Below are 57,671 nucleotides of genomic sequence, written 5' to 3'. Positions count from 1 at the left end.
GCTGCCGACGATCATGTCGAAGTCCCGGGAGCGTACGCGGTTGATGTATTGCGAGACGTCGACCCGACGGATCACCAGGTCGATGCCCAGGTCGCTGAGGTTGCGCTTGAACGGCAGCAGTACCCGCTCGAACTCAGTCTGGGCCAGCAGGAACTCGATGGTCACCGGTTTGCCGGTGGCGTCGACCATCTTGTCGTCGACGATCCGCCAGCCGGCCTCTTGCAGCAGTTGATAGGCTTTGCGTTGCTGAGTGCGGATCATGCCGCTGGCGTCGGTCAGCGGGTTCTGGAACGCCTCGCTGAACACCTGCTCGGGAATCTTGCTGCGGAACGGGTCGAGAATCGCCAGTTGGTCGGTGTCCGGCAGGCCGGTGGCGGCCATCTCCGAGTTTTCGAAGTAACTGCGGGTACGCACGTAGGCGCCGTTGAACAGTTGCTTGTTGGTCCACTCGAAGTCCAGCAACAGGGTCAGCGCTTGGCGCACGCGCACATCCTGGAACACCGGACGACGCAGGTTGAACACGAAGCCTTGCATGCCGGTGGGGTTGCCGTTGGGGATCTCTTCCTTGATCAGCCGCCCTTCGGTCACCGCCGGAATGTTGTAGGCCTTGGCCCAGTTTTTCGCGGACATTTCCAGCCAGTAGTCGAATTGACCGGCCTTGAGCGCTTCCTGCGCAACGGTGTTGTCGCGGTAATAGTCAGTGGTCATCACATCGAAGTTGTAGAACCCGCGATTGACCGGCAGGTCCTTGCCCCAATAGTCCTTGACCCGTTCATAGCGCACCGAACGCCCGGCCTTCACTTCGCTGACTTTGTACGGGCCGCTGCCGAGCGGCAGTTCCAGGTTGCCTTTGTTGAAGTCGCGGGAGGCCCACCAATGCTTGGGCAATACCGGCAGTTGGCCAAGAATCAGTGGCAGCTCGCGGTTGTTGGTGTGCTTGAACTTGAACAGCACTGTGAGGGGGTTTTCGGCGATCGCTTCTTCCACGTCGCTGTAATAGCCGCGATAAAGCGGGGCGCCATCCTTGATCAGGGTCTGGAAGCTGAACACCACGTCCTCGGCGCGTACCGGGTGGCCGTCGTGAAAATGAGCTTCGGGACGCAGATAGAAGCGCACCCAGCTGTTGTCCGGGGCTTTCTCGATCTTGCCGGCGATCAGGCCGTATTCAGTGAAGGGTTCATCCAGACCCTGTTTGGCCAGGGTGTCGTAGATCATGCTGATGTCGTCGGCCGGCACGCCTTTGCTGATGAACGGATTGAGGCTGTCGAAGCCACCGAACCCGGCCTGACGGAAGATCCCGCCCTTCGGCGCATCGGGGTTTACGTAATCGAAGTGCTTGAAGTCGGCCGGGTATTTCGGCGGCTCGTTGTACAGGGTCAAGGCATGTTGCGGGGCGGCGCAGGCCAGCCCGGCGAACAACAGACCGCTGGCCTGCAAGAGCAGGGCGCGTAAGGGAGTCATTGATCTTTCTCCGAAGATTTCAGCCACCACGCGCTCAGGCCCAGGGTATAGGGCGGCGTGGTGACGAAGGCGAACCGGTTGCGGTAGGCCAAACGGTGATAATTGAGGTACCAGTTGGGAATGATGTAGTGCTGCCATAGCAGCACCCGGTCGAGCGCCTTGCCGGCGGCGACTTGTTCATCCCGGGTCTGGGCGCCGAGCAGCTGTTCGAGCAAATGGTCGACCACCGGGTCGGCGATGCCTGCGTAGTTCTTGCTGCCCTTGATCCCGACCTGGCTGGAGTGGAAGTACTGCCATTGCTCCAGGCCCGGGCTGAGGGTCTGGTTGAGGGTCATCAGGATCATGTCGAAATCGAATTGATCGAGGCGCTGTTTGTACTGGGCGCGATCGACCGTGCGCAGCCGTGCGTCGATACCGATGCTGGCGAGGTTCTCGACGTAGGGCTGAAGGATCCGCTCCAGGTTCGGGTTGACCAGCAGGATCTCGAAGCGTAGCGGTTGGCCGATGCTGTTCTGCAGCCGCTGGCCATTGAGCTTCCAGCCGGCTTCGGCGAGCAGGCCCAAGGCCTTGCGCATGGTTTCGCGCGGAATGCCGCGGCCTTCGGTCTGCGGCAGGCTGAACGGCTCGGTGAGCAGCTTGGCGGGCAACTGATCGCGATAGGGCTTGAGCAACAGCCACTCGTGGCCGACCGGCAGTCCCGTGGCAGAGAACTCGCTGTTGGGGTAGTAACTCATGGCGCGTGTGTAGGCGCCGCTGAACAGCGTGCGGTTGGTCCACTCGAAATCGAACATCAGCCCCAGCGCTTCACGGACCTTGATCTGGGCGAAGGTCGACCGCCGAGTGTTCATGAACAGGCCCTGGCTCTGGGTCGGGATCTGGTGCGGGATCTGCGCCTTGATCACCTCGCCACGGCGCACGGCCGGGAAGTCGTAGCCGTTGTCCCAGTTCTTCGCCTGATGCTCGATGTAGATGTCGAACTCGCCGGCCTTGAACGCTTCGAAGGCCACGTCGCTGTCACGGTAGAACTCGACTTCCATGCGATCGACGTTGTATTTGCCGCGATTGACCGGCAGATCCTTGCCCCAGTAATCCTTGACCCGTTCGAAGACGATCTGCCGCCCGGGGGTTACCGAAGTGATGCGATACGGCCCGCTGCCCAATGGCGGTTCGAAGGTGGTGGCCTTGAAATCGCGATCTTTCCAGTAATGCTGGGGCAGCACCGGCAACTCGCCCAGGCGCAGGATCAGCAACGGATTGCCGGAGCGCTTGAAGACGAAGCGAATGCGCTGCGGGTTGAGGATGTCGACCCGCGACACTTCCTGCAGGTTGGTGCGGTATTGCGGATGACCTTCCTTGAGCAGCAGGCGATAGGAGAACGCGACATCATAGGCGGTGATCGGCGTGCCATCGTGGAAGCGCGCTTCGGGGCGCAGGTTGAACACCACCCAGCTGCGGTCCTCGCTGTATTCCACCGATTGGGCAATCAGGCCATAACTGGACGTCGGCTCATCGCCCGACGGCGCGTACTGGCCGGTGCCGACCATCAGCGGTTCGTTGAGTTCGTTGATGCCGTATTGCAGGAAGTTGGGCGTGGAAACCGGGCTCGAACCTTTGAAGGTGTAAGGGTTGAGCGTATCGAAGGTGCCAAACGCCATTACCCGCAACGTACCGCCCTTGGGCGCTTGCGGGTTGACCCAGTCGAAGTGGGTAAATCTGGCCGGGTACTTGAGCGTGCCGAACTGCGCATAACCGTGGCTTTCGCTGATCGTCGCGCTTGCGGAGGAGCTCAAGGCCAGGCTGATCAGGAGAAGGAGGAGGGGACGCTTCAAGTCAGAGATCCGATCCAGGCGGCTTGGGCTTTGTGGGCCGTACAGTAACAGCTTGTATCGACAGGAAAAAGACGGGGGCTTAATGCGTTGTTAACCGCTGCCTCGATAGCCCTGCGGATCGCAGAACCTGTGGCGAGGGAGCTTGCTCCCGCTCGGCTGCGAAGCAGTCGTAAACCCTAGTACGCGGCGTGTCAGAAGTTACCGGATTTCAGGTTTTGGGGCTGCTTCGCAACCCAGCGGGAGCAAGCTCCCTCGCCACAAAAGCCCCTAGGCAGGGCGTGCTGTTTAATGCGGGGAAGAAACCGTCAGCATCTGCCCCGGTTTCAGCGCCTGGCCTACCCGAGGGTTCCAGCGCTTGAGGTGTTGCATTTCGACATTGAAACGTTTGGCAACCATGTACAACGAGTCGCCTTGCTGGACCTTGTACTGGGTCTGCGGTTTCTGTTTGTCTGACTTGCCGCTGGTTTTGCTGTTCGCCGCCACGACAGTGTTGATGCGACCGCCGCTGCGCTTGCTGGTGTCCTGCATCACAAGGGTCTGGCCGACCTTGAGGTTCTTGCCGTTCAGTTTGTTCCAGCGTTGCAGGTCTTTGACGTCGACCTTGTTGGCCTTGGCAATGGAGGCCAGATTTTCGCCGCGTTTGACCCGGTAGGCGCGCTTGATGCTGGCGATTTCGCGCTCGTCGGCACCTTCGAACACCGGCTTGAGCGGCCGCTGGCTGATCAGCTCTTCAGGACGCATGGTCGACAGGCTGGCAGTCAGCAGTTGCGCCTTGGACGTCGGCACCAGCAGATGCTGGGGGCCGTCGATGGTAGTGCGTTGCTTGAAGGCCGGGTTGAGCTGGAACAGTTCGTCTTCGTCGATGTTGGCCACCGCGGCAACCTTGGACAGGTCCATGCGCTGGTTGATTTCGACGACCTGGAAGTACGGTTCGTTGGCGATCGACTTGAGGTTCACGCCATAGGCATCGGGCGCCAACACCACTTGCGACAGCGCCAGCAGCTTCGGCACATAGGCCTGGGTTTCCGCTGGCAGCGGCAGGTTCCAATAATCGGTTGGAAGGCCGAGCTTCTCATTGCGCTCGATGGCTCGGCTGACCGTGCCTTCGCCGGCGTTGTAGGCCGCCAGGGCCAGTAGCCAGTCACCGTTGAACATGTCGTGCAGGCGGGTCAGGTAATCCATGGCCGCGGTGGTCGAGGCGGTGATATCGCGACGGCCATCATAGAAACGGGTTTGACGCAGGTTGAAGTAACGCCCGGTGGAAGGAATGAATTGCCAAAGACCCACCGCGTCGGCCCGGGAATAGGCCATCGGGTTGTAGGCGCTTTCAATCACTGGCAACAGCGCCAGTTCCAGCGGCATGTTGCGTTCTTCAAGGCGTTCGACGATGTAGTGAATGTAGAGGCTGCCGCGTTCGCCGGCGTTTTCGAGGAAGGACGGGTTACTGGCGAACCACAGGCGCTGCTGCTCGATGCGCGGGTTGACGCCCAGGTTGTCCTGCAACTGGAAGCCCTGGCGCATGCGCTCCCAGACGTCCTGGGGAACTTGCGGTGTTGGTTTTTCGCTGAGCCAGATTGGTTTTTGCTTGGCTCGCGCGGCGATATTCGGTGTGTGTGTCGCTTCGGTCTGCGGCACATGGCTTGAACAGCCCGCCAAAGTGGCGGACACAGCCACCGCGATGGCTTGAGCCAAGCGGGTCAATGCGTCTGAATTGGTGGCTTTACGAATAGGTGACGACATTGGCTGGAAGTAAGTTCCGGGCGAAAATGTCGGGCGATTCTAGAAAGCACACCCCCTGCGGTCAACCATTCAGAATTTTTGTACCATTGCGCAGGCAGCTTAGAACGTATCTTTCCAAGCCCGCAATGCAGCAAAGACCGCACTCGGCGCCCGGTTTTCGGTTCCATTCCGTTCGTCCACTTTTTCTTTAACGGATGTTTCGCCGGTACGCAAAAACGGATTGGTGAGCTTTTCCAGCGCCAGGGTCGAAGGCAGCGTCATGATTCCGGCTTCCCGTTGACGGGTGACTTTGGCCAGTCGTTCGAGGGTGTCGGGATTGCCCGGTTCGACCGCCACGGCAAACTTCAGATTGCTCAGGGTGTACTCGTGGGTGCAGTAGACCAGCGTGTCTTCGGGAAGCGCCGCGAGGCGGCTCAGCGAGTGATGCATTTGCTCGGGCGTGCCTTCGAACAAGCGTCCGCAACCGGCAGCGAACAGGGTGTCGCCGCAAAACAAATGACCACGGTGGTAATAGGCGATATGCCCCAGGGTATGGCCCGGTACTGTGATGACATCGAAGTCCCAGCCCAGCACGTTGATCCGGTCGCTGTCCTTGAGGGCCACGTCCCGTGCCGGGATGGTCTCGCTGGCCGGGCCATGGACGGTTGCGTCTGTCGCTTTTTTCAGCCGCTCGACGCCGCCGACATGGTCATGATGGTGATGAGTGATCAGAATATCGCTTAACACCCAACCCGGGTGCGCCGCGAGCCACGCCTCTACGGGCGCGGCATCGCCCGGATCGACTACGGCGCAGCGCTGGGTGCTGTGGTCTTGTAACAACCAGATGTAGTTGTCGGTGAAGGCGGGCAGGGCACTGATCTGTATCATCGTCGGATTCGCCAAGCGGAAAACATTGGCGCATCTTAGAGCTTCCTGGCGCGTTGGAGAATGCAATGACCGATAAAGCGTTCGCTCAGGCTGATCCTGACTGGCTGGCATTGATCAGCGCGGCCCGTGACTGGCTGTCCGGTCCCATCGGGCAATTTTTGCTGGACGAAGAACGACGCATGCTCGAAGACGAGTTGGGGCGCTTCTTCGGCGGCTATCTGGTGCATTACGGCCCCTCGGCACAGACGCCACCGGCGGCGCCGCAGGTGCAGCGCAATGTGCGACTCGGCGCGCCGTTGCCGGGGGTCGAGATCGTCTGCGAAGAGCAGGCCTGGCCCTTGAGCGAGCATGCCGCCGATGTGGTGGTGTTGCAGCATGGGCTGGATTTCTGCCTGTCGCCACACGGCTTGTTGCGCGAAGCGGCGAGCAGTGTGCGCCCCGGCGGGCATCTGCTGATTATCGGGATCAACCCCTGGAGCAGTTGGGGCCTGCGTCATGTGTTCGCCCATGACGCCTTGCGCAAGGCGCGCTGCATTTCGCCGTCGCGGGTCAGCGACTGGCTGAACCTGCTGGGCTTCGCGCTGGAGAAACGCCGCTTCGGGTGCTATCGTCCGCCGCTTGCGTCACCTGCCTGGCAAGCTCGTCTGGCCGGTTGGGAGCGCAAGGCCGGTGACTGGCAATTGTCGGGTGGCGGCTTCTATTTATTAGTCGCGCGCAAGATCGTGGTGGGGCTGCGGCCGGTGCGCCAAGTGCGGCGCGAACCGATGGGCAAGCTGATTCCGTTGCCGATGGCCAAGGTCAATCGTCGTCACATCGAGCCGTAATACACTTTTTTATATTCCCGGCCGGGTATGCCCCGGCCTCGGGCATCGTCGGTCGCCGATCGGCGAGCCAGCGCATTTTCTGGATAGATTGGCATGAGCGATAGCGTAGAACTCTTCACCGATGGCGCCTGCAAGGGCAACCCTGGCCCAGGCGGCTGGGGCGCGTTGCTGGTGTGCAAGGGCGTTGAAAAAGAACTCTGGGGCGGCGAAGCCAACACCACCAACAACCGCATGGAGCTGATGGGGGCGATCCGTGGCCTGGAAGAGCTCAAGCGTTCTTGCGACGTGCTGCTGGTGACCGACTCCCAGTACGTGATGAAAGGCATCAACGAGTGGATGGCCAACTGGAAGAAACGCGGCTGGAAAACCGCCGCGAAGGAACCAGTGAAAAACGCCGACCTGTGGAAACTGCTCGACGAGCAGGTCAACCGCCACAACGTCACCTGGAAATGGGTGCGCGGGCACATCGGCCATCATGGCAACGAACGGGCCGACCAACTGGCCAACCGTGGCGTGGATGAAGTGCGCGGGTACAAGCAGGCTTGATTCCGGCGTAACACGGTCTATCTGAAAGACCCACGCGAGCGTGTTAACATCGCCGCTTTTGCACGATTGACCCGTTGAGAGCTGAGCACTGATGGCCACCAGATCCGTTGTACTCGATACCGAAACCACCGGCATGCCGGTGACCGACGGCCACCGGATTATCGAAATCGGTTGTGTCGAGTTGATCGGTCGGCGGCTGACCGGCCGGCATTTCCACGTTTACCTGCAACCGGATCGCGAGAGTGACGAAGGCGCCATCGGCGTCCACGGCATCACTAACGAATTTCTGGTGGGCAAGCCGCGTTTCACTGAAGTGGCCGATGAATTTTTCGAGTTCATCAAGGGCGCACAGCTGATCATCCATAACGCGGCGTTCGACGTTGGCTTTATCAACAACGAATTTGCCCTGATGGGCCAGCACGATCGCGCGGACATCACACAACACTGCACGATCCTCGACACCCTGATAATGGCCCGGGAACGTCACCCGGGGCAGCGCAACAGCCTCGACGCCTTGTGCAAACGCTATGGCGTCGACAACTCCGGCCGTGAACTGCACGGCGCCTTGCTCGACTCCGAGATTCTCGCCGACGTTTACCTGACCATGACCGGCGGCCAGACCAGCCTGTCGCTGGCCGGTAACGCGTCCGATGGCAACGGTTCGGGCGAAGGCGCCGATAATTCCGCCACGGAAATCCGTCGTCTGCCGGCCGATCGTCAGCCGACCCGGATCATCCGCGCCAGTGAAGAGGATCTGGCCCAACACGTTGCGCGCCTGGAAGCCATCGCCAAATCCGCCGGCGCGCCGTCGCTGTGGCAGCAATTGGCCGAGGCCAAGGCCCAGGCCTGAGTCCCTTCGAGCGGAAGGTTTTTTGTGGCGAGGGAGCTTGCTCCCGCTCGACTGCGCAGCAGTCGCAAATCCTGCCAATATGGTTCCGAGCGAATGCAGGGGGGGCGCTTCGCAGCCCAACGGGAGCAAGCTCACTCGCCACAGGTATCTTTCTCGACACCGAGTTTGCTGGCCACATGATGGTGCGCCGGCCGGCCCACTTCAGGGCATCCCCCTCGCCACATGCGCTCCAACCCTCTACCCTGAGGTGATTGGCAGGCCACGGTCTGCCGCCTCAGGACGCCGAGCCTCATGTATAAAGATTTGAAATTCCCGGTCCTGATCGTCCACCGCGACATCAAGGCCGACACCGTTGCCGGTGATCGTGTGCGTGGCATTGCCCGGGAGCTGGAGCAGGAAGGTTTCAGTATCGTTTCGGCGGTCGATTACACCGAGGGGCGTCTGGTCGCCTCGACCCATCACGGCCTTGCCTGCATGTTGATTGCCGCCGAAGACGCCAGCACCCACGCGCATCTTCTGCACAACATGGCCGAACTGATTCGCCTGGCGCGGGTTCGGGCGCCGGAGCTGCCGATTTTCGCCCTGGGCGAGCAAGTCACCCTGGAAAACGCCCCGGCCGACGCCATGGCCGAGCTCAATCAGCTGCGCGGCATTCTCTATTTGTTCGAAGACACCGTGCCATTCCTTGCCCGTCAGGTTGCCCGCGCGGCGCGCAAGTACCTGGACGGCCTGTTGCCGCCGTTCTTCAAGGCGCTGGTGCAGCACACCGCAGACTCCAATTATTCCTGGCACACGCCGGGGCATGGCGGCGGCGTGGCGTATCACAAGAGCCCGGTAGGGCAGGCGTTTCACCAGTTTTTCGGGGAAAACACCCTGCGTTCGGATTTGTCGGTGTCGGTGCCGGAACTCGGTTCGCTGCTCGATCACACTGGCCCGCTGGCTGAGGCGGAGGCGCGAGCGGCTCGCAACTTCGGCGCCGATCACACCTTTTTCGTGATCAATGGCACCTCGACCGCCAACAAGATCGTCTGGCATTCCATGGTGGCACGCGATGATCTGGTGCTGGTGGATCGCAACTGCCACAAGTCAGTGTTGCACGCGATCATCATGACCGGCGCGATTCCGCTGTACCTGTGCCCGGAGCGCAATGAGCTGGGGATCATTGGCCCGATTCCGTTGAGTGAGTTCAGCCGCGAATCAATCCAGGCCAAGATCGACGCGAGCCCGCTGACCCAAGGCCGCGAGCCCAAGGTCAAGTTGGCGGTGGTGACCAACTCGACTTATGACGGCCTCTGTTACAACGCCGAACTGATCAAACAGAGCCTGGGCAACAGCGTCGAGGTGCTGCATTTCGACGAGGCCTGGTTCGCCTACGCGGCATTCCACGAGTTCTTCGCCGGCCGTTATGGCATGGGCACGTCCCGCAGCGAAGACAGCCCCTTGGTGTTCACCACTCACTCCACACACAAACTGCTGGCGGCGTTCAGCCAGGCGTCGATGATTCACGTGCAGGACGGCGGCGCGCGGCAGCTGGATCGCGATCGTTTCAACGAAGCGTTCATGATGCACATCTCGACCTCGCCGCAGTACAGCATCATCGCCTCGCTGGACGTGGCCTCGGCGATGATGGAAGGGCCGGCCGGTCGTTCGCTGCTACAGGAAATGTTCGACGAAGCGCTGAGTTTTCGCCGGGCGCTGGCCAATCTGCGCCAGCATATCGCCGCCGATGACTGGTGGTTTTCCATCTGGCAGCCGCCCTCGGCGGAAGCGATCGAGCAGGTGGTCAGCGAAGACTGGCTGCTGCAACCCGACGCTGACTGGCACGGCTTTGGCGGCGTGACCGACGACTACGTGCTGCTCGACCCAATCAAAGTCACGCTGGTAATGCCGGGGCTGACGGCGGGCGGCGCGCTGAGTGCGCGCGGGATTCCGGCGGCGGTGGTCAGCAAGTTCCTCTGGGAGCGCGGGCTGGTCGTGGAAAAGACTGGGCTGTATTCGTTCCTGGTGCTGTTCTCGATGGGCATTACCAAGGGCAAATGGAGCACGCTGCTGACCGAGTTACTGGAGTTCAAGCGCAGCTACGACGCCAACGTCAGCCTGGCCACCTGCCTGCCGTGCGTGGCGCAACAGAACATGGCCCGTTATCAAGGCATGGGGTTGCGCGATCTGTGCGATCAATTGCACGCCTGTTATCGCAGCAACGCCACGGCCAAACACCTCAAACGCATGTACACGGTGTTGCCGGAAGTCGCGATGAAGCCAGCGGACGCCTATGATCAATTGGTACGCGGGGAAGTGGAGGCCGTTTCGATCGATGCCCTGGACGGGCGGATCGCGGCAGTGATGCTGGTGCCATACCCGCCGGGGATCCCGTTGATCATGCCCGGCGAGCGTTTCACCGAGTCGACCCGCTCGATCATCGATTACCTGAAGTTTGCCCGGGCGTTCGACAGCAGCTTCCCCGGGTTTGTCGCCGATGTGCATGGCTTGCAACATGAAGACGAGGGCAATGGACGGCACTACACCGTCGATTGCATCAAGGAATGAGGACCTTTGCGAGTATGCAGCCCGTCATGAATCCCAAATACCCGGGCCTCTCGGTGCGTGTCGCCGATGAGGGTTTTGCGGCTTATATCTGGGGCAGTGATTTCAGTTTTGAAGTCGCCGCCTATGGCGCAGCAGAAATCGGCAAGCCGGTGGCGCAGTGGCCGGTGACGCCAATCACCCCGTATCGCAAGTGCTACGGCATCGATCCCGAAGAGTTCAGCAGCTTTCGCGACGCCGCCGACAGTGCGATTTTCATGGCCTATCTGGATGATGAGCCGGTGGGCCACCTGGTGGTCAGCACCAACTGGAACGGTTTCGCCCATATCGATGAATTGGCGGTGCATGCACCGGCGCGTCGCCATGGCGTGGCCAAGGCGTTGCTGGACGTAGCGCAGTTCTGGAGCCGCAAGAAAAAGCTGCCGGGCATCATGCTGGAAACCCAGAACAATAATCTTGGGGCCTGCCGGCTGTATGAACGCTGTGGCTACGTGGTTGGCGGGATCGATCATCTGCGTTATCGCGGGATCGACCCGAACACCGCCGAAGTCGCATTGTTCTGGTATCGATTGTTCGATAACCCGCTGGAAAAACCGATCAGCTCGCCAGCATCGCCACGGCTTGTTCCGTGATGATGTCCAGCAGCGTCTGAACCGCCGAAGAGGGCTCGGCGTTTTTCAGGCGCAGGGCGTAGACGCTGACCGGTACCGCAGGCGCCAGCGGGCAGGCATCGAGCCCGGCCGATTTGGCGCCGAGGGCGGTAAACGGATCGACAATCGCCAGGCCTTCGCCGGCCTCGACCATGCTGCGCATCATTTGGTGCGTCTGCACTCGGGTCTGGATGACCGGGGCAGGGCGCAGCGCATGCAGCTTGTTGTCCAGCGCCGGGCTGAGCGGGTCGTGACCTTCCAGGCCGACCATCGACTGGCCGGCCAGGTCTTGCAGCGAGATGTACTTCTGTTTCGGTTGCAGCCAGCCATGGGGTGCCAATAGCTGGAGCTTGCCCTGGGCGATGACCTGGCAATCGATATCGGCGTGGTCCGGGTCGTGCAGGCTCAGGCCCAGATCGCTTTCGCGCAGCAGCAGGCTTCTGACAATCTCGCGGGTCGGTTGGCTCAGGAGGGTGCAAGGTGCATCGGGGAGGCGTCGGCGCAGCGCCGCAATGCTTTGCGGCAACAGCTGTTGCGCCAATGGCGGGGTGCAGATGATTCGCAAGGGTGGGGCCAGATATTGCTTGAGGCTGCTGGCCAGTCGCTGGACCGGCTCAAGGGCCTCGTAGACGCGGGCGATCTCGACCTGCAACTCCCGCGCCTCGCGCGTGGCTTGCAGACGGCCACGCACGCTGGCAAACAGCATGAAACCCAACTGATCCTCGGCATCGCGCAGCGTGCGTTCAACCTCGGTCACGGGCAACTGCAACCATTCGGCGGCGGTGCCCAGGTGACCGGTCTGCAGGAGCGCCTGGATCACTTCGATATGACGTAAACGCATGCGTGAAGTCCATGTTCAGCAGGTGAGGGAGTCAGTGACTGAATCCTAACTCAAGTGCGCGCATATGACTTCTGCTCATAACAGCGGGTTATGAAGCGACGTTCGTTTCAGGCTCGCGAATGAGGGTGACACCGGTTTGCACCAGCACAAACGCGTTGTCGTCGAGTTTGTTGACCCGATCGCCAATGGCCAGTTTATAGGTGGTGACAGGCGCAGAGCCGGCGAGGCCGTCGTGCGACAGGGTGGATTCCTGGAACTCATGCACGGAATAAACACGGCCTTCCGCGTCTCTTGCATGGAACTGACCGACGAGTACTGCTGCCATCTGCTTAGAACCTCTGGAGATAAATCACTCAATTTGCGGCTCTGTAGACCGTGGTTGGGCGAGGTAAGTTTTCCTACAGGAAAAAAATAGTCAGGGGCGGTGATTTTCCGTCGCCCGCTGGTTGAATCGTCATTTGATCATCTATAACTAGAAGCTCTTTCCATCGAACAGTCGAGTATCTTCCATGAGCAACGTCTACGAGATCGCCGTTCTGGTCGGCAGCCTGAGAAAAGCATCGATCAACCGCAAGGTCGCGCTGGCGCTGGCCGAGCTGGCGCCTGCCAATCTGAAGCTGACTATCGTCGAAATCGGCGATTTGCCGCTGTACAACGAAGACATCGATGGCGATTCACCGCCGGCAGCCTACAGCACTTTCCGACAACAGGTGCGTTCATCCGACGCGGTGCTGTTCGTGACCCCGGAATACAACCGTTCGGTGCCGGCGCCGTTGAAGAATGCGATTGACGTTGGTTCGCGTCCCTATGGCCAGAGTGTCTGGGACGGCAAGCCGGGTGCAGTGATCAGCGCTTCACCGGGCGCCGTCGGTGGATTTGGCGCCAACCACAATGTGCGCCAGTCGATGGTGTTTCTCAATGTGCCGTGCATGCAGCAGCCGGAAGCTTATCTGGGCGGCGCGGGTTCAGCGTTCGATGAGGCGGGCAAATTGTCGGAGTCGCTCAAGCCGTTCCTGCAGAAATTCATCAATGCGTATGCGCAGTGGGTCGAGCAGCATAAAAAGCCATGACCGCTTCCTTTTAGCTCGTAGCAGCTGCCTCGCAGGCTCGGCAGCTGCTACATCAGGCATTTCATCCAGCCTTCACTTTACGGTCTATTCAAACCTCCCTATATTCCGCGCTTCGTTTTTCCGTCGGGCTGGAACCGGGTCTATATGCTCATCGCATCGTTGATTTTTTTGCTGACCATCACCCTGGTGATCTGGCAACCCAAAGGCCTGGGCGTCGGCTGGAGTGCGGTATTCGGCGCGGTGCTGGCGCTGCTGTCCGGGGTGGTGCACCTGAGCGATATTCCGCTGGTATGGCAGATCATCTGGAATGCCACCGGCACCTTCGTTGCGCTGATTATCATCAGCCTGCTGCTGGATGAGGCGGGGTTCTTTGCCTGGGCCGCGTTGCATGTGGCCCGTTGGGGGCGGGGCAGCGGGCGCAAGCTCTTTGCTTATATGGTGCTGCTCGGCGCACTGGTCTCGGCGTTGTTCGCCAATGACGGCGCGGCGCTGATTCTTACGCCGATCGTGATTTCCATGCTGCTGGCGTTGCGTTTTTCCCCGGCGGCGACCCTGGCGTTCGTGATGGGGGCCGGTTTCATCGCCGACACCGCGAGCCTGCCGCTGGTGGTGTCGAACCTGGTGAACATTGTTTCGGCTGACTTCTTCAAGATCAGTTTCAACCGCTACGCCGCGGTGATGATCCCGGTCAATCTGGTAAGCGTGGCAGCGACCCTGGCGATGTTGATGGTGTTTTTCCGTCGCGACATCCCCCGTGATTACCATCCCGAGCAATTGGCAGACCCGGCCACCGCAATTCACGACACCGCAACGTTTTATGCCGGTTGGGTGGTGTTGGTGATTCTGCTGCTCGGCTGCTTTGCCCTTGAGCCGTTGGGCATTCCAATCAGCGCGATCTCCGCGGTGTGCGCTGCATTGCTGCTGGCCATTGCCGCTCGTGGCCACAAGATTTCCACGCGCAAGGTGATGAAAGAAGCGCCGTGGCAGATCGTGATTTTTTCCTTAGGGATGTACCTCGTGGTGTATGGCCTGCGCAACGCCGGGCTCACCGGGTATCTGGCCGGTTGGCTGGATGGCTTTGCCGGTTACGGCGTGTGGGGCGCGGCCATGGGCACCGGGGTGCTGACGGCGTTGCTGTCGTCGGTGATGAACAATCTGCCGACCGTGCTGATCGGCTTGCTCTCGATCGATGCCAGTCAGGCGACCGGCGTGGCGAAAGAGGCGATGATCTACGCCAACGTCATCGGCAGCGACCTGGGGCCGAAAATCACCCCGATCGGCAGTCTGGCGACCTTGCTGTGGCTGCATGTGCTGCAGCGCAAGAATATCCGGATTGGCTGGGGGTATTACTTCAAGGTCGGGGTTGTGCTGACGGTGCCGGTGTTGCTGGTGACGTTGGCGGCCTTGGCGTTGCGGTTGTCCTTTTAGGTTGCTGAAGATCAAGATCAAAAGATCGCAGCCTTCGGCAGCTCCTACGTTGACCGTGGACGACCCAATTTCCGCCGTCATGCCCGATTCCTGTAGGAGCTGCCGAAGGCTGCGATCTTTTTTGCTGTACCTACAAAAATCGAATCAACTCTGGCCCGGCACATTCGGCCAAAGATCGGACACCAGAAACAGCCGCTCGGCCTCTTCCCAATCCCCTTTGGCATTCTCTGTCAGCCGCACCATCAATTGTGCCGGTGCCAGCGGGTCCAGATCGCTCAGCCACGTGTCCAGCTGTTCAGCGCTCCAGGTCTGCTCCTTGGGATAGTGCGCCGGCGCCAGCCAGGCGTGGCGGGGCAGAGGTTGCCAGCGACCGAACGGACGCTGCACGACAAACTCCGCCCAGTCCTTCTGGTGCAGCCAGCTACCGCGCAAATGCTGAGGGTGGGCGCCACTCGGTGGTTCGGCCTGCCCTGGCCACGGATAGAGCAGATAACCGCCCAGCCATAGATGCGCGCTGAACTGCTGGATATCCAGCGACGCCAGCACCTCACGGCTCTCCGCCCGCGCGGAAATCGGCAATTGATGCTGGCTCAGGTGTTCCAGTTTGCGGTCCAGCCGATCATGACAACCCGGTCCGAGCCACTGCGCGGTGTCATGGCCGTCACCGTTCTGCGGGCCGAGGTAGAGCTTGATCGCCAGTTCCAGATGATGCACGCCATCGCGATCGCGCAGCAGCATGTCCAGTTCACCCAAGGTGTGGCCTTCACGGCGGATCGGCATGTTGGCGGCGATCAGCTCGATCCCCGGCGCGTGCCGCACGGCGTACTGCCACAGCCGTTCGTAGTACAAGCCCAGGCGCCGGGTCCTGGCCTGGGCCAGCCAGTGCAGCAAATCGTAACTGTCACGATCCAGTTGCCTGAGCCAGTGTTCCAGACGCTCCGGCGCCTGCACCCAATCACTGCCGGCCAGGGGGTGACGCTGCGGCCACGGGGTGGCGTCGAGCATCGGCGGCGCGAGGATGACCCAAGCCAGGTCGCGCACTTCAGGGTGGCGCAACTGGTGAGGTAACTGGAGCAAGTCTGGAAATAGGATCATCTTGCGAGCATAGCCCGAAACTAGAGCACACCGTTGTAGCTGAAAGGGTTTTGTCTACGCCGCGCTTTCGCCCATAATCGTGTTTTTCGCCGCCACACGCGTTAGGGGCCTCATGGAGCAATTTCGTAATATCGGCATCATCGGTCGCCTGGGCAGTTCTCAGGTGCTGGATACCGTCCGCCGACTGAAACGGTTTCTGCTCGATCGTCACCTGCACGTGATCCTCGAAGACACCATCGCCGAAGTCCTGCCGGGCCATGGCCTGCAAACTTCGTCGCGCAAGATGCTCGGTGAAGTCTGTGACATGGTGATTGTGGTCGGTGGTGACGGCAGCCTGCTGGGCGCTGCCCGGGCGCTGGCCCGGCACAACATCCCGGTGCTCGGTATCAACCGTGGCAGCCTGGGATTCCTCACCGATATTCGCCCCGATGAGCTGGAAGTCAAAGTCGCCGAAGTGCTCGACGGCCATTACCTGGTGGAAAACCGCTTCCTGTTGCAAGCCGAAGTCCGGCGCCACGCCGAGGCCATCGGCCAGGGCGATGCGCTGAACGATGTAGTGCTGCACCCCGGCAAGTCGACGCGAATGATCGAGTTCGAGCTGTACATCGACGGCCAGTTCGTCTGCAGCCAGAAGGCCGACGGCCTGATCGTTGCCACGCCGACCGGTTCGACCGCTTACGCGCTGTCTGCGGGCGGCCCGATCATGCATCCCAAGCTCGACGCTATTGTGATTGTGCCGATGTACCCCCATACCTTGTCGGGTAGGCCGATTGTGGTCGATGGCAACAGTGAGCTGAAAATCGTCGTGTCCAAAGATATGCAGATTTACCCGCAAGTCTCCTGTGACGGGCAGAACCACTTCACCTGCGCGCCCGGTGACACCATCACCATCAGCAAGAAAGCGCAGAAGCTGCGGCTGATTCACCCACTCGACCACAACTACTACGAAGTCTGCCGGACCAAGCTCGGCTGGGGCAGCAAGTTGGGTGGTGGAGGCGACTGATGCTCGATCCCGCGCGTAGCTACGACCTGATCGGTGACGTGCACGGTTGCGCTCTGACCCTTGAGCACTTGCTCGACCGGCTCGGTTACCACAAACAGGCAGGTGTCTGGCGGCACCCGTCGCGCATGGCGGTGTTCCTCGGCGACATCATCGACCGCGGCCCGCGGATTCGCGAGGCGCTGCACATCGTCCACGACATGGTCGAGGCCGGCCAGGCGCTGTGCATCATGGGCAACCATGAATTCAACGCCCTCGGCTGGAGCACGCCGGCGCTGCCGGGCAGCGGCAAACAGTTCGTGCGCGAGCACACCCCGCGCCACGCCCGCCTGCTTCAGGAAACCCTGACCCAGTTCGAAGATCATCCCCAGGATTGGCACGACTTCCTGCAATGGTTCTACAAGCTGCCATTGTTCGTCGATGCCGAGCGTTTCCGCGTGGTGCATGCCTGTTGGGATGCCAGCCTGATCGAGCCGTTGCGCGGGTTGTTCCCCGACGGTTGCATCGACGAGCATTTCCTCCAGGCCTCCGCGGTGCCCGGCAGTTTCGCCTGCACCGTGTTCGATCGCCTGCTGCGCGGCACCGACATGCGCTTGCCCCACGGCTTGACCATGACCAGCGGCGACGGCCTGACGCGCTCGTTCTTCCGCACTAAATTCTGGGAAGACGACCCACAAACCTACGGAGACATCGTGTTCCAGCCCGACGCCTTGCCCGAGCCGGTGGCCCGCACACCGCTGTCGTCCAGCGAAAAAGACAACTTGCTGCGCTACGGTATCGAAGAGCCGATGTTGTTCGTCGGCCACTACTGGCGCAGCGGCAAACCGGCGCCGATCCGCCCGAACCTGGCGTGCCTGGATTACAGCGCGGTGCTCTACGGCAAACTGGTGGCGTATCGTCTGGATCAGGAAACCCGTCTCGACCCGCATAAATTTGTCTGGGTGGATGTCGAGCGGCCGGAGGTGATGCAATGACGGCGGTGGCGGTATTGCGCCTGCCGCTGGCGGTGGATTTGAGCGGGTTCGTCAAACTGCTGCAGCGCATGCAAGTGCCCCATCGGGTCAGCGAAGAGGCGGGCGAGCAGGTGCTGTGGGTGCCGGCCAGCATCAGCGAAGACGTGCGCTCGTTGTATGAACGCTTTCCGGCCGGCGACCCCGATCAGCAACTGGATATCCCGGTGGCGCCGACCCTGCAGCGTCCGGGTTTTGTCGAGCAGTTGCGCCACAGCAAGGCCACGGCGTTCGTGCTGTTGCTGAGCCTGATCGTCGGCGTGGTGACACTGCTGGGCGAGAACCTCGAGACGATGCGCTGGCTGACCTTCCTCGATTTCCGCGTGGTCGGCGAATACATCCATTTCACACCACTGGCCGACAGCCTGGCGGCGGGGCAGTGGTGGCGTCTGGTGACGCCAATGCTGATCCACTTCGGTATCCTGCACCTGGCCATGAACGGCATGTGGTACTGGGAACTGGGGCGGCGCATCGAGTCGCGGCAGGGCAGCATCAACCTGATCGGCCTGACGTTGCTGTTCAGCCTGGTGTCCAACTATGCCCAGTTCTATTTCAGCGGCCCGACCCTGTTTGGCGGGTTGTCCGGGGTGCTGTACGGCCTGCTCGGGCATTGCTGGATCTTCCAGCTTCTGTCGCCGAACCCGGCTTATCGCCTGCCCCGAGGGGTGTTGGTGATGATGCTGGTGTGGCTGTTGTTGTGCCTGTCGGGGCTGGTCTCGATGATCGGCTTCGGCGAGATTGCCAACGCGGCCCACGTCGGCGGGTTACTCATCGGATGCTTCACCGGTTTGTTGGGCGGTTTGTACAACCGCCGTAAACTGGCCGTCTAAACAGTTATGAATAAAGAGCGCGGAGCCCTTGATGTCCTCTTTTAACGAAATGATCAAAAACATTACCCCGGATATCTACCAGAGCCTGAAACTGGCGGTGGAAATCGGCAAATGGTCCGACGGTGGCAAGCTCACCGCCGAGCAGCGCGAACTTTCCCTGCAAGCGATGATCGCCTGGGAAATCCAGAACCTGCCCGAGGAACAGCGCACCGGCTACATGGGCCCGCAGGAGTGCGCGTCGAAGTCGATCGAAGTGCCGAATATTCTGTTCAAGTCGGATGCCATCCATTGATCGAGATTGGCCGCGGTGCAATCAGCAAAATGTCGGCGCGCCTTGACGGGCCGAACGTGCAGTACGCTTTTCGTCTGGGCGACGTCGAGGTGCCGGTCAATCCGTTGATCGGCACCACGGTGCGCCTGGAATACCTGGGGGCGATCCACTGCACCCATTGCGGACGCAAGACCAAAACCAGTTTCAGCCAGGGTTACTGCTACCCGTGCATGACCAAACTGGCCCAGTGCGACATCTGCATCATGAGCCCGGAGCGCTGCCACTACGACGCTGGCACTTGCCGGGAGCCTGAGTGGGGCGAGAAGTTCTGCATGACCGACCACGTGGTTTACCTGGCCAATTCGTCGGGGATCAAGGTCGGCATTACCCGCGCCACCCAACTGCCGACCCGTTGGCTCGATCAGGGTGCCAGCCAGGCCTTGCCGATCGTGCGCGTCTCGACCCGCCAGCAGTCGGGCTTCGTCGAAGACCTGTTCCGCAGTCAGGTCGCTGATAAGACCAACTGGCGTGCTTTGCTCAAGGGCGATGCGGTGTCGGTGGACCTGGCGCAGGTTCGCGATCAGCTGTTTGAAAGCTGCGCCGAAGGTTTGCACAGTTTGCAGGAGCGATTCGGCCTACAAGCAATCCAGACGATTACCGATGTCGAACCTCTGGAAATCCGCTATCCGGTCGAGCAGTACCCGGCCAAAATCGTCAGCTTCAACCTGGACAAGAACCCGATTGCCGAAGGCACGCTGTTGGGGATCAAGGGTCAATACCTGATTTTCGACACCGGCGTGATCAATATTCGTAAATACACGGCCTACCAGCTCGCCGTGCATCAGTAAGGACTCCAGTATGCGCACCGAACAACCGAAGATGATTTACCTGAAGGACTATCAGGCGCCCGAGTACCTGATCGACGAGACGCACCTGACCTTCGAGTTGTTCGAGGACCACAGCCTGGTCCATGCGCAACTGGTGATGCGCCGCAACCCTGAACGTGGCCCGGGCCTGCCGCCGCTGGTGCTCGACGGCCAGCAACTCGAGCTGTTGTCGGTGACCCTGGCCGACCAGGAGCTGAGCGCCGCCGACTACCAACTGACCGAGAACCATCTGACCCTGCACCCGACCGCAACGAGCTTTACGGTCGACACCAGCGTCCGGATCCACCCGGAAACCAACACCGCCCTGGAAGGCCTGTACAAATCCGGCACGATGTTCTGCACCCAGTGCGAGGCCGAAGGTTTCCGCAAGATCACCTATTACCTCGACCGCCCGGACGTGATGAGCACGTTCACCACCACAGTGGTCGCCGAGCAGCACAGCTATCCGGTGCTGCTGTCCAACGGCAACCCGATTGCCTCCGGTCCCGGCGAAGACGGCCGCCACTGGGCGACCTGGGAAGACCCATTCAAGAAGCCTGCCTACCTGTTCGCGCTGGTGGCCGGTGACTTGTGGTGTGTCGAAGACACTTTCACCACCATGACCGAGCGCTCCGTGGCGCTGCGCATTTATGTCGAGCCAGAAAACATCGACAAGTGCCAGCACGCCATGAACAGCCTGAAGAAGTCCATGCGTTGGGACGAAGAGGTTTACGGTCGCGAGTACGACCTGGACATCTTCATGATCGTTGCGGTCAACGACTTCAACATGGGCGCCATGGAAAACAAAGGCCTCAACATCTTCAACTCCAGCGCTGTGCTGGCCCGCGCCGAAACCGCTACCGACGCCGCGCACCAGCGGGTCGAGGCGATTGTTGCCCACGAATACTTCCACAACTGGTCGGGCAACCGCGTGACCTGCCGCGACTGGTTCCAGCTGTCGCTCAAGGAAGGCTTCACCGTGTTCCGCGATTCGGAGTTCTCGGCCGACATGAACTCGGCCACGGTCAAGCGTATCCAGGACGTGGCGTACCTGCGCACCCACCAGTTCGCCGAAGACGCCGGCCCCATGGCTCACGCCGTACGCCCGGACAGCTTCATCGAGATTTCCAACTTCTACACCCTGACCGTGTACGAAAAGGGTTCGGAAGTGGTCGGCATGATCCACACCTTGCTCGGGGCCGATGGCTTCCGCAAAGGCAGCGACCTGTACTTCGAACGCCATGACGGCCAGGCCGTGACCTGCGACGACTTCATCAAGGCCATGGAAGATGCCAATGGCGTCGACCTGACCCAGTTCAAGCGCTGGTACAGCCAGGCCGGCACACCGCGTCTGGCGGTGAGCGAGTCCTACGACGCCACGGCGAAAACCTACAGCCTGACCTTCCGCCAGAGCTGCCCGGAAACCCCTGACAAGGTTGAGAAACTGCCGTTCGTGATTCCGGTGGAGCTGGGTCTGCTTGATTCGAAAGGCGCGGCGATTGCATTGCGTCTGTCCGGTGAAGCCAGTGCTCAAGGCACTTCGCGGGTGATCTCGGTGACTGAAGCCGAGCAGACCTTCACCTTCGTCGACATTGCTGAAAAACCACTGCCGTCGTTGCTGCGCGGCTTCTCGGCGCCGGTGAAACTGAGCTTCCCGTACGACCGCGATCAACTGATGTTCCTGATGCAGCATGACAGCGACGGTTTCAACCGTTGGGATGCCGGCCAGCAGTTGTCGGTGCAGGTGCTGCAAGAGTTGATCGCCCAGCAGCAGAAGGGCGAGGCGCTGGTGCTGGATCAGCGTCTGGTTGCAGCCCTGCGTACCGTGCTGTCCGACGAGACGCTGGATCAGGCGATGGTCGCTGAAATGCTCTCGCTGCCAAGCGAGGCATACCTGACCGAAATCAGCGAAGTGGCTGATGTGGAAGCGATCCACACCGCTCGTGAATTCGCTCGCAAGCAATTGGCGGACAACCTGTTTGATGCGCTGTGGCAGCGCTATCAGGCCAATCGCGATCTGTCTCAGAAAACCCCTTATGTTGCTGAGGCAGGGCATTTCGCTCGTCGCGCGTTGCAGAATATTGCGCTGTCGTACCTGATGCTCAGCGATAAACCAGAAGTGTTGGCCGTGACCCTTGAGCAGTTCGACGCGTGCGACAACATGACAGAGCGCCTGACCGCGTTGGCCGTGTTGGTGAATTCGCCATTCGAAGAGCAGAAAGCCAAGGCACTGGCGAGCTTCGCCGAGCACTTCAAGGACAATCCGTTGGTCATGGATCAGTGGTTCAGTGTTCAGGCCGGCAGTGTATTGCCCGGCGGTCTGGCGCGGGTCAAAGCCTTGATGCAGCACCCGGCGTTCAACATCAAGAACCCGAACAAGGTGCGGGCACTGGTCGGCGCGTTTGCCGGGCAGAACCTGATCAACTTCCACGCGGCGGATGGTTCCGGGTATCGGTTCCTGGCGGATCTGGTGATTGAGCTCAACGGCTTCAATCCGCAGATTGCTTCTCGCCAACTGGCGCCGCTGACCCGCTGGCGCAAGTACGACAGCGCCCGTCAGGCGTTGATGAAAGGCGAACTGGAGCGGATTCTCGCTTCGGGGCAGCTGTCCAGCGACGTGTACGAAGTGGTCAGCAAAAGCCTGGCCTGAGTTTGGCCTTGCTCCCTCAGGGTTCACTTGGACCCTGTAGGAGCGAGGCTTGCCCGCGAAGGCGGCCTGATGGCCGGCCGGGTTTTTGATGGTGTACATATCCGTTTCTGCGGTAACGGCTACTTATGGTTTCGCCCTTACGGCGACTCCCTTTTTTACAAGCGCCTAAAAAAGGAAGCAAAAAACGCTCGCCCCAAGCGTCCGGCCCCTCGCTAAGGCTCGGCGTTCCTTCGCTCCGGTATCCATCTGGGGGCATCGCCCTACGGTTGGCTTCGCTTCAACCTACATGCGATGGGTTCGACTGCGTCGAACGGCGCTGCGCGCCCATCCCCAGATGAACACCTCCACTCAGCCTCCCGAAGGGGCGGGTAGATCAAGATCAAGATCAAAAGCCAAAGCAAAGCAAAGCAAATGCAAGATCAAAAGATCGCAGCCTCGCTTCGCTCGACAGCTCCTACAGGGAAATGCGTCCGCTTGAGATCAGGCCGGCCGGGAGGCCGCCTTGCTTTTGATTTTGACGCACCGCCCCATCGAGAGGCCGAGTGGAGGTTCTGCGCAGTGGGCAACCCGGCATGGATGCCGGGTTAGCCGCCCCCGGCCATGGATGGCCGATGGCGGCGGGCCCACGGAGCAGGACCGGAGCGAGGGCATGCCGAGCCTCGGCGAGGCACCGAACGAAAGGGGCAAAAGCGCTTTGGTTACTTTGGCGCTTTTCCAAAGTGACCCGCTGTAAGAGCGGAACCAATAGCCGCCGTTACCGCAGAAACGGATATGTACCCCAGACCCCAGACTCCAATCACCGCTCCGAATGCCTCCCCATTCACCCACACCCCATATCCCCCCGGTTAACAAAACATAACGTGGCGTCGATTGTCAGACCTTTCCAAACCCCGATAGGATAAGCCCAGCTTCCGAAGGGGCTCTGGATTGCGGGTTTCAGGACTATGCTCTGGAATAGGGCAGTCCCGGTGAGCACCCCCTTACGGCGCCCTGAAAGGTTGAATGACCTAACAATAATAATGGGGGAAGGTCTATGAGTGAGCCTGTCATGGGTGTGAGTATTTGCCGCCCGCCGGCGTTACGCAGGTTCGCGTTGCTGGCTACAGCGCTCTCGCTGTTGGGTTGTGCCGTGTTGTCGGCTCCTGTGCTGGCCGCTGCCGCGCCGACCGCCGACGTGGTCTATTCCATTGAATCCGCCAAGGCCAGCAAAGGCCTGATGCTTGATGTCGTGCATGCCGGCAAACGCCTGGTGGCGGTCGGCGATCGCGGGCACATTCTTTTTTCCGATGACCAGGGCGCGACCTGGACCCAAGCCAAGGTGCCGAGCCGGCAATTGCTGACAGCGGTATTTTTTGTCGATGACAAGCACGGTTGGGCCGTCGGCCATGACGCGCAGATCCTCGCCAGTGAAGACGGCGGTGTCACCTGGAGCAAACAATTCGAAGACCTGCGACGCGAATCGCCGCTGCTCGACGTCTGGTTCAAGGACGTCAACAGCGGCTTTGCCGTGGGCGCCTACGGTGCCTTGCTGGAAACCACCGACGGTGGCAAAAACTGGGAAGACGTCAGCGATCGCCTGAACAACGAAGATCAGTACCACCTCAACGCCATCGCCGCGGTCAAGGATTCCGGCATTTTCATCGTCGGCGAGCAGGGCAGCATGTTCCGTTCCGCCGATGAAGGGCAGACCTGGGAAAAGCTTGAAGGCCCCTACGAGGGCTCGCTGTTCGGTGTGATCGGCACCGCGCAACCGGCCACGCTGCTGGTCTACGGCTTGCGGGGCAATCTCTACCGCTCCACGGATTTCGGCACCACGTGGGAGCAGGTCGAACTCAAGGCTGCACGCGGTGCGCTGGAATTCGGCCTGTCCGGCGCCACGTTGCTCGACGACGGTTCCATCGTGATCGTCGGCAACGGCGGCAGTGTCATTCGCAGCAGCGACGACGGCGAGACCTTCAGCGTGTTCAACCGTCCCGATCGCATTTCCGTCTCGTCGGTCACGGCGGCGGGTAACGGTAATCTGATTCTGGCAGGCCAGGGCGGCGTGCGCGTCACCTCGCCAACGGGCGCAGAGAATGGCACAAACGGGTCGTCCAAATGAGCCGGGCAAATAATAAGAAGGCGGGTCTATGACATCCTTAAGCACTCCTCATCAGGACAAGGCGACGTTTCTTGAGCGCCTGATCTTCAACAACCGCCCGGCGGTGATCGTCATCTGCCTGCTGGTCAGTATTTTCCTGTTCTGGCAGGCGACGCTGATCCGGCCGTCCACCAGTTTCGAAAAAATGATCCCGCTCGAGCATCCGTTCATTGAAAAAATGATGGAGCACCGCAACGATCTGGCGAACCTGGGCAACACCGTACGGATTTCCGTTGAAGCCACCGATGGCGACATCTTCTCCAAGGAGTACATGGAGACCCTGCGCCAGATCAACGACGAGGTGTTCTACATCTCCGGTGTCGACCGTTCCGGCCTCAAGTCGCTGTGGAGCCCGAGCGTGCGCTGGACCGAGGTGACGGAGGAGGGCTTCGCCGGTGGTGAAGTGATTCCCCAGAGCTATAACGGCTCCCAGCAGAGCCTCGACCTGCTGCGCAACAACGTGCTCAAGTCCGGGCAAGTCGGGCGGCTGGTGGCCAACGACTTCAAGTCGAGCATCGTCGACATCCCGCTGCTGGAGTCCTACCCGGACCCGCAAGACCAGGGCAAGTTGCTGGCACTGGACTACCGCAAGTTCTCGCATGAACTTGAAGACAAGATCCGCAACAAGTTCGAAACCCAGAACCCTAACGTGAAGATCCACATTGTCGGGTTCGCCAAGAAAGTCGGCGACCTGATCGATGGGCTGGTCATGGTAGTGATGTTCTTCGGCGTCGCCTTCGTCATCACCCTGATCCTGCTGTACTGGTTCACCAACTGCATGCGCAGCACCGTGGCAGTACTGAGTACGACGCTGGTGGCGGTGGTCTGGCAGCTCGGCTTGATGCACTTTTTCGGCTTCGGGCTTGATCCGTACTCGATGCTGGTGCCGTTCCTGATCTTCGCCATCGGGATTTCCCACGGCGTGCAGAAAATCAACGGTATCGCCTTGCAGTCCAGCGAGGCGGACAACGCGCTGACTGCGGCGCGGCGAACATTCCGTCAGTTGTTCCTGCCGGGGATGATCGCGATCCTCGCGGATGCGGTGGGCTTTATCACGCTGTTGATCATCGACATCGGCGTGATTCGTGAACTGGCCATCGGCGCGTCCATCGGCGTGGCGGTGATCGTGTTCACCAACCTGATCCTGCTGCCGGTAGCCATTTCCTACGTCGGTATCAGCAAACGCGCCGTCGACCGCAGCAAGAAAGACGCGCACCGCGAGCATCCGTTCTGGCGTCTGCTGGCGAACTTTGCCAGCCCGAAAGTCGCACCGGTCTCCATTCTCCTGGCACTGATCGCCTTCGGCGGTGGCCTTTGGTACAGCCAGAACCTGAAAATCGGCGACCTCGACCAGGGCGCGCCGGAACTGCGTCCGGACTCGCGTTACAACAAGGACAACAGCTTCATCATCAACAACTATTCCACCAGTTCCGACGTGCTGGTGGTAATGGTCAAGACCAAGCCCGAAGGTTGCTCGCGCTATGAAGCCATGGCACCGATCGACGAGCTGATGTGGAAGATGCAGAACACCGAGGGCGTGCAGTCGGCGATCTCGCTGGTGACCGTGTCCAAGCAAATGATCAAGGGCATGAACGAGGGCAACCTGAAATGGGAAACCCTGTCGCGAAATCCGGACGTGTTGAACAACTCCATCGCCCGTGCCGATGGTCTGTACAACAACAATTGCTCTTTGGCGCCGGTGCTGGTGTTCCTCAACGATCACAAGGCCGAAACCCTGGATCGCGCTGTTCATGCGGTGCAGGACTTCGCCAAGGACAACAACAAGGAAGGCCTGGAATTCCTCCTCGCCGCCGGTAACGCCGGGATCGAGGCCGCCACCAACGAAGTGATCAAGCGTTCCGAACTGACGATTCTGGTGCTGGTGTACATCTGCGTCGCGACCATGTGCATGATCACCTTCCGTTCCTGGACGGCGACCTTGTGCATCGTGCTGCCGCTGGTGCTGACCTCGGTGCTCGGCAACGCACTGATGGCGTTCATGGGCATCGGTGTGAAAGTGGCGACCTTGCCAGTGGTGGCACTCGGGGTGGGGATCGGCGTGGATTACGGGATCTACATCTACAGTCGCCTGGAAAGCTTCCTGCGTGCTGGTCTGCCGCTGCAAGAGGCGTACTACCAGACGCTGAAATCCACCGGCAAGGCTGTGCTGTTCACCGGCCTGTGCCTGGCGATCGGCGTGTGCACCTGGATTTTCTCGGCGATCAAGTTCCAGGCCGACATGGGCCTGATGCTGACCTTCATGCTGCTCTGGAACATGTTTGGCGCGTTGTGGCTGTTGCCGGCGCTGGCGCGGTTCCTGATCAAGCCGGAAAAACTGGCAGGGCAGAAGGGCAACTCGCTGTTTGCTCACTAGGCGTCAGCCTGACCCAAAAAGCCGCAACTCAGGTTGCGGCTTTTTTTTATGGGGGACCGAGCACTCAGCGTGGTTGTAGCGTCAGGAATGCACTGTTGGCCAGTTCCTTGCTGATGATCCCGCGGTGGATATCGATTTTCTGTCTCGGATCTGTAGCCTTGGCCATCGCCGATTCGTAGGTTTCGAAGCGTTGTTCCCTGGTTTTCAGATGGGCCTGGGTATAGTGCGTCTTGGCATCATCGAAGCGCTCATAGTGAAAATGCGCGTACCCCCAGGGTTGATCGTCTTTGTTCAACAGGACGTACTCCTGCATGAAGTCTTTACGTCCGGTTTTCAGTTGTACGCGATTACCGATCATGCGTGGGTAAACCTCCTTGCACCGTAACAGAAACGCCACACCCTCACTGCTGGGGGGCTGGGCCAGTGTCATGCGGATGCGCAGTTCCGATGCCTTGCTGTCGAGGGCTCGCGCGTGATCGCGTAAATCGCTGATTAACGAGGCATCTTGCTCCCGGTTTGGCGAGGGTGCCTCATGGTGTTCCAGACCCTCGGCATACCCGGTCAGCTTTTGTGCTTCGCGTTGCAATTGCTCTTCAATTTCCTTGGGTGAGCTTGCGCGTTGCGCGTAACCCTCGATTTTCCTTACCTGCTTGTCGACATTGGCGATGGCCTTGCGGGCATCCCCTTTGAGCTGTGCGTAGGAGTGCGCGGAGGCCTTGGGTGCGGGCTGCCTGACCTCGATCATTTCTACCCAGACATTCGGTTCATGTTCATGGAACGAAGCCAGTGGTGCATCTTCGAGTGGACCGCTGATATCAACAATGTCTGCGCCCTGGTTAGCCACGCGGGGGCGAATATCGCCGATCAGAGTGCCCTTGGCGGTTTTGATGACCCGCTTGCGACTGGCCCATGAAGAGGGGCGCTGGATCGGGGGCTTGCTGGTTCCGGGTGAAGACGGACCAGGCTCGGAGACCGAAGGTTGCGGGAGATTTTGAAGGTCGTCGGCCAGACGTCGCTCGGCATCGAGGCGCAGTTCACCGATGATCTCTCGCAGGCGATTGAAGGCCGCTGGCTGTAATTCTTCGGCATTGAAGATGCCGATACTTTCAAGCCCGTCCAGTGCTTTGCGGTAGTGATCGACCAGGTTGTCCAGAACGGCGATCCGATCGCTGCTGTTATATGTGCGAGACGTTTGCAGTTCGGAATGAGAGCGAGACAGCAACATCAGGGGATCGAGCGCGCGTTCGAGTGGGGCCATGGTGGCGCTACCCAGTTCCTTCAGGCTGAGAATACGCAAGATGCTCAGTTGGTAGGACTTGACTCGCAAAGCGGTCAATTCATTCTCGGAGCGATTGTCGGTCAACCGTTTCCAGTCCTCCAAGCCCAAGCGAGACAAGTGTTTAAGCTCCGTAAGTCGGCTCTCTGTTTCTTCGTAGAACCTGATCATGGTTTCGTTGACTTCGGAGGTCCTGCGCATGAATTCGAAGTATCGATCCAGTACGACGTTGCCCTTGTCCTTGATTGCTTCGCGCAAGTGTTCGATACCGCGGGTCAAGTCCGCGTAAGTTCGATTGGTGGCTTCCCGTTCCCGGTCGGCGATGACAACACGTTTGCGCGCGTTGTTGATGAGATTCTCCAGCAGGCTGCGCTGCAGGTTTGAATCGGGATCAGTTTTGCTCAGAGCGCTTTTTTCGCGGATTTCGGCAAGCGCCGTGACATAGGTTTCGCTCTGTTTGTCCAGCTCGTCTGCGAACCGTTGGCGAAAAGTGGCGCGATCCTGCTCGCTGCTGGCGGGGTCGTTTGTTTTCAGCTCCATCAGCTTTTCCGCGATATCAACGCGTTTTTGCACCTGCGTCTGTTGCTGCAAAAATTCCTGGTGGTTCAGTTCCAGCAGGCTGATGCGTTGCTGTTTGCTCTCGCGCAGGGCATCCCGCCTGGCGTTACGTCCTCCGCCGAGCAGTTTCAGCCCTTGATCCAGCGTCCACCGGCCGTATCCATCGGTTTTGAGCTTGATTCCCGGATGGTCGGGATGCTCGGGATGTACCAGGTAGACCTCACCGAAACCGGGCAGGACACTCACGCGAAACAGCAGGCCGGCGACCGTGACGTGCCATTTGTTGTCGATCCGGTACAGCCCCTTGAACGGACCGGTTGCAACAGGCTCTGGCAGAGACGCGGGCCATGCAACCTTGACCGCCTGCAGCTTGTTGAACAGCCGCGCCGAGGTCGAGTCCCGAGCGGTCGACAGGTTGAAATCCAGCAACGTATTACCACTGCCCGGCGGTTCGGAGGGCAGTCCGGGTGTTTCTTGAGTGATGGTTGTCTCGGGATGCAGCAAGTCCAGTGGCAACAGACGGCGCAGCGGATCGAGGGTCACCGGAGCGTCTTCGCCCATGCGCTCTGGCGCGAGTGCAGGCCGTTCACCTTGAGTTCGTGCGACATGCAAAAGGAGCAGGCCGATGTTCAAGAGCACATCGACCCAGGCCAGATTCCGGGTAGTTGGGTCATCACTGTCCAGTGCGGGCAGGTCGTTGATCAGGCTATGGGTGATTTGCAGCATCCAGCCCACCAGCATTGCCGGGCCGCGCAACAGTGGCAGTACCAGGTTGTTAAAGACCAGCCAGCCACCCTCAAGGATGATCGCCCAACGGCTTTCGGCATTGGACACCGATTGCCTGTCAGCCAGATCGGCCAGCGCCCGGGCGTTGCTGGCGAACAGGCTGGCCGGCAATCGACCTTCCTCCATAGCACTGAGCCACTGGGCCGCAGCTTCGTCGCCTGCCAGAATCGCCGGTTTCGGCTTGTCGGGCGGCGAGAACTCGTCGCCGATGTGAAAGTGGTTGATATGCGGTTCGTTGAAACCGTTGTTGTCGTAAACCGGACGTGCGCGGTCCGGGAGCCAGGTCAGCACGCTGGTTTGCAGCGCGCCCTGTTGCGCGACCGCTTTGAGCAAGTCGCTGCGTGCGGCGTATTGCTGCAGTGACGGGGTGTACAAAGGGCGATAGAGGATATGCGGGCCAGTGGCCTGCAAGTCTTTGGGCTCGATGATGAACATGTTGGCGGCCACATCACAGTCGGCGCCGTCCTTGCGTTGGAACGCCAGGGGCCGGATGACCACGGCCTGTTCGTTGACGACCCGTTCGGCGGCGGTGCGATTCATCAACGCGTCGACATAGCGATACCCCAGATGGGTGAACCCGTGCTCACCCTTGATCGAATGCTCGAGGGCCAGCAGGGGGAGATGAACCGACAGTTCCAGCGTGAACAATCGTTCCCGCTCCCGTGCGTCGTCGGTCTCGCCGAGCAGCAAGGTTTCGATCAGTTCGGGATAGTGCTGGCCGACATTGACCCGGCTTACCAGGTCCAGCAGATAGGCGTCGGTAGTCCACTCCTGAATCAGTTGGTCTCCCGTGTGACGGACAGTCATGCGGCCCTTGGGTTTTGCGGCGAGATTGTTGATTGCCAGCTCGGTCAGGGTCATTTTGACGGTTTCGATGTAGCCGCTGCCGAGGTCACCGACGGGTACATGAAAGGTCAGTTCCAGCTCGTCGGAGTTGTAACCGGGCGCCAGCGGATAATCTTCCTGCATCTGCTTGTGCAAGGCTTTTCGGGCAAACGTATGAAGGTCGTCGATGCCATCGTTGAAGGTGCGCCCCTGAGTCTGTTGCTTGACGCTGGCCATGGCCAGGACGTGCTTGCGATAGGCCATGCGGTCAGTGGGTGTCGCTGCTTGCAACCACTCGGAAATCGATGCCTGTATCGGTTGAAAAACCGCATCGACCGGTTGGCTGTCGATGAACAGCGTGGCGACTTCGGTGATCGCATCAACGTGTTTCGCCAACTCGCCCAAGCCCCGGCTGGCGGGCAGTTTGAGTGCAGCCAGATCTTCCAGCTGCCGGTTCAGGAGCAGGGCAGCCTGAATGTCAAAGATGTTGCCGTCCGGCTTAAATCGCTTCCAGGTGATGACATCGGCTTTGTATGCCTGTTGAAACCGTGCGCCCCAAGCCAGGCCGAAAGCTTCCAGGGAAGAGAAGGGCTCGATTTTGCCGGTCACGCTGCACAACAAATGGGTTTCACCACAAGTCACCAGGAGCTCGGGGGCCTGCAGCGTAATGGAGACGTCACCGTTGGTCAGGGTGGTTTGTAGGGTGCAGGCTTGTATGGGGCCTTTTGACCAGGATTGCTGGAGACGCTGCAGGTTGTCCGGGTGGCTGGCCAGCTCCGCGAGAATCCCGGCCTGCACCGGGTTGCTTTTCGACAGGCGGGTCGCGGATGTCTGCAGGACGCCGGCCAGCAAGTTTCCCAGCCATTGCCAGCGGCTGACGCCGGCCTCGTCCTTCTGGTTCCAGTAAAGAGTCAGCGATTCCTGGAGCCCGATGTGCAGCAAGTCGGGCAGCTCAAGGATGACCCCCGCAATCACCTGGAGATCAGGCAGGCTCGATGTGGTTTTGCCGACAGTCAGTTGCGCGGGCGCACGGTTGGTCAGAAAGCAGGCACGACTGAACTGCTCGCTGAAATCGACAGGTGTGCCGCTGGCCAGATAATCCAGTACCAAGTCCAGCAGCAACGCGAGGCGCCAGGCCCCGTTGGGAATCGGCTGCGCGATTTTGGTTCGCTCAGGGTCGAAGTCCAGTTGCGGGTATTTTTCCAGTACGCCGTCCTTGAGCTGGCGAGCGGTTTCCGAGCGCAGGGTGGGGCGGGAGCTGAAGCGGGCGCTGACGGCGTGCGCGATGATATCGGTCATGTCCGCCGTGGCAGGGGGGGACGCAGGTATCGGCATGATGCAATCCTTTGCATGGGTTGAGTTACGCAAAGTAAGGCGAGGCCGGAATGGATGTACGGTAACGGGATACCGCAGATCCGACAATTCGATGATCTAAGTGATGACTACGTGGTGGCAATGAGCCCAGGGGAATTGTGGTGGTTATGCGGGATCGGTGCCGAGCACCACATTCAGCGCATTACGCGCATCGTCGAGTTGCACCAACGTCGCATGCCGCGCGCCCAGCGCATCGCGATTCTCGATCGCCGTGAGAATCGCCTTGTGCCGAGGCAACGCCAGTTCATGCAGGTTCGGCCGTTGGTTGGAGTGTTTCAAGGCTTCGGCAATCGCCACCGACAACATGTTGCACAGGTTTGCCAGCAGGTCGTTGTGGGTCGCGTCGGCGATGCGGCTGTGGAAATCCAGGTCCGGCTGCAACAAGGCTTCAGGCGTCGGTGCGGCTTCCATACGCTGGTAGGCTTCACCGATGGAGGCGATGTCTGCGTCGGTGGCGAACTGCGCGGCCAAGGCTGCAGCGGCCGGTTCGATGATACTGCGCACGCTGGTCAGCAGGCTGAAGAACTCATTCTGCGGGCTGCTTTGCATCAGCCAGTGCAACACGTCCGGGTCGAGCATGTGCCATTCCCGGCGCGGCTTGACCACGGTGCCGACCCGCGGACGGGAATACACCAGGCCCTTGGCAACCAGCACTCGGGTCGCTTCGCGCAGGACTGGCCGGCTGACCGCGTATTCCTCGCACAACAGGGCTTCGGCGGGCAGTTTGTCGTCCGGTTTGAAGCGTCCCGAGACAATCTGCATGCCCAGTTCCTGGACGATGCGCGAGTGCATGCTTTTGCGGTCGGAGGGTTTGCGGTAATCCATGGGGAACGGCGCGGTCCTGTGCGATGGGGTGCTGCGCATGATAGCAGGCGCCCCTGAAAAGATCGCAGCCTTCGGCAGCTCCTACACCGACCGTGTGCGCCGCGATTTCGTCGCCGTACCCGATTCCTGTAGGAGCTGCCGAAGGCTCGGGCCGCGTTCGGACGATCTTTTGATTTTAGTGAGAGTGACGCGGCACCTCAGCCCCACGACAACCGACGAGGAAGTCAAAGTCGCAGCCCTGATCCGCCTGCAGCACATGGTCGATGTACAGCTGGCGATAGCCGCCCACCAGCAACTGTTGTGGCGGTTGCAGATCGGCCATGCGTGCGGCCAGTTCAGCATCCGGAATGTCCAGATGCAAACGTCCACCGGCGCAATCGAGCTCGATCCAGTCGCCTTCCTTCACTGCCGCCAAAGGCCCGCCGGCGGCGGCTTCCGGTGCCACATGCAAGACCACGGTACCGTACGCCGTGCCGCTCATGCGTGCGTCGGAAATCCGCACCATGTCCGTTACACCCTGGGCCAGCAGCTTGGCCGGCAAGCCCATGTTGCCGACTTCGGCCATGCCCGGATAACCCTTCGGCCCGCAGTTTTTCATTACCAGAATCGAGTTGGCGTCCACGTCCAGTTCCGGATCGTTGATCCGCGCCTTGTACATGTCGAAGTTCTCGAACACCACCGCGCGCCCACGATGTTGCATCAGCTCGGCACTCGCAGCGGAGGGTTTGAGCACCGCACCCAGTGGCGCCAGGTTGCCGCGCAACACGCAGATGCCGCCGTCGGCGCGGATCGGGTTGTCGAGAGTGCGGATCACTTCGTCCTGGCCGTAGATCGGCGCGTCCTTGGTGTTCTGGCCGAGGGTTTTGCCGTTGACGGTGAGGGCGTTCGGGTTCGGAATCAGGTTGGCTTCGCCGAGGCGACGCAGCACCGCGGGCAAGCCGCCGGCGTAGTAGAACTCTTCCATCAGGAAGCGACCGGACGGTTGCAGGTCGACAATGGTCGGCATGCCGCGACCGATGCGGGTCCAGTCGTCCAGGTCCAGTTCGACACCGATGCGTCCGGCGATGGCTTTCAGGTGGATCACCGCGTTGGTCGAACCGCCGATGGCAGCGTTCACCCGGATGGCGTTTTCGAAGGCTTCCTTGGTGAGGATTTTCGACAGCTTCAAATCTTCGCGAACCATCTCCACCGCACGCATACCCGACATGTGCGCCAACACATAACGGCGCGCATCGACTGCCGGAATCGCCGCGTTGTGGGGCAGGGACGTGCCCAGTGCTTCGGCCATGCAAGCCATGGTCGAGGCGGTGCCCATGGTGTTGCAGGTACCGGCGGAACGGGACATGCCGCCCTCGGCCGCGAGGAAATCATCAATGGTGATAGTGCCAGCCTTGACCTGTTCGCTGAGCTGCCACACCACCGTGCCCGAACCAATGTCCTGGCCCTTGTGCTTGCCGTTGAGCATCGGCCCGCCGGTGACGACGATCGCCGGCACGTCGCAACTGGCCGCGCCCATCAGCAGCGCCGGAGTGGTTTTGTCGCAACCGGTGAGCAGCACCACGCCATCGATCGGGTTGCCGCGAATGGCTTCCTCGACATCCATGCTCGCCAGGTTACGGGTGAGCATGGCGGTGGGGCGCAGGTTCGACTCGCCGTTGGAGAACACCGGAAATTCCACAGGAAAGCCACCGGCTTCGATCACCCCGCGTTTGACGTGCTCCGCGATCTGGCGGAAATGCGCGTTGCACGGAGTCAGTTCCGACCAGGTGTTGCAGATGCCGATGATCGGCTTGCCGTGGAACTGATGGTCGGCGATGCCCTGATTCTTCATCCAGCTGCGATACATGAAGCCGTTCTTGTCGGCAGTGCCAAACCATTGGGCGGAGCGCAGGGTGGGTTTCTTATCAGTCATGATCGGTTCTCTTATTGTATGACTATATTGTTCGAGCTGTGGCGTAACATAAGCGCAATTTCGGCTGTTTGGAAGTGTTGTTGGTTAAATAGTAATACTATATAGTCGTTTTCAACGGAGGGATGGCCCTGATGGTTTTCCGCGAGAGGCGTCCCCCGAGGTTCTATAACAACAACAATCGGAGACCGAACTCATGAGCCAGGAATTGCGGCTTATCCGTCGCATCACGTTGAAACTGATTCCCTTCCTGATCCTGCTGTACCTGATCGCCTATGTGGATCGCTCCGCCGTGGGGTTCGCCAAGCTGCACATGGGCGCTGACGTCGGCATCGGTGACGCGGCTTACGGATTTGGCGCCGGGCTGTTCTTCATTGGCTACTTTCTGCTGGAGATCCCCAGCAACCTGATGCTCGACCGCTTCGGCGCCCGACGCTGGTTCGCGCGGATCATGGTCACCTGGGGCGCTATCACCATCGGCATGGCGTTCGTCCAGGGCCCGAACAGCTTCTATGTGATGCGTTTTCTGCTCGGAGCGGCCGAAGCCGGGTTCTTCCCGGGCGTGCTGTACTACATCACCCAATGGTTCCCGATTCGTCATCGCGGCAAGATCCTCGGGCTGTTCATCCTTTCCCAACCCATCGCAATGATGATCACCGGCCCGGTGTCCGGCGGCTTGCTCGGCATGGACGGCGTCCTTGGCCTGCACGGCTGGCAGTGGCTGTTCATCGTCATCGGTACGCCAGCGATCCTGCTGACCTGGCCGGTGCTGCGCTACTTGCCGGACGGCCCGGACCAAGTGAAATGGCTGGATCAATCCGAGAAAGACTGGCTGACCGGGGAGCTGAAAAAAGACCTCGCCGAATATGGCCAGACCTGCCACGGCAATCCGCTGCATGCACTGAAGGACAAACGGGTGTTGCTGCTGGCGCTGTTCTATCTGCCGGTGACCCTGAGCATCTATGGTCTCGGTTTGTGGCTGCCGACGCTGATCAAGCAGTTCGGTGGCACGGACCTGGTGACCGGGTTCGTGTCATCGGTGCCGTACATCTTCGGGATCATCGGTTTGCTGATCATTCCGCGCAGTTCCGACCGCCTGAATGATCGCTACGGTCATCTGGCGGTGCTGTATGTGTTGGGTGCCATCGGCCTGTTCCTCAGCGCCTGGCTGTCGGTGCCGGTGCTGCAACTGGCGGCGCTGTGCCTGGTGGCGTTCGCGCTGTTTTCCTGCACGGCGGTGTTCTGGACCTTGCCGGGGCGATTCTTCGCCGGCGCCAGTGCGGCGGCGGGGATCGCCTTGATCAACTCGGTGGGCAACCTCGGCGGCTACATCGGCCCGTTCGTGATCGGTGCGCTGAAGGAATACACCGGCAACCTGGCGTCGGGGCTGTACTTCCTGTCCTGCGTGATGGTGTTCGGCCTGGTCCTGACCGGCGTGGTGTATCGCCTGCTGGAGCGCAAGCACGTGCTGCCGGCCGACCAGTTCGCCGCCAGCGCTCGCGGTGCTACCCGCACCTGACGGGAAACTGGCCAACAAGTTCTGCATTAACAGGAGAAGGTTCATGCGTTTAGTTCAGTTCGAATTGAGTAATGGCGAGCGCCGCGTCGGCGTGGTCGAAGACGATCTGGTGCGCGAAGTGCGGGATGCGCACACGGTGCGGGATCTGGCGCTGGCGGCGATCGAGGCGGGGGTCAATCTTGAGCAACAGGTTCAAACCCTGGGGCTGGGCATCAGCCACAACTATGCCGAGCTGCTGGCCAAGCAGCGCATCCTGCCGCCGCTGGATCACCCGGACCCGGCGCATATGCTGGTCAGCGGCACCGGCCTGACCCATTTGGGCAGCGCCTCGGCCCGGGACAAAATGCATCAGCAGGCCGGCGACGAAGCGGCGATGACCGACACCATGCGCATCTTCAAATGGGGCGTGGAGGGTGGTAAACCCGCATCCGGCTGGGCTGGTGTGCAACCGGAATGGTTCTACAAGGGCGACGGCAGCATCGTCGTGCGACCGGGCAAACCGTTCCCGTTGCCGCCCTTTGCCGAAGATGCCGGGGAAGAGCCAGAGCTCAGCGGCCTCTATGTCATCGGCCACGACGGCAAACCGTATCGCCTCGGTTTTGCAGTGGGCAATGAGTTCTCCGATCACGTGATGGAACGCAAGAATTACCTTTACCTGGCTCATTCGAAACTGCGCAGTTGCAGCTATGGCCCGGAGCTTCGGGTCGGCGAATTGCCACAACACCTGGCGGGCACCAGCCGCATCCTGCGTGACGGCGAAGTGCTCTGGCAGAACGAGTTCCTCAGTGGCGAAGCCAACATGTGCCACAGCCTGGAAAACCTCGAGTATCACCATTTCAAGTACAGCCAGTTCCTGCGCCCCGGCGATGTGCACATTCACTTCTTCGGCACCGCGACCCTGTCCTTCGCCGACGGCATCCGTACCCGGCCGGGCGATGTGTTCGAGATCAGCCAGGCCGAGTTCGGCGCCCCCTTGATCAACGGCATCGCACCGGTTGAAGCGGCATTCGAACCCGGCACCGTCGGCACACTTTAAGGAGACACCCATGACCCGGATTCTTGGTCACAACTACATTGGCGGTGAGCGCAGCGCCGCTGGCACCGTCAAACTGCAGAGCGTCGATGCCAGCACTGGCGAGGCCTTGCCCCACGATTTCTTCCAGGCCACTGCTGCAGAAGTCGACGCCGCCGCGAAGGCTGCCGCCGCTGCTTACCCGGCCTATCGCAGCCTGAGCGCCGAGCGCCGTGCGCAATTTCTGGACGCGATTGCCGATGAACTGGACGCCCTGGGCGATGAGTTCGTGGCCGTGGTCTGCCGCGAAACCGCGTTGCCGGCGGCGCGGATTCAAGGTGAGCGTGGGCGCACCAGCGGCCAGATGCGTCTGTTCGCCAAGGTGCTGCGGCGTGGTGATTTCTATGGCGCGCGGATCGATCTGGCGCTGCCGGAACGCCAGCCACTGCCGCGTCCGGACCTGCGCCAATACCGCATTGGCCTGGGGCCGGTGGCGGTGTTTGGCGCGAGTAACTTTCCGTTGGCGTTTTCCACGGCGGGCGGCGATACCGCTGCCGCCTTGGCCGCCGGCTGCCCGGTGGTGTTCAAGGCCCACAGCGGCCACATGGCAACCGCTGAATGGGTGGCCGACGCGGTGATTCGCGCCGCTGAAAAAACCGCCATGCCGGCCGGTGTGTTCAACATGATCTACGGCGGTGGGGTAGGGGAAGCGCTGGTCAAGCATCCGGCGATTCAGGCGGTCGGTTTTACCGGTTCGCTGAAAGGCGGTCGGGCGCTGTGCGACATGGCTGCGGCACGGGCGCAGCCGATTCCGGTGTTTGCCGAGATGTCGAGCATCAACCCGGTGATCGTGTTGCCTCAGGCGCTGGAAGTTCGTAGTGAAATCATCGCCCGTGACCTCACGGCTTCGGTGGTGCAGGGCTGCGGGCAGTTCTGTACCAATCCGGGGCTGGTGATCGGCATTCGTTCGCCGCAGTTCAGTGCGTTCGTGCAACAGGTGGCCGGGCTGATCGGCGATCAGCCGGCGCAAACCATGCTCAACGCCGGCACCTTGAGCAGCTATGGCAAAGGCCTGCACAAGCTTCTCGCCCATCCGCAGATCGAGCACCTGGCCGGGAACCCGCAACAAGGCAATCAGGCGCAGCCGCAATTGTTCAAGGCAGATGTGAGCCTGTTGCTTGATGGCGACGAAGTGCTGCAAGAGGAAGTGTTCGGCCCGACCACGGTGTTTGTTGAAGTGGCGGATCAGGCGCAACTCAGTGCTGCGCTGAACGGCCTGCACGGGCAACTGACGGCAACGATTATCGGTGAGCCGGCGGACTTCGAACGCTTCGGTGAGCTGACGGCATTGCTGGAGCAGAAGGTCGGGCGGATCTTGCTCAACGGTTATCCGACCGGTGTGGAAGTCTGCGATTCGATGGTCCATGGCGGACCGTATCCAGCGACTTCCGATGCGCGCGGCACTTCGGTGGGCACCCTGGCCATCGACCGTTTCCTGCGCCCGGTGTGCTTCCAGAATTACCCCGATAGCCTGCTGCCGGACGCGTTGAAGAATGGCAATCCGTTGCGCATCCAACGTCTGGTCGATGGCAAACCATCGCGCGATGCTCTCTAGCCGCTGAACGCAACCCCCTGTGGCGAGGGGGCTTGCCCCCGTTTGGGTGCGTAGCACTCACAAAATCATTGGCACATCAGAGATATTGGGGCTGCTTTGCAGCCCAACGGGGGCAAGCCCCCTCGCCACAGTCCGCTCCCGCATTGAGCTATCATTGCGACTTTCCCATTCAAAGATTGACTGCCATGACTGCCGTAAACGACACCTTGCTCAACGCCCTCGAACATTGCGACATGCTGGAGATCGACGGGCTGCACGCTTTCGACTTCTCTCTCGATGAAGACGATAACCTGCACATCGAATGCATGGACGGTCGGGCGCTCAAGCGCTGGGAGTTCAGCATGGCGCAGATCAAGGCGGCGACTTTCGATCCCGATTTGAAGAGCTGGATCATCACCGGTGATTCCGGTGAACACCGGCTGGTGCCTATGGAAGCGTTTGGTGGTCAGGATGACGAGGACGAAACGAATGAGGATGCGTAACTTCTGGCCACTGTTGATCGCCGGCAGCGTCGGCGCGATGGGCGTGCAGGCGGCGCCGGTCGACAACTACGAGTTGCTGGTGGGGTCGTACACCGCCGGCCAGAGCCAGGGGATTTATCGCCTGAACTTCGACAGCCGCACCGGGCAGATCGACGCCAAGCCGCTGCAAGTGGTGAAGAGCGCCAACCCGTCCTGGCTGACCGTGTCCAAGGATCAACATCGCCTGTTCGCGGTCAACGAAAACGGCCCGGGGCAGGCCGATCCGGTAGGGCGCGTCAGCAGTTACGCAATCGATCCGAAAACCCATGAACTGAGCCTGATCAACCAGGTGCAGACCCTGGGCAACGAGCCGACGCATTCGAGCATCAGCGGTGATGCCAGTCATCTGTTTGTCAGCAACTACTCGGTGGCAGAAGATCCGGGCGGCACCCTGGCGGTGTTACCGGTGGGCAGCGATGGCGCGCTTAAACCGGTGGTGCAGATGAGCAGTCATCCGGCCAGCCGGGTCAACCCCGAGCGGCAGATGTCGGCGCACGTGCACTCGGTGGTTTCTTCGCCGGACGGCCACTACGTGTTTTCCAACGATCTGGGCGCGGACAAGATCTTTGTCTATCGCTTCGACCCCAAGGCCAATCCGGAACGGCCGTTGACCGCTGCCAAACCGGCGTCCGTCCAGTTGCCACCCGGCAGCGGGCCGCGACATTTGCTGTTCAGCGCCGATGGCAAGCACGCCTGGCTGACCATGGAGATGAGCGCGCAGGTGGCGGTGTTCGATTACAAGGACGGCCAACTCGAACAAACGCAGTTGGTCGATCTGGCGGCGGGGCTGCCCACATCGGGCAAGGCTGCGGCTGCGCTTCACGCCTCGGCCGATGGCAAGTTCCTTTATGTCAGTAACCGTGGCACCGCCAATCAGTTGCTGGTGTTCGCCATCGACCCGGCAACCGGCCACCTCAAGGAGCTTCAGCGCCGCTCGGTGGACGGCGATCACCCGCGCGAGTTCAGTCTCGACCCGAGCGGCAAGTTCGTGTTGATTGCCAACCAGAAGAGCAACCAGATTGTCGTCATCGAGCGTGACATCAAGACCGGTCTGTTGGGCAAAACCGTGCAAAAACTGCCGATGGATGCCCCGAGCGATCTCAAGTTCCTGCTGCGTCAATAGGCCGCAGGCCCCGGTTGATGGGGCCTGCAACCTTCTATTAATGAGACTGATATCGGCTAATGCTACAAAGCATTTCAAGGCGCCGACCCTCGGGAGTTAAGTTTGCTTCACGGCCCAACCGGGCAAGCAAGCCAACTGAATCGAGGAATACCGCCATGAACTTCAATCTCTTCTCTGTCATCGCCGCTTCCGCTATCTCTGCCACTGTTGCTCTGCCTGCCAGCGCCAACGTTGAGATCAGCGACAAAAAATCCCACACCCAAAGCTATACCCAGAAATACCTGCAACAGAGCGCCAACTTCTACGCCGCGCTGGATCACAAAACCCAACACTGAAATGTCAGCCCTGCACCCTTTATGCAGGAGCGAAGTCACTTGCCGATCGGCCCACAGGCGTCGAAAAGCGCCGAAGTGATGTCGCTCCTGCATAACGCATTTACGACAGCATCATATTGCTATCAATGTAGTGCTTGATATCACATGGCCATGTGTTTAAATTTGACGCTGATTTTTTGACTCCTTCCCTAAAAGGATCGACAGCATGGCGATGCGTCTGGCAGTGGTTCTCCTGTTTCTCTACTCCACCCCGATTCTGTCGGCTGCCCAGCCCGTTCCCAACGAGCCGGAAGCGGCCCGTGAGCGCTTGATGAGTTTTATCGAGGACTGAAACACGCCGGGTTAAAGATCAATAAAACTGATAGCTACTATGCATAAAGGTCGCTAGTTATCTTCTGTTTTTTGATCGATTCTGTGGGCACTGAAACATGCCCACGGAGAACACCATGGCCAGCACCATCCTCACTTCTGCCAAACACGGCGCCTACCTGGCCATTGGTCTTTACGTGGCCATGGTGTTGGTCGTCAGCCTTTCGGCTCAATCGCAACACAGCCTTCAAGCACCGATTCAGGTCGCTTATCCCGGTATCCAGTTCGAACACCGCGCTCAACATGCGGTGGTTGATGACGTCGACTTGGCGGGAGTGGCAGGGGCATGAAAGGACGTAGACTCTGGGTCATCGCTTTCCTGGCGTTCATGACCAACGGCGCTTCATTGTTGGGGATCGGGCAGGGCTCGGCGGGGTCGGTGGCGCGGGCCATCGAATGCAACCACAACATCGCCCACAACATCCAGACCGCCAAAGCGCTGGAGTTGCTGGTGGGTAATCCGCCGAGCAAATCCAATGGCGAATTTTTCGGGCCATTCCAGGTGGATTGCTCGGCGTTGGGGATGTGCTCGGTGTTGGCCTGAATCCCCGGCCGATGAAGTCAAATGTGGCGAGGGGGCTTGCCCCCGTTCGGCTGCGCAGCAGTCGTAAAACCGGCGACTGAGGTTCATCTGACAAATCGCGATAACCTGATTCAGGGCTGCTTCGCACCCCAACGGGGGCAAGCCCCCTCGCCACAAAGGAATGCTGTTATTTTTGCTTTGCCATCACGTCAGCAAACAGATCTGAGTCGATGAACCGCTGCAACCAGCCCTGCAATCGCACATAAGGCGTCTGCCCGAACCACTCGCGATCCACATGGGCGAATTGCCTCACGAACGGCATCAAGGCGACATCCGCCAGGCTCGGGTGCGTGGCCAGCAAGTAGTCGCGCCCCTCCAGCAACTGATCCAGCTTGCGCAAGAACACCTCGCCCTCGGCGCGATAAAACGTCATCGGCTGCTCGGGATAACGCTCGGCGTATTTGTAGCGATTGAGGTGCACCTTGAACACCGAATCGTTTTCTTCGATCAGCCCGCCGATGTATTGCTGCCCGACAGGGTCATCCTTGAGCAGCCAGTCCTGCGGATCGTTCTGCGCCAGCGCCCAGCGCATGATTTCCAGGCTTTCATCGATCACCCGGCCATCCACGCTCAGCACCGGCACCGTGCCTTTGCTCGACAGCGCGAGCATTTCGGCCGGTTTGGCCTTGAGGCTGACCTCGACGATATTCACTGCAACCCCCGAATAGCGCAGGGCCATGCGAGCGCGCATGGCGTAGGGGCAGCGGCGGAACGAATACAGCGTATTCATTTCACCTCCAGGGTACTCAGGCCGTTGCCCTGACGGTGGACCTGGATCTGCACCGGAATCCGTTCATGCATTTCCTGTACGTGGGAAATCACCGCGACCTTGCGTCCCTGCGCTTGCAGGCCGTCGAGGGCGTCCATGGCCAGTTGCAGGGATTCGGGGTCGAGGCTACCGAAGCCTTCGTCGATGAACAGCGATTCGATTTTCAGCGTGCTCGATGCCATCGATGCCAAACCGAGCGCCAGCGCCAGCGACACCAGGAACGTCTCGCCACCGGACAGCGAATGCACCGAGCGCAGTTCATCGCCCATCTCGGTGTCCATCACTAATAACCCGAGCATGCTGCCGCCCCGTTTCAGGCGATAGCGCCGCACCAGTTGCCGCAACTGGACGTTGGCGTGATGCACCAGCAGGTCGAGGTTGTAGGCCTGGGCGATTTTGCGGAAGGTGTCGCCGGTGGCCGAACCGATCAGCGCACTCAAGCGCGCCCAGCGCTGGTACTCGGCGTAGGCGTCGGCGATCTGCTGCGCCAGCGCCTGATTGGCGTTTTGTCGACGCTGATCTTCGGTTTGTTCGGCACGCAATTCGGCGCAGCGATGCTCGCTGGCGGCGAACAGGTTTTGCAGCTCGGCCAGTGCCGTGGCCAGTTGTCCGGCGTCCAGGTTGCCGTTGTGCTGCGCCTGATGATCGCGCAAGCGCTGATCCCGCTCCTGCAACAGCACCTTGGCTTGCGCGATGTCTTGTTCGCTTTGCTGCAATCGTTGACGCAGCTCGCTGAGCTGTTGGTCGTTGACGCCGAGCAGCGCTTCCAGCCCACCGTCGTCCAGTTCTGGATGCTGCGCGCGCCAGTCGGCGATCTTGCTGCTCAGCTCGCGGTCTTCGCTTTCCAGGGCTTGCGCACGTTCTTGTTGTGCCTTGAGTTCGGCGGCCAGTTGCACCAGCCCTGTGCGCACGCTTTGCAGTTCCTGATTGGCCGTCGCTTCGGCATTGCGTGCCTGCTCGACGGCCTGATCCAGTTGCTGCTGCCATTGTTCGGCGCTGGCGTGTTCACCCAGCAGTTGCGTCAGTTTTTCCTGGCAAGCCTGTTGTTGCCCGGCCAGCGCGGTGAACTGCTGCTGCGCGGCGTCCAGCTGCTGGGCGCGGGTCTGCTGGCGGTCCTGCTCTTTGTCCAGCGTCTGCTGGCGTTGTTGCTGTTCATCGAGTTCATCGCGCTGCTGCTCGAGTTGTTGCAGACGCTGGGCGATCTGCCGGTCGAGCTGCATGAAAGTCGCGGCGGGTTCATTGCGCAGGGCTTCCAGCGTCTCGGCTGGCAGCAGGCTGCTGAACGCGCTCAGTTCTTCGTCCAGGCGTTGGCGATCGCTGCTCAACTCCCGTTGCTGGTTGAGCAGGTGTTGTGTCGCCTGTTGGTTCGCCGCTTCGGCGCTGCGCAGTTGTTGCGCCAGGCGCGCGGCATCTTGTTGCAGGGTGAGCAGGGCGGTTTGCCGCTGTTCGTCCTGGGTGATGCTCTGGTTCAACTGGCTGCTTTGTTGGCTCAGCCAGGCATCGCGTTTGTTCGCGTCCTGGGCCAACAGTTGGGCGGACAACGGGTGCGCTTCCAGGCTAGGCGCCAGGCTCTGTTGTTGAGTGGCGAGTTGTTCTTGCTGCTGCAGCAATTCCTTTTGTTGAGCAATCAAGCCGCCAACTTCTGCGCGCAGCTCGGTGAGTTTTTCCTTGAGCAGGTCGACGGCTTTCTGGGCGTTGGCCTGTTCGCTTTCATCGTGGCGGCCGAGGCTTTGCAGCAAGGCTTCGGGCTGATGATAAGGATGGTCCAGGCTGCCACAAACCGGGCACGGCTGATCGTCCAGCAGTTGCGCACGCAGTTCTTCGACGCTGGCACTGCGCGCCAGGCGCTGACGTTCCAGCAGTTCGCGGGTGACGGTCAGGGTCTGTTCGGCGATCGTCAATTCGGTCTTGGTCTTCACCCCGTCCTGGGTCAGACGATCACGCTCTTGCTGAGCGGCGACTTGGCGCTGCTGAAGTTCGGTGCCGCGCTTGTCCAGTTCCTGTTGGCTGGCCCACAGCCGCGTCAGTTCTTCAACGGCCCGCAGTTGCTTGCGGTTGTCCTGTAGCAGGCTGCCGAGGATCTGAATCTGCTCGGCCACGGCTTCGGGTTCGGCGCCAGCCTCTTTGTACAGCAGCTCAAGGTTCTGGCGTTGAGCGGCCAGATCCTCGGCGGCGCGGGTGGCGCTTTGCTCCAGGGCAGCCAGTTCGGACTGGCCCTTGTTCAGGCGATTGCCGATCAGCATCAGTTGCTGCAGACGATCGCGGTAGGCGTTCCAGGCATCGCTCAGCGGCGCCAGATGAGTGCTTTGCTCAAGCTCACCGGCAATTTGCTGCAACCGTTCTGCGACTTGTTTCTGCTGGTCGAGCAAACCCTGAATCGTGCTTTGGCCCTGAGCGCAGGCCAGTTCTGCCTGCTGCTTGAGGTCGGCACTGAGGCTGGCGTCGTTGACCAGGCGGGCGAGGGTGCTTTGCTCTTCGAAGGCCTGACGCAGTAGTGGCGCGCTGTTGCTGTGTTGGCTCTGCGCTTCAACCAGCGCCGTTTGCGCCGCGCTCAGACTGTGTTCGAGCTGAGCCTGACGCGCGCTCAGTTCGGTTTGCTGTTGGGTATGCTGCTGAATCTGCGCCGCCAGCGGTGCGAGCTGGGTGGTCAATTCGGTCTTTCGCGCGAATTGGTGCCGTTGCGGGGCCAGTTGCTCCAGACGGGTCAGCTTCAAGCGCTCGCTAGCCAGGCTGTCCCAGTGTTGTTGGGCGGATTGCAGTTGCTCGGTGGCGCTCTGTTGCGCGTCCTGCAACTGGCGCAGGTCCTTGAGCCAGGTGTGTTGCAACTCCAATTGCTTGAGCTGCGCCTGCTGGGTCTTGAGTTGCTGCTGCGCGTCATTGAAGCGCTCATCGAGCTCGGCCCGGGCTTCAGGCGACAGTGGCGTGACCCCAGTGGCCTGGTCCTGCAACAGCTTGTGGGCTTCGCGCGCTTCTTTGGTCTTGTCGAAGGCGCGGCGACCGAGGCGGGTGTAGAGCGCGGTGTCGGTGAGCTTTTCCAGCAGTTCGCTGCGGTCGTTGTCGTCCGCCTTGAGGAACGCACTGAACTCGCTCTGCGCCAACAACACGGCGCGGGTGAACTGTTCGAAGTTCAGGCCCAGTACGGACTCGATCTGACTCTTGAATTCAAGTTTCTGGCTGGCGAGCAGTTGATCCTGATCGATGTCGCGCAGGCTCTGGCGACTGGCTTGCAGCTTGCCAGCAGCCTTTTCCCTGGCGCGATTGGCTTCCCAGCGCGCGCGATAACGGCGGCCATCGATGCCAACAAAATCCACTTCGGCAAAGCCTTCACCGGTGCCGCGACGCAACAGCGTACGCGGATCGCCAGTGCTGATTTCACCATCGGCGTCCGGGGTTTTGGCGGAAGCTTGAGCGTTGTTCAGCCGCGGCACGGCGCCAAACAGCGCCAGGCACAGCGCATCGAGCAGGGTGCTTTTGCCGGCGCCGGTCGGCCCGGTAATCGCAAACAGGCCGGCACTGGCCAAGGGTTCGGCGGTGAAGTCGATTTCAAATGGCCCGGCCAGGGAGGCGAGGTTTTTCAGGCGGATCGCGAGGATTTTCATGGCTGTTCGCTCTCCATCTGCACGTCTTGCAGCAGCTCGGCGAAGTCCCTGAGCGTTTGCTCGTCGACCTCGCTGCCATAGTTGTCCTGCCAGGCGCGGCTGAACAGTTCCTGCGGCGTCAGTTGGTCCAGTTCGATCAAGGTGGCGCCGTCCTCGACGCCGTCGCGGCTGCCGTTGCCGGCGTATTCGGCGGCAATCCGCACCAGCCGTACCGCTTTGCCTTGCAGGGCTGTTTCCACTTGATGGCGCAGGTCCGGTTGCGGCTCGTCGAGACGCACCCGCACTTCCAGCCACGGCTGGCGCTGGATGTCGGCGAGCAGGTCGATGTTGGGCAGGTCGGCCAGTTGCAGCAGGATTTCCGCCAGCGGCGCGGGGCCGAGGCGTTGCAGGTTCACTGGTCGGGGAATGAGCTTCGGTTCGACGCTGAGCAGGGTTTCGCCATCCAGTTTGATGTCGAGAATCTGATGCTGATAACCGATCTCGGAGAATGACAACGGAATCGGCGAGCCGCTGTAGCGGATGCGTTCTTCGCCGTTGACCTTCTGCGGCTTGTGCAAATGCCCGAGGGCGACATAGCTGATGCTCGGTCCGAACAGGCTGGCGGGCAGGGCTTCGGCGTTGCCGATGATCAGGCTGCGCTCGGAGTCCTCGGAAACCGAACCGCCGGCCATGTGCGCATGGCTGATAGCGATCAGCGCCTGACCCGGCTTGCGCTTGGCGTTCGCCGCCTCGATCAGCCATTCGTGAACCTGGCCGATGCCGCGCAAATAGTTGTCACCCAGCTGCGCGCCGGTCACTTCGGCGGGGCGCAGGAACGGCAGCGCCAGGCACCAGGCAGCGATTGCGCCGCTGGCATCCGGCAACGGCAGCAACAGGCGTTCGGCATCCAGTTGACCGTCATCCAGCCACAGCACGCGACCCAAGGCGTGAGTGCGCAAGCGGCGCATCAACGGCGCGGGCAGTTCGATCCGCGAGCCGGAGTCGTGGTTGCCGGCGATCATCACGATAGTCAGCAACGGCTGCTGCTCGTGGGCGCTGACGATGAAATCGTAGAGGCGCTCCTGGGCTTTGACCGGCGGGTTGACCGTGTCGAAGATATCGCCGGCAATCAGCAGCACATCGGGCTGCTCCAGCTTCAGCTGACGCAGCAGCCAGTCGAGAAAGCAGGCATGCTCGAAATCGCGCTCCTGGCCGTGCAGGTTCTGCCCAAGGTGCCAGTCGGAGGTGTGGAACAGACGCAAGGCGTACTCCGCAACAAAATAAGGTGATGGCCGCAAGAAGAATGATGGCGGCTAAAGAGGGGAGAGTTTACTGGCAAACACATGGGATGTGGTCAGGCACTGATTTTGTGGCGAGGGGGCTTGCCCCCGTTCGGCTGCGAAGCAGTCGTGAATCCAGGCGACTCGGTGGCACTGAAGAATTGTAAGGGGCGCTTCGCACCCCAACGGGGGCAAGCCCCCTCGCCACAAAAGCCCCTTCATCCCATTGGTCGGGACTATTTAGGATAAAGCGGCGGCAACCCGCTGTCGCCGACCACGCCTTGAACCCCTTCGGCCGTCGGGATCGCCCGGATGGCGCGCCAGAGTTCTTCGCCTTGCCAGTACTGGCCGGTTTCGCTGTAGAGCGCGCCGTTCAGGCCGTCGAGGGCATCGGACAGCGGTACGAAGCGGGCGGCCATGTCGGCCAGGGTTTCCGGTTGTTGCCGGGCCCAGGCGTCGAGGGCCTGGCGGGTGGCGTGGGTGTCGTTGGCCTGGCAGGCGCGTTTGAGGTCGTCGAGCAGCGTGCGAGGGCTCGGGCCGGTCTGCGCTGCCCGCAGGACTGCCGGTTGCGAGCGGGCGCGCCACCAGAGGCCGAAGCCCAGCAGGGTGGTACAGGCCAGAATTGCCGTGCTGAGTTTCCACCACCAAAGGGCTTCGTTGCTGGCGCCGGACATCACCAGCGGGCTGCTCGCCGGGGCGTCGACGATCAGGCTCGGATTGCTCGCCACTTGCAGCGTGCGGGCCGGCAGGCTGGTGTGTTCCAGGTGATCCTCGAAGGTGTTCCACCAGACCACTTCAACGCTCGGCAAGTCGATGTCGCCGGTGCGGATCGGAACCAGGGCTTCACGGTCCTCGCGACTGCCGACCAAGCCACGCTCCCCGCTCTGGTTGCTCAGCACCGGTTGATCCGGGTAGCGCCGCAGGCCGTTGATCTCGGTGGCGGGCAATGGTGGCAGTTGAGAACTGGCGAGGCCTTCGGCGCTCAAGGTCAGGCTGCGGGTCAGCGAGTCGCCGACCTGCGCATGATCCGGTTCCGGGCTCCAGCTTTCACTCAGGCTCAGGCTGCGGGCCGGCAGCCAGGGAGCATCGGCTGGATAACTGCCGGGCTTGGCCTTGACCGTCAGCAGAATCTCGGTGGAACTGACGCGCATCAATTTGCCCGGTTTTGGCCCCTGGGGCGATCCGTCCTGGGACGGTTGGGCATCGACCAATGTGGCACTGAATACCTGCGCCGGAATGGTCAGCACGCCGCTGTGCTGCGGGTAAATCGCGTAGCGCATTTCGATCACGCCGTGGCGCAGGCCGTTGATCGCTTTCTCGTAGGTGCGCGACTCGCCCAGTTGTTCGATGCGCGCATCGGGAATCTGCAACGGGGTCAGGCTGCTGTCGTCGTACAGCGACACCGAATGATAAATGCGCAAGGTCAGGATCGCCTGAGCCTGCACATAGACGCTGTTCTGGTCGAGGCTGGCTTCGATGAACACCGGCGCCAGCGTGTTGCTGCTGTCCTGGGTTTCGCTTTCTATCACCTGCACGGTAATCGGTTGGCTCTGCGCCTCGCCCAGTTGCAGTGACGGAATCACCACACTGCCGTTCTGCCGGGGCAGCAGGGTGATGATCCAGCGGGTGGTCGCTTGAGTGTTGCCGTTGAGGGTGTTCGGTTGGTTGACCTGACGGGTACCGCGCACCTCGAACTGCGGTTCCAGCGGAGTCAGGTCGGGTTTGCCGAACTGGGTCACGTCGCTGGATTCCAGAGTCAGTTCGACCGTCTCCCCGGAATTCAGGCGACTGCGATCGACACTGGCGACCAGTCCCGCAGCCTGGGCCTGAGCGGTCCAGAAAAGCAGTGCAAGCAAGAAGGCGGTGAAGCGGGTCATCGAGTTTTTCCCTGATCCTGATGTTGTTGCTGTTCGTACCAGAATTTGCGCCTGAGCAGTTCGCCGGGATCATCCGGGATCTTGCGCAGCCATTGCTCCAACGCCTGTTGCTGTTCGCCTTCGAGCATGTCGCTGGCGGGGCGCCGTGGTGGCGTGGTGCTTTGTTCATCCCCCAATTCGCTGCCCGGAACTTCATTGGCGCCCGGTTGCGGTGGTGCCGTGGGCGGCTGCTCGGCGTCCGGCGTGGCCTGTTGGGCATCGGTTTTCGGCTCGCCATCGCTCGGCTGGGTGGCGCTGCCCGGTGGCGGTTCCTGAGGCATGGTTTCGGTTTCGCCCTCGGCGGTTTTGTCCGGCTCGACGGGCGATGTAGCGGTTTTCTGCTTGAGCAGCGTTTCCACCAGAGCCTTGTTGGTCAGCGCCGGGCGCAGGTCTGGCTGAAGTTCCAGCGCTTGCTCATAAGCGTCCAGCGCTGCTTCCAGTTCGCCGCTCTTGGCCAGCGCGTTACCCCGATTGTAGTGGGCGTGGGCGTCGTTGCCTTGGGCAAACCGCTGGGCGGCGCCACTGTAGTCGCCGGCTTCATAGAGCGCCACACCTTGCCATTGCGGGTCTTCGAAATGCTGCGCGGCTTCGGCAGGGCGCTTTTGTTTGAGCAAGTGCAAACCCTGCTGATCGGGCCGCAGCCACAGGTCTTCGAAATCGAAGGCGTAACTCGGTTGCGGCAGCAGGAACAGCAGCGGCAAGCAGAACAGCCAGCCGCGACGCCCGGCACAGGCGGCCAGCAACAACAATGGCAGCAGCAGCCAGTAGCCTTGATCGGCCCAGGTGTCGAGGCGCAACGTCTGGCCGTCGTTACGCAGGTCCCGTGGGCCGTCGAGCAGGCCGAGGTCGCGCAGGTCGGCATCGTCCAGGCGTGCCTGGGCGTAACGTCCACCCAGGCCATTGGCAAAGGCTTTCAGGCTGGGGCCGTCCAGATGCGGCACCAGAATCGCGCCCTGATCGTCCTTGAGGAAACTGCCGTCGTCCTGCGCGACCGGCGCACCTTCGGCGGTACCGATGCCGAGCATCAGAAATTGTGTGGACTTGGCGTCCAGCGACTGACGAATCCCTTGGCGTTCGTGTTCCGTCAGCGACGAACCGATCAGCAGGATCCGCCCCTGGCCGAGGGCGCCCCGATCCAGCAGCGTCAGGGCCTTGGCCACCGCCAGATCGGCGCGATGACCGGCCTGGGGCATCAGCGACGGCTTGAGTGCATCCAAAAGATTGCGGCTGGTCGACAGGTCGTCCGACAGTGGCACCAGCGTGTGGGCGCTGCCGGCGTAGACGACGATGGCGGTCTGCGCGTCGCTGCGGTTTTGCAGCAGATCCAGCAGTTTGCGCCGAGCCTGTTCCAATCGGTTTGGCGCAACGTCGGTGGCGAGCATTTCCGGGGTCAACTCAAGCAACACCACCAGCGGGTCAGCGGGTTTTTGGCCGGTTTGCTCGACGCGTTGCCAGCTCGGCCCCAGCAGGGCCAGCACAGTCAGCACCCAGGCCAGGCCCAGGGCGACCCACGGCAGTTTGCTCTCGCGACCGCTGCCACCACTGAGCAACGCGGCATGGAAGGCCGGTGGCAGAATCATTTGCCAGCGACCCGCGCGCTTCTGCCGGTGCCAGAGTTGCCAGAGCAACCAGCCCAGCAACGGCAGCAATAGCAGCCACCAAGGGCGGAACCAGTATGGCCAGAGAGCGATCATCGGCGCCTCCGCAGACGCAGGCGTTTGAGGCGCTGACGCCAGTCGGGCAGTTGCGTATGCAGAAACCGCTCTTTGGTAAACAGCTTCTTGGTGAATAGACGTTGCAACGGGTTATCCGGCCAGCGCTCACGGATCACCAGCAGCATGCTCAACAGTAGCGCCATCGCCAGAGGCCAGTGATACAACGCCTGGGCCGGACGGGCCTGCGTAGGTTGCTGGGCCACCGGTTCCAGTTTGTCGAGGGTGGTCTTGATCGCCTGCAATTCCTGGCCGTCGCGGGCGCGGAAATACTGGCCTCCGGTGGCTTGGGCAATGGCTTTCAAGGCCGGCTCGTCGAGGTCCAGGCTCGGGTTGATACCCAGGAAGCCCAGGGTGCCGCTTTGTTCCGGGTCGGCGCCAATGCCGATCGGGTAGATTTTTACGCCTTCATTCGCCGCCAGGCGTGCGGCGGTCAGCGGATCGATTTCGCCGCCATTGTTGGCACCGTCGGTGACCAGAATCAGTACGCGGCTTTGTGCCGGGCGTTGGCGCAGGCGTTTGAGGGCCAGGCCGATGGCGTCGCCGATGGCGGTGTTCTTGCCGGCGATGCCGATTCGCGCTTCGTCGAGCCAGACACGCACGGTATGGCGGTCGAAGGTCAGCGGCGCTTGCAGATAGGCCTGGCTGCCGAACAGGATCAACCCGACCCGGTCGCCATCGCGACTTTCGAGAAAATCACCGAGCAAATGCTGCACCAGTGACAGTCGGCTGACGTCTTCGTCCTGCCACTGCATGTCGGGGAAGTCCATTGAGCCGGAGACGTCCACCGCCACCAGCAAATCGCGGCCACTGGCGGCAATCGGTAGCGGTTCGCCGAGCCATTGCGGGCGCGCTGCGGCGATCAGCAGCAACAGCCACATCAGAATGAACGGGGCTTGCTGGCGCCAGGTCGGCAGGTTGGCCCGGGCGCGGCGGCGAGCGAGGCCTTCGAGGTCGCTGAGGAAGCTGACCTTGAGCGCCGGTTCGCCACTGTCGGCCACCGGCAACAGCACCCGCATCAACCACGGTAGCGGCAGCAGGGCGAAAATCCACGGCCAGGCGAACTCAAACATGTTTGCGAATCCAGGTGTCGACGGCTTGAGTCAGGCCGGCGATGGCCTTGTCGTCGAGTTTGCATTCGGGCTTGTAGGCACCTTCCACCAACACCATCCAGCGCGTGAGGCCGGCAGCCGGGCAGCGGTTATCAAGGAACGCCAGCCATTGGCGCCCGTTGAGGGTGTGGCTCTGGCTATAGGGGTAGTGGTTGCGGCACAGGCGTTTGAGCAAGCCATTGAGTTGCTGCAGCCAGGCACCGGCCGGGGCGCCGTCGTAGGGTTTGGGCATCAACGCGAGTTCGGCCAGGGCGGCGAGGCGCACCGGGTCCAGCGGTTGTTCGGCACGGACGATCGGGCGCTTGTCCGGAATGAAGCGTCGCAACTGCCATGCGCCGAAACCGATCACCGGCAGCAACAACAGCAGCAGCCACCAGCCCGGTGCCGGCGGCCAGAAACCGATCGGTGGCGGGGAAATCAACGGTTGCAGTTGATCGAGGCTGCTCATCGACCTTTCCCCGGACGTTGTGGGTTCAGGTATTCGCGCAATTGCTCGACCATCTCGCTTTGGGTGCTCAACGGCATCAGCAACACCCGTAGCTTCTGCGCCAGCAATTCCCAGCGGGCGATGCGCGCTTCCGCTTGGGCGCGGTAGGCCTGGCGCAGGTCGAAATTCAAGGTGTCGAGTTCCAGTTGTGCGCCGTGTTCAGCAAAACGAAGCAGACCGGCGGCGGGCAGGGCGTGATCCAGCGGGTCGGACACCGGCAACAGCAACAGGTCGCAATGGCGCGACAACAGGCTCAGCTGTTGTTCTGCACTGTCGGACAGGGCGCGTTCGTCGCAGATCACGATCACCAGGCTGCCGGGGCGCAGCACTTCCCGGGCGCGGCGCAGGGCAATGCCGAAGGCGTCGCGGTCCGGCTCGCGTTCGGTGTGCAGCGACTGATTGACCCGCACCAGCCGGTTGAGCAGTTGCAGTAGGCTCTGCTTACTGCGTCGTGGCTTGATTTCGTAATGCTCGTTGTCGCCGAACACCAGCCCGCCGACCCGGTCGTTGTGCCCCAGCGCGGCCCAGCCAATCAGGCTCGCGGCCTGGGCGGCCAGCACCGACTTGAACATCAACCCGGAGCCGAAAAACAGCCGACGGCTCTGTTCGACCATGATGAAGATCGGCCGCTCACGTTCCTCATGGAACAGCTTGGTGTGCGGTTCCTGGGTCCGGGCGGTGACGCGCCAGTCGATGCTGCGCACATCATCGCCGGCCTGATAGACCCGCACCTGATCGAAGTCCACCCCGCGCCCGCGCAGTTTGGAGTGGTGCAGGCCGATCAGCGGGCTGCGCTGGCTCGGCGTGGAAAACAGCTGCACTTCGCGCACGCGATGGCGCATCTCGATCAGCTCGGCGAGGCTGATGCGGATGCCCGGCTCGGGCGGCAGAAGGGTGTTCATCGGGGTCAAGCGACGGCTACGACGTCGAGAATCCGCTGGACCACCCGGTCCTGGTCGATGCCAGCGGCTTCGGCTTCAAAGGAAAGAATGATGCGGTGACGCAACACATCGAACAGCACCGCCTGAATGTCTTCGGGGCTGACGAAGTCGCGACCGGCCAGCCAGGCGTGGGCCCGGGCGCAACGGTCGAGGGCGATGGAGCCGCGCGGACTGGCGCCGTAGGCGATCCATTCGGCCATTTCCGGGTCGAACTTGGCCGGGATCCGCGTGGCCATGACCAGTTGCACCAGGTATTCCTCCACGGCGTCGGCCATGTACAACCCGAGGATTTCCTTGCGCGCGGCGAAGATCGCCTGCTGGCTGACCCGGCGTTCAGGTTTGGTTTCGCCGTGCAGTGCTTCGCCACGGGCCTGTTGCAGAATCCGCCGTTCGACGGTGGCGTCGGGGAAGCCGATTTTCACGTGCATCAGGAACCGGTCGAGCTGGGCTTCGGGCAGTGGATAGGTGCCTTCCTGCTCGATGGGGTTTTGCGTGGCCATGACCAGAAACAGCGGCGACAGCTCGTAGGTGCTGCGCCCGACGCTGACCTGGCGTTCGCCCATGGCTTCGAGCAGGGCCGACTGGACCTTGGCCGGGGCACGGTTGATTTCGTCCGCCAGCACCAGGTTATGGAAGATCGGGCCTTGCTGGAACACGAAGCTGCCGGTTTCCGGGCGATAGATTTCCGTGCCGGTGATGTCGGCCGGCAGCAGGTCGGGGGTGAACTGGATGCGATGGAACTGTGCTTCGATGCCTTCGGCGAGTTCTTTGATGGCCTTGGTCTTGGCCAGCCCCGGGGCGCCCTCGACCAGCATGTGACCGTCGGCGAGCAAGGCGATGAGCAAGCGCTCAATGAGTTTTTCCTGGCCGAGAATCTGCGTTGAAAGAAAGGTTCGCAGCGCGAGCAGCGCTTCACGATGTTCCATCGATGACTGTTCCTGGAAAGGGTGACCGAAGACGTTCGAATAACGCCAGGGCTGGGGGCGTTACTTTAATCCATCGCGGGGGGCGCCGACTAACGGCATTTTGTAGAAATGTGCGGATTAACGCTCGTTCCCACGCTCTGCGTGGGAATGCAGAGCGTGGGAACGATCACCTCAAAACCGGTAGGAGCGAGCGGTGCGGCGATCCGACTTGCCCGCGAGGGCGCCCATTCAGCCACCATCAGATTTCGCTGATGTAAGTACCAATCCCCTCGAGAATGTTCTGCAGCGTCTCTTCCACCTCGGCCAGATCGCTGGCATCGGTACTGTGCAGGATTTCCAGCGAATCATTGCCATCCAGCGCATCGGCGTCCACGGCGGCGATTTCGATCAGCAGACGGTCAGGGCTGAGGGTGACTTTCACGCCATCCAGGGCCGAAGGCTTGTCGTGGAAGATGATCTCCAGCTCGTCCTCGTCCGGAAAGCGGCTCATCAGGAACATTTCGCCCTCGGCACTGTTGCAGCAGAGCATGGCCAGATTGTCTTCTTCGTCATCGCACGGGTTGACGATCAAGAGGTCGGTTGTCATTTGCATGGGAAAAATCCTGGCTCGGCGAGCGTTGTGAACACAACAAACGGCAATTCTGCCAGCCCTCGGGAATTTCTGCTTGGCTGAGTGTCAGAGGATGTGTCGTGAACATCTGATGCATCTCGAGTCATTTCTGGGACGAAGGTGCCGTAAATCCGGGCATAAAACGCCCATTTTTCTGCACGGCTGCTAGTGTTGTTCGAGGCGCATGCCGCGAGTTACGTGCCGATGACCGAATATGTCGCAGCGCTGCAAGCACGGCCCTTGCCGCACTGGTTAAGCTGCGCAACGGATGAGCACCCGTAAAGGCATTGTCGATGGCTCAATGGTAGCCCCGACAGTCGTTTTTGCAGATGCCCATTCAATGGAAGGTGAATGTGACCTGAGTGTCTCGTCCAGCTTCACCCAACTGTCGTCCTGTTTCCTCTGCCCGAGAATCAGGAACAGGGTGACGGAATACCCCGAAAGGGGGTTGCACGCGACGCTTCCATCAATAACAAGCCCAAGCGGAGTACCACAGATGGCGTTCTTCACCGCAGCCAGCAAAGCCGACTTCCAGCACCAACTGCAAGCGGCACTGGCGCAGCACATCAGTGAACAGGCACTGCCACAAGTGGCGCTGTTCGCCGAACAATTTTTCGGCATTATTTCCCTCGACGAGCTGACTCAGCGTCGGCTATCCGACCTCGCCGGTTGCACCCTTTCTGCATGGCGCCTGCTTGAGCGCTTCGATCACGCTCAATCGCAAGTGCGTGTCTACAACCCCGATTACGAACGCCACGGCTGGCAGTCGACCCACACCGCGGTCGAAGTGCTGCACCACGATCTGCCATTCCTGGTGGATTCGGTGCGTACCGAGCTGAACCGTCGCGGCTACAGCATCCATACCCTGCAAACCACTGTGCTGAGCGTGCGTCGCGGCAGCAAGGGCGAGCTACTGGAAATCCTGCCGAAAGGCACCCAGGGTGAAGGCATTCTGCAAGAATCGCTGATGTACCTGGAAATCGACCGTTGCGCCAACACGGCCGAATTGAATGTCCTGACCAAAGAGCTGGAGCAGGTTCTCGGTGAAGTCCGCGTTGCGGTCGCCGATTTTGAACCGATGAAAGCCAAGGTCCAGGAGCTGATCGAAGGCATCGACAATAGCCAGTTCGCCATCGACGCCGAAGAAAAATCCGAAATCAAGAGCTTCCTGGAATGGCTGGTGGGCAACCACTTCACCTTCCTGGGCTACGAAGAGTTCGTGGTGGGCGAAGATCAGAACGGCGGTCACATCGACTATGATCAGAGCTCGTTCCTCGGCCTGACCAAGCTGCTGCGCGCTGGCCTGACCGTCGATGACCTGCGCATCGAAGACTACGCCGTCAACTATCTGCGTGAACCGACGCCGCTGTCGTTCGCCAAGGCTGCGCATCCAAGCCGTGTCCACCGTCCGGCGTACCCGGACTACGTGTCGATCCGCCAGATCGATGCCAACGGCAAGGTCATCAAGGAATGCCGCTTCATGGGCCTGTACACCTCGTCGGTGTATGGCGAAAGCGTGCGGGTCATTCCATACATCCGTCGCAAGGTCGAGATCATCGAGCAGCGTTCGGGCTTCCAGGCCAAGGCTCACTTGGGCAAGGAACTGGCCCAGGTGCTTGAAGTGTTGCCTCGCGATGACCTGTTCCAGACGCCGGTGGACGAGTTGTTCGCCACCGTGATGTCGATCGTGCAGATCCAGGAACGCAACAAGATCCGCGTATTCCTGCGCAAAGATCCGTACGGCCGTTTCTGCTACTGCCTGGCCTATGTGCCGCGTGACATCTACTCCACCGAAGTGCGCCAGAAGATCCAGCAAGTGCTGATGGATCGTCTGAAAGCCTCGGACTGCGAGTTCTGGACCTTCTTCTCCGAATCCGTGCTGGCCCGTGTGCAGCTGATTCTGCGGGTCGACCCGAAGAACCGTCTGGACATCGACCCGGTTCTGCTGGAAAAAGAAGTGGTGCAGGCCTGCCGCAGCTGGCAGGACGACTACGCCAGCCTGGTGGTCGAGAGCTTCGGCGAAGCCCAGGGCACCAACGTGCTGGCCGACTTCCCGAAAGGCTTCCCGGCCGGTTACCGCGAGCGTTTCGCCGCCCACTCGGCTGTGGTCGACATGCAGCATCTGCTGAGCCTGAGCGAAAAGAATCCGCTGGTGATGAGCTTCTATCAGCCACTGGGTCAGGTATCGGGCCAACGTGAGCTGCACTGCAAGCTGTATCACGCCGACACGCCGCTGGCGTTGTCCGATGTACTGCCGATCCTGGAAAACCTCGGCCTGCGCGTACTGGGTGAATTCCCGTATCGCCTGCGCCACAACAGCGGCCGCGAGTTCTGGATTCACGACTTCGCGTTCACGGCTGCCGAAGGCCTGGAGCTCGACATCCAGCAACTCAACGACACCTTGCAGGACGCTTTCGTCCACATCGTGCGTGGCGATGCCGAGAACGATGCCTTCAACCGTCTGGTGCTGACCGCCGGCCTGCCATGGCGCGACGTGGCGCTGCTGCGTGCCTATGCCCGTTACATGAAGCAGATCCGTCTGGGCTTCGACCTGGGTTACATCGCCAGCACCCTGAACAACCACACCGACATCGCTCGCGAGTTGACCCGGTTGTTCAAGACCCGTTTCTATCTGGCGCGCAAGCTGGCCAGTGACGATCTGGAAGACAAGCAACAACGCCTGGAACACGCGATTCTGAGCGCACTGGACGATGTTCAGGTGCTCAACGAAGACCGCATCCTGCGTCGTTACCTGGACCTGATCAAGGCGACCCTGCGGACCAACTTCTACCAGACCGATGCTCACGGTCAGAACAAGTCCTAC

Annotated in this window: 45 protein-coding genes (2 of these 45 running past the window's edge); 25 read left to right on the top strand and 20 right to left on the bottom strand. The window is 60.9% G+C overall.

Annotated features, from left to right (window positions below):
* From LOY36_RS15510 to gloB, 4 genes are all read right to left on the bottom strand, one after another.
* Positions 1-1,461 carry the 5' portion of an extracellular solute-binding protein gene (locus LOY36_RS15510; RefSeq protein WP_258668669.1) on the bottom strand. Its footprint begins 381 nt before the window's first position, so 1,461 of the gene's 1,842 nt are visible here — the first part of the coding sequence; it begins with the start codon at positions 1,459-1,461; its stop codon lies beyond the left edge, outside the window.
* Positions 1,458-3,266 (bottom strand): extracellular solute-binding protein, encoded by a 1,809-nt coding sequence (locus LOY36_RS15505; protein ID WP_408981126.1) that lies wholly within the window; start codon positions 3,264-3,266, stop codon positions 1,458-1,460. Before LOY36_RS15505 ends, LOY36_RS15510 begins: the two co-directional genes overlap by 4 nt.
* A 309-nt stretch (positions 3,267-3,575) precedes the next feature.
* The gene (locus tag LOY36_RS15500; RefSeq protein ID WP_258668668.1) at positions 3,576-5,030 is read right to left on the bottom strand and encodes a transglycosylase SLT domain-containing protein; all 1,455 of its coding nucleotides are present in this window, start codon (positions 5,028-5,030) and stop codon (positions 3,576-3,578) included.
* Positions 5,031-5,129: 99 nt separating this feature from the next.
* Entirely contained in the window at positions 5,130-5,897 is a 768-nt protein-coding gene (gloB, locus tag LOY36_RS15495; protein WP_018929622.1) for a hydroxyacylglutathione hydrolase, read from the bottom strand.
* A gap of 65 nt (positions 5,898-5,962) precedes the next feature.
* Here gloB and LOY36_RS15490 point away from each other — a divergent pair, with 65 nt between their 5' ends.
* The 5 genes from LOY36_RS15490 (at position 5,963) to LOY36_RS15470 (ending at position 11,293) form a co-directional block, all read left to right on the top strand.
* Positions 5,963-6,721, top strand: coding sequence for a methyltransferase domain-containing protein (locus LOY36_RS15490; RefSeq protein ID WP_018929621.1), 759 nt, complete (start codon positions 5,963-5,965; stop codon positions 6,719-6,721).
* Positions 6,722-6,814: 93 nt separating this feature from the next.
* The gene (rnhA, locus tag LOY36_RS15485; RefSeq protein ID WP_003180633.1) at positions 6,815-7,267 is read left to right on the top strand and encodes a ribonuclease HI; all 453 of its coding nucleotides are present in this window, start codon (positions 6,815-6,817) and stop codon (positions 7,265-7,267) included.
* Between the two features lie 91 nt (positions 7,268-7,358).
* Positions 7,359-8,117 (top strand): DNA polymerase III subunit epsilon, encoded by a 759-nt coding sequence (gene dnaQ / locus LOY36_RS15480; protein ID WP_007937771.1) that lies wholly within the window; start codon positions 7,359-7,361, stop codon positions 8,115-8,117.
* 291 nt (positions 8,118-8,408) lie between these two features.
* A complete protein-coding gene (locus LOY36_RS15475; protein WP_258668667.1) occupies positions 8,409-10,664 on the top strand; it encodes an Orn/Lys/Arg decarboxylase N-terminal domain-containing protein in 2,256 nt (751 codons plus the stop codon).
* Between the two features lie 14 nt (positions 10,665-10,678).
* On the top strand, positions 10,679-11,293 hold the full coding sequence (locus LOY36_RS15470; protein WP_007937773.1) for a GNAT family N-acetyltransferase: 615 nt from the start codon (positions 10,679-10,681) through the stop codon (positions 11,291-11,293).
* Here the strand turns inward: LOY36_RS15470 and LOY36_RS15465 are convergent.
* Positions 11,259-12,152 (bottom strand): LysR substrate-binding domain-containing protein, encoded by an 894-nt coding sequence (locus LOY36_RS15465; RefSeq protein ID WP_019648960.1) that lies wholly within the window; start codon positions 12,150-12,152, stop codon positions 11,259-11,261. The genes LOY36_RS15470 and LOY36_RS15465 overlap by 35 nt on opposite strands.
* Before the next feature lie 88 nt (positions 12,153-12,240).
* Positions 12,241-12,477, bottom strand: coding sequence for a hypothetical protein (locus LOY36_RS15460; protein WP_018929617.1), 237 nt, complete (start codon positions 12,475-12,477; stop codon positions 12,241-12,243).
* 184 nt (positions 12,478-12,661) lie between these two features.
* On the opposite strand from LOY36_RS15460, the gene LOY36_RS15455 reads away from it, so the two are divergent.
* Positions 12,662-13,222: an NADPH-dependent FMN reductase gene (locus LOY36_RS15455; RefSeq protein WP_018929616.1), complete on the top strand. Its 561-nt coding sequence runs from the start codon at positions 12,662-12,664 to the stop codon at positions 13,220-13,222.
* Positions 13,223-13,366: 144 nt separating this feature from the next.
* The gene (locus LOY36_RS15450) at positions 13,367-14,650 is read left to right on the top strand and encodes an arsenic transporter (protein ID WP_258668665.1); all 1,284 of its coding nucleotides are present in this window, start codon (positions 13,367-13,369) and stop codon (positions 14,648-14,650) included.
* A 144-nt stretch (positions 14,651-14,794) separates the two neighbouring features.
* On the opposite strand, the gene LOY36_RS15445 is transcribed toward LOY36_RS15450, so the two are convergent.
* Entirely contained in the window at positions 14,795-15,745 is a 951-nt protein-coding gene (locus LOY36_RS15445) for a DUF1853 family protein (RefSeq protein WP_258668663.1), read from the bottom strand.
* Positions 15,746-15,857: 112 nt separating this feature from the next.
* On the opposite strand from LOY36_RS15445, the gene LOY36_RS15440 reads away from it, so the two are divergent.
* From LOY36_RS15440 to LOY36_RS15405, 8 genes are all read left to right on the top strand, one after another.
* The gene (locus LOY36_RS15440) at positions 15,858-16,748 is read left to right on the top strand and encodes an NAD(+) kinase (protein WP_007906781.1); all 891 of its coding nucleotides are present in this window, start codon (positions 15,858-15,860) and stop codon (positions 16,746-16,748) included.
* Positions 16,745-17,719 (top strand): metallophosphoesterase, encoded by a 975-nt coding sequence (locus LOY36_RS15435; RefSeq protein WP_408981125.1) that lies wholly within the window; start codon positions 16,745-16,747, stop codon positions 17,717-17,719. Before LOY36_RS15440 ends, LOY36_RS15435 begins: the two co-directional genes overlap by 4 nt.
* Complete coding sequence (locus LOY36_RS15430; protein ID WP_258668661.1) at positions 17,716-18,585, top strand: rhomboid family intramembrane serine protease; 870 nt, start codon at positions 17,716-17,718, stop codon at positions 18,583-18,585. The genes LOY36_RS15435 and LOY36_RS15430 overlap by 4 nt, the downstream gene beginning before the upstream one ends.
* A gap of 31 nt (positions 18,586-18,616) precedes the next feature.
* The gene (locus LOY36_RS15425; RefSeq protein ID WP_007937782.1) at positions 18,617-18,877 is read left to right on the top strand and encodes a YeaC family protein; all 261 of its coding nucleotides are present in this window, start codon (positions 18,617-18,619) and stop codon (positions 18,875-18,877) included.
* A complete protein-coding gene (locus LOY36_RS15420) occupies positions 18,874-19,704 on the top strand; it encodes a DUF2797 domain-containing protein (protein ID WP_019579317.1) in 831 nt (276 codons plus the stop codon). Before LOY36_RS15425 ends, LOY36_RS15420 begins: the two co-directional genes overlap by 4 nt.
* Positions 19,705-19,714: 10 nt before the next feature.
* Complete coding sequence (gene pepN / locus LOY36_RS15415) at positions 19,715-22,372, top strand: aminopeptidase N (protein WP_258668660.1); 2,658 nt, start codon at positions 19,715-19,717, stop codon at positions 22,370-22,372.
* Between the two features lie 1,033 nt (positions 22,373-23,405).
* Entirely contained in the window at positions 23,406-24,473 is a 1,068-nt protein-coding gene (locus LOY36_RS15410; protein WP_258668659.1) for a YCF48-related protein, read from the top strand.
* Positions 24,474-24,501: 28 nt separating this feature from the next.
* Positions 24,502-26,886: an RND family transporter gene (locus LOY36_RS15405; RefSeq protein ID WP_258668658.1), complete on the top strand. Its 2,385-nt coding sequence runs from the start codon at positions 24,502-24,504 to the stop codon at positions 26,884-26,886.
* 64 nt (positions 26,887-26,950) lie between these two features.
* Here LOY36_RS15405 and LOY36_RS15400 read toward each other — a convergent pair whose 3' ends face one another.
* The 3 genes from LOY36_RS15400 to LOY36_RS15390 all read right to left on the bottom strand — a co-directional run bounded on the left by LOY36_RS15400 (position 26,951) and on the right by LOY36_RS15390 (position 34,442).
* A complete protein-coding gene (locus LOY36_RS15400; RefSeq protein ID WP_258668657.1) occupies positions 26,951-31,666 on the bottom strand; it encodes a dermonecrotic toxin domain-containing protein in 4,716 nt (1,571 codons plus the stop codon).
* 144 nt (positions 31,667-31,810) lie between these two features.
* Positions 31,811-32,530, bottom strand: a complete 720-nt coding sequence (locus tag LOY36_RS15395; protein WP_019650047.1) for a FadR/GntR family transcriptional regulator — start codon at positions 32,528-32,530, stop codon at positions 31,811-31,813.
* A gap of 175 nt (positions 32,531-32,705) precedes the next feature.
* Entirely contained in the window at positions 32,706-34,442 is a 1,737-nt protein-coding gene (locus LOY36_RS15390) for an IlvD/Edd family dehydratase (protein WP_258668655.1), read from the bottom strand.
* Between the two features lie 193 nt (positions 34,443-34,635).
* Here LOY36_RS15390 and LOY36_RS15385 point away from each other — a divergent pair, with 193 nt between their 5' ends.
* From LOY36_RS15385 to LOY36_RS15345, 9 genes are all read left to right on the top strand, one after another.
* Positions 34,636-35,958, top strand: a complete 1,323-nt coding sequence (locus LOY36_RS15385; RefSeq protein WP_019650045.1) for an MFS transporter — start codon at positions 34,636-34,638, stop codon at positions 35,956-35,958.
* 43 nt (positions 35,959-36,001) lie between these two features.
* Positions 36,002-36,994, top strand: coding sequence for an AraD1 family protein (gene araD1, locus LOY36_RS15380; RefSeq protein WP_258668654.1), 993 nt, complete (start codon positions 36,002-36,004; stop codon positions 36,992-36,994).
* A gap of 10 nt (positions 36,995-37,004) precedes the next feature.
* A complete protein-coding gene (locus LOY36_RS15375; protein ID WP_258668651.1) occupies positions 37,005-38,585 on the top strand; it encodes an aldehyde dehydrogenase (NADP(+)) in 1,581 nt (526 codons plus the stop codon).
* A gap of 185 nt (positions 38,586-38,770) precedes the next feature.
* Positions 38,771-39,067: a DUF5629 family protein gene (locus tag LOY36_RS15370; RefSeq protein WP_018926173.1), complete on the top strand. Its 297-nt coding sequence runs from the start codon at positions 38,771-38,773 to the stop codon at positions 39,065-39,067.
* On the top strand, positions 39,060-40,229 hold the full coding sequence (locus LOY36_RS15365; RefSeq protein WP_258674186.1) for a lactonase family protein: 1,170 nt from the start codon (positions 39,060-39,062) through the stop codon (positions 40,227-40,229). The genes LOY36_RS15370 and LOY36_RS15365 overlap by 8 nt, the downstream gene beginning before the upstream one ends.
* A 155-nt stretch (positions 40,230-40,384) precedes the next feature.
* The gene (locus LOY36_RS15360; RefSeq protein ID WP_019650041.1) at positions 40,385-40,564 is read left to right on the top strand and encodes a hypothetical protein; all 180 of its coding nucleotides are present in this window, start codon (positions 40,385-40,387) and stop codon (positions 40,562-40,564) included.
* Between the two features lie 205 nt (positions 40,565-40,769).
* The gene (locus tag LOY36_RS15355) at positions 40,770-40,895 is read left to right on the top strand and encodes a hypothetical protein (protein WP_019579306.1); all 126 of its coding nucleotides are present in this window, start codon (positions 40,770-40,772) and stop codon (positions 40,893-40,895) included.
* Between the two features lie 115 nt (positions 40,896-41,010).
* Positions 41,011-41,223: a hypothetical protein gene (locus tag LOY36_RS15350; protein ID WP_018926170.1), complete on the top strand. Its 213-nt coding sequence runs from the start codon at positions 41,011-41,013 to the stop codon at positions 41,221-41,223.
* The gene (locus tag LOY36_RS15345) at positions 41,220-41,477 is read left to right on the top strand and encodes a hypothetical protein (RefSeq protein ID WP_007941322.1); all 258 of its coding nucleotides are present in this window, start codon (positions 41,220-41,222) and stop codon (positions 41,475-41,477) included. Before LOY36_RS15350 ends, LOY36_RS15345 begins: the two co-directional genes overlap by 4 nt.
* A gap of 166 nt (positions 41,478-41,643) precedes the next feature.
* Here the strand turns inward: LOY36_RS15345 and LOY36_RS15340 are convergent, their stop codons facing one another.
* The 10 genes from LOY36_RS15340 to LOY36_RS15295 all read right to left on the bottom strand — a co-directional run bounded on the left by LOY36_RS15340 (position 41,644) and on the right by LOY36_RS15295 (position 54,829).
* Entirely contained in the window at positions 41,644-42,246 is a 603-nt protein-coding gene (locus LOY36_RS15340) for a glutathione S-transferase (protein ID WP_258668649.1), read from the bottom strand.
* The gene (locus tag LOY36_RS15335; RefSeq protein ID WP_258668647.1) at positions 42,243-45,884 is read right to left on the bottom strand and encodes an AAA family ATPase; all 3,642 of its coding nucleotides are present in this window, start codon (positions 45,882-45,884) and stop codon (positions 42,243-42,245) included. The genes LOY36_RS15340 and LOY36_RS15335 overlap by 4 nt, the downstream gene beginning before the upstream one ends.
* Positions 45,881-47,125: an exonuclease SbcCD subunit D C-terminal domain-containing protein gene (locus tag LOY36_RS15330; RefSeq protein ID WP_258668645.1), complete on the bottom strand. Its 1,245-nt coding sequence runs from the start codon at positions 47,123-47,125 to the stop codon at positions 45,881-45,883. Before LOY36_RS15330 ends, LOY36_RS15335 begins: the two co-directional genes overlap by 4 nt.
* A 254-nt stretch (positions 47,126-47,379) precedes the next feature.
* A complete protein-coding gene (locus LOY36_RS15325; protein ID WP_258668643.1) occupies positions 47,380-49,020 on the bottom strand; it encodes a BatD family protein in 1,641 nt (546 codons plus the stop codon).
* Positions 49,017-50,753: a VWA domain-containing protein gene (locus tag LOY36_RS15320; RefSeq protein ID WP_258668641.1), complete on the bottom strand. Its 1,737-nt coding sequence runs from the start codon at positions 50,751-50,753 to the stop codon at positions 49,017-49,019. The genes LOY36_RS15325 and LOY36_RS15320 overlap by 4 nt, the downstream gene beginning before the upstream one ends.
* Positions 50,750-51,844: a VWA domain-containing protein gene (locus LOY36_RS15315; protein WP_064618194.1), complete on the bottom strand. Its 1,095-nt coding sequence runs from the start codon at positions 51,842-51,844 to the stop codon at positions 50,750-50,752. Before LOY36_RS15315 ends, LOY36_RS15320 begins: the two co-directional genes overlap by 4 nt.
* Positions 51,837-52,331, bottom strand: coding sequence for a DUF4381 domain-containing protein (locus LOY36_RS15310; RefSeq protein ID WP_258668639.1), 495 nt, complete (start codon positions 52,329-52,331; stop codon positions 51,837-51,839). The genes LOY36_RS15315 and LOY36_RS15310 overlap by 8 nt, the downstream gene beginning before the upstream one ends.
* Positions 52,328-53,272, bottom strand: coding sequence for a DUF58 domain-containing protein (locus tag LOY36_RS15305; RefSeq protein ID WP_019579297.1), 945 nt, complete (start codon positions 53,270-53,272; stop codon positions 52,328-52,330). The genes LOY36_RS15310 and LOY36_RS15305 overlap by 4 nt, the downstream gene beginning before the upstream one ends.
* Before the next feature lie 5 nt (positions 53,273-53,277).
* Positions 53,278-54,237 (bottom strand): MoxR family ATPase, encoded by a 960-nt coding sequence (locus LOY36_RS15300; RefSeq protein WP_007941298.1) that lies wholly within the window; start codon positions 54,235-54,237, stop codon positions 53,278-53,280.
* A 238-nt stretch (positions 54,238-54,475) separates the two neighbouring features.
* Positions 54,476-54,829 carry a hypothetical protein gene (locus tag LOY36_RS15295; protein ID WP_258668637.1) on the bottom strand — a complete coding sequence of 118 codons (354 nt, stop codon included), beginning with the start codon at positions 54,827-54,829 and terminating at the stop codon, positions 54,476-54,478.
* Positions 54,830-55,343: 514 nt separating this feature from the next.
* Here LOY36_RS15295 and LOY36_RS15290 point away from each other — a divergent pair.
* Positions 55,344-57,671, top strand: the beginning of a protein-coding gene (locus LOY36_RS15290) for an NAD-glutamate dehydrogenase (RefSeq protein ID WP_258668635.1). It continues 2,580 nt past the right edge of the window; the window shows 2,328 of its 4,908 coding nt (coding positions 1-2,328); it begins with the start codon at positions 55,344-55,346; the stop codon falls past the right edge of the window.

Origin of the sequence: Pseudomonas sp. B21-019 (assembly GCF_024749225.1) — a bacterium.
Classification (GTDB): domain Bacteria; phylum Pseudomonadota; class Gammaproteobacteria; order Pseudomonadales; family Pseudomonadaceae; genus Aquipseudomonas.
Note: the sequence above shows the minus strand (reverse complement) of the source record. Positions and strands in the feature narration are given on the sequence as shown.

What these genes read in the sequence shown, in the direction of transcription:
- LOY36_RS15500 (WP_258668668.1), bottom strand. Translation starts at nt 5,030, where the DNA reads ATGTCGTCACCTATTCGTAAAGCCACCAATTCAGACGCATTGACCCGC.
- gloB (WP_018929622.1), bottom strand. Translation starts at nt 5,897, where the DNA reads ATGATACAGATCAGTGCCCTGCCCGCCTTCACCGACAACTACATCTGG.
- LOY36_RS15490 (WP_018929621.1), top strand. Translation starts at nt 5,963, where the DNA reads ATGACCGATAAAGCGTTCGCTCAGGCTGATCCTGACTGGCTGGCATTG.
- rnhA (WP_003180633.1), top strand. Translation starts at nt 6,815, where the DNA reads ATGAGCGATAGCGTAGAACTCTTCACCGATGGCGCCTGCAAGGGCAAC.
- dnaQ (WP_007937771.1), top strand. Translation starts at nt 7,359, where the DNA reads ATGGCCACCAGATCCGTTGTACTCGATACCGAAACCACCGGCATGCCG.
- LOY36_RS15475 (WP_258668667.1), top strand. Translation starts at nt 8,409, where the DNA reads ATGTATAAAGATTTGAAATTCCCGGTCCTGATCGTCCACCGCGACATC.
- LOY36_RS15470 (WP_007937773.1), top strand. Translation starts at nt 10,679, where the DNA reads ATGCAGCCCGTCATGAATCCCAAATACCCGGGCCTCTCGGTGCGTGTC.
- LOY36_RS15465 (WP_019648960.1), bottom strand. Translation starts at nt 12,152, where the DNA reads ATGCGTTTACGTCATATCGAAGTGATCCAGGCGCTCCTGCAGACCGGT.
- LOY36_RS15460 (WP_018929617.1), bottom strand. Translation starts at nt 12,477, where the DNA reads ATGGCAGCAGTACTCGTCGGTCAGTTCCATGCAAGAGACGCGGAAGGC.
- LOY36_RS15455 (WP_018929616.1), top strand. Translation starts at nt 12,662, where the DNA reads ATGAGCAACGTCTACGAGATCGCCGTTCTGGTCGGCAGCCTGAGAAAA.
- LOY36_RS15450 (WP_258668665.1), top strand. Translation starts at nt 13,367, where the DNA reads ATGCTCATCGCATCGTTGATTTTTTTGCTGACCATCACCCTGGTGATC.
- LOY36_RS15445 (WP_258668663.1), bottom strand. Translation starts at nt 15,745, where the DNA reads ATGATCCTATTTCCAGACTTGCTCCAGTTACCTCACCAGTTGCGCCAC.
- LOY36_RS15440 (WP_007906781.1), top strand. Translation starts at nt 15,858, where the DNA reads ATGGAGCAATTTCGTAATATCGGCATCATCGGTCGCCTGGGCAGTTCT.
- LOY36_RS15430 (WP_258668661.1), top strand. Translation starts at nt 17,716, where the DNA reads ATGACGGCGGTGGCGGTATTGCGCCTGCCGCTGGCGGTGGATTTGAGC.
- LOY36_RS15425 (WP_007937782.1), top strand. Translation starts at nt 18,617, where the DNA reads ATGTCCTCTTTTAACGAAATGATCAAAAACATTACCCCGGATATCTAC.
- pepN (WP_258668660.1), top strand. Translation starts at nt 19,715, where the DNA reads ATGCGCACCGAACAACCGAAGATGATTTACCTGAAGGACTATCAGGCG.
- LOY36_RS15410 (WP_258668659.1), top strand. Translation starts at nt 23,406, where the DNA reads ATGAGTGAGCCTGTCATGGGTGTGAGTATTTGCCGCCCGCCGGCGTTA.
- LOY36_RS15405 (WP_258668658.1), top strand. Translation starts at nt 24,502, where the DNA reads ATGACATCCTTAAGCACTCCTCATCAGGACAAGGCGACGTTTCTTGAG.
- LOY36_RS15400 (WP_258668657.1), bottom strand. Translation starts at nt 31,666, where the DNA reads ATGCCGATACCTGCGTCCCCCCCTGCCACGGCGGACATGACCGATATC.
- LOY36_RS15395 (WP_019650047.1), bottom strand. Translation starts at nt 32,530, where the DNA reads ATGGATTACCGCAAACCCTCCGACCGCAAAAGCATGCACTCGCGCATC.
- LOY36_RS15390 (WP_258668655.1), bottom strand. Translation starts at nt 34,442, where the DNA reads ATGACTGATAAGAAACCCACCCTGCGCTCCGCCCAATGGTTTGGCACT.
- LOY36_RS15385 (WP_019650045.1), top strand. Translation starts at nt 34,636, where the DNA reads ATGAGCCAGGAATTGCGGCTTATCCGTCGCATCACGTTGAAACTGATT.
- araD1 (WP_258668654.1), top strand. Translation starts at nt 36,002, where the DNA reads ATGCGTTTAGTTCAGTTCGAATTGAGTAATGGCGAGCGCCGCGTCGGC.
- LOY36_RS15375 (WP_258668651.1), top strand. Translation starts at nt 37,005, where the DNA reads ATGACCCGGATTCTTGGTCACAACTACATTGGCGGTGAGCGCAGCGCC.
- LOY36_RS15370 (WP_018926173.1), top strand. Translation starts at nt 38,771, where the DNA reads ATGACTGCCGTAAACGACACCTTGCTCAACGCCCTCGAACATTGCGAC.
- LOY36_RS15365 (WP_258674186.1), top strand. Translation starts at nt 39,060, where the DNA reads ATGCGTAACTTCTGGCCACTGTTGATCGCCGGCAGCGTCGGCGCGATG.
- LOY36_RS15360 (WP_019650041.1), top strand. Translation starts at nt 40,385, where the DNA reads ATGAACTTCAATCTCTTCTCTGTCATCGCCGCTTCCGCTATCTCTGCC.
- LOY36_RS15355 (WP_019579306.1), top strand. Translation starts at nt 40,770, where the DNA reads ATGGCGATGCGTCTGGCAGTGGTTCTCCTGTTTCTCTACTCCACCCCG.
- LOY36_RS15350 (WP_018926170.1), top strand. Translation starts at nt 41,011, where the DNA reads ATGGCCAGCACCATCCTCACTTCTGCCAAACACGGCGCCTACCTGGCC.
- LOY36_RS15345 (WP_007941322.1), top strand. Translation starts at nt 41,220, where the DNA reads ATGAAAGGACGTAGACTCTGGGTCATCGCTTTCCTGGCGTTCATGACC.
- LOY36_RS15340 (WP_258668649.1), bottom strand. Translation starts at nt 42,246, where the DNA reads ATGAATACGCTGTATTCGTTCCGCCGCTGCCCCTACGCCATGCGCGCT.
- LOY36_RS15335 (WP_258668647.1), bottom strand. Translation starts at nt 45,884, where the DNA reads ATGAAAATCCTCGCGATCCGCCTGAAAAACCTCGCCTCCCTGGCCGGG.
- LOY36_RS15325 (WP_258668643.1), bottom strand. Translation starts at nt 49,020, where the DNA reads ATGACCCGCTTCACCGCCTTCTTGCTTGCACTGCTTTTCTGGACCGCT.
- LOY36_RS15320 (WP_258668641.1), bottom strand. Translation starts at nt 50,753, where the DNA reads ATGATCGCTCTCTGGCCATACTGGTTCCGCCCTTGGTGGCTGCTATTG.
- LOY36_RS15315 (WP_064618194.1), bottom strand. Translation starts at nt 51,844, where the DNA reads ATGTTTGAGTTCGCCTGGCCGTGGATTTTCGCCCTGCTGCCGCTACCG.
- LOY36_RS15310 (WP_258668639.1), bottom strand. Translation starts at nt 52,331, where the DNA reads ATGAGCAGCCTCGATCAACTGCAACCGTTGATTTCCCCGCCACCGATC.
- LOY36_RS15305 (WP_019579297.1), bottom strand. Translation starts at nt 53,272, where the DNA reads ATGAACACCCTTCTGCCGCCCGAGCCGGGCATCCGCATCAGCCTCGCC.
- LOY36_RS15300 (WP_007941298.1), bottom strand. Translation starts at nt 54,237, where the DNA reads ATGGAACATCGTGAAGCGCTGCTCGCGCTGCGAACCTTTCTTTCAACG.
- LOY36_RS15295 (WP_258668637.1), bottom strand. Translation starts at nt 54,829, where the DNA reads ATGCAAATGACAACCGACCTCTTGATCGTCAACCCGTGCGATGACGAA.